Genomic DNA, 57671 nt, shown 5'->3' with positions numbered 1-57671 from the left:
ATGATGGCGCGGTCGAGGGTGGTGAACCAGCCGTTGAGGCTGTAGCCGCCGTTGCTCAGGTTGCCGAAGGTGAGCCAGCTGCGCCGTTCCGCGGGTGTTTCGCCGGGTGCGGTGCCGTCGGGGGCGAGGCGTGCCTGCCACTGGATGCCCTGCTGCCGCAGCAGCTCGGGTGCGAAGGCGATGCCTGCTCCGGGAAGGCCCTCGGTTTCGGGGGTGATCGCGCCGGAGCCGCTGGCGACGAGGGAGCGTTCGACCCGGTCGAGGTCCTCGATCAGCACGGAGGAGCGCAGGCCGTCGAGCACTTTCACGATCACGCGGGCCTGCTCCACCCCGACTGCTCCGCCCTGCAGTGCCTCGCCGAGAACAGGATAGGTGGGGGTGAGGGGCCGGCCGAGCAGCATCCGCTCGCCGGCCTTCTCGCCGAGCGCGGCACGCTGGCGCACCTCGGCGCGGGAAAGCCGGCCGAGGGTGCAGACCAGATCCACGCCGCTGCGGCAGCCGAGCCGCCGCGCCAACGTCGGCGCGGCCAGAGCCGCCGCACTCGGCGTGGCGCCCTCAGGGATGACTGACTCCGTGCTCCCTGACTCCGTCCTGCCTGACTCCGCACCGGCGACCTCCGCCGCGACAGTCTGGACAGCGGCGGTCTGGACAGCGGCAGTCTGGACAGCGGCGGCCTGAGCTGCGGCATTCTTCGCGGCTGAAGCATCGAAGTACTCGGAGCGGCGCAGCACGTCGGTCGTGGAGAGCACCCGGGCTCCATCGACGACCCGGCCCACACTCTCCAGGGCGAGCAGCATAGTCAGGGATTCCTCGTCACCGAGCAAACCAAACGACACCCCGCCCAACGCCGCCAGCAACAGATCCCTGGCCTGCTCCACCGCCACAATGGCGGCATTCGAGCCGGTGCTGCCAGGGTTTTCCATGAACATGGGCGCCAGTGCCTCCTTCACAACGATTCTACCGCAAATCGAACACAAAAGCGAGAAAATCTCACTACAACTAAAAAAAACAAAATTGGGCGGCTAGATGCTTCGGAACCGCGAATTCCAGCCGAATCCGCTGTATACCGGGCCGTGGCCCGCCTTCCTGCCAGGGCAACCATGTGCCTCGTTTGGCACAACTCGTAGTCATGATCGACTTACTGTCACATAATCTCACCGAGGGCCCGGCAATCGCTCGTGGTCATCGTTCACCAAATTGGGCGCCACTAAGAGGGTGCGGAATAGTGCGCGGTCTGCAGCGTTATAGAGGGTGGGTCAACGTAGCCCCGCCTACATTCCTCAATCAAAGGATTCGCTCATGACCCTCCTTGCTGAAACAAGCCGTCGCGCCGACACCGCATCGCCGCTCATCGAGATTCTGGCGGAGCGCTGGAGCCCCCGCGCTTACGACAAGAACGCCGTCATCGACGAGGCCACCCTCACGACGGTGCTCGAAGCCGCCCGCTGGGCTCCCTCTGGCAACAACGGACAGCCGGCCCGGTTCATCGTGGCCCGCCGCGGTTCTGCCAGTTTCGTCAAGATCACCGACGCGCTGATGGGGTTCAACAAAGCGTGGGCCGATTCGGCATCCGTTTTGATCGTCAATGTGGCGCAGCTGCCGACCGAGGGCGAACGCCAGAACCCGTGGGCGCGCTACGACCTCGGCCAGTCCGTGGCGCACCTGTCGATTCAGGCCCAGCACGAGGGACTGCACACGCACCAGATGGGCGGATTCGACGGATCTGCCATCGCGACAGCGTTCAACCTCACCCCTGAGCAGGACGTCGTGACGGTCACCGCGCTCGGCGTGCTCGGCAAAGCCGATGACCTCACGCCGGAGCTGCGCGAGCGCGAGGTGGCCCCCCGCAGCCGCCTCCCGCTCAGTGAGTTGCTGCTCAGCAACGACTGAGTCGCCTTTCCGAGATCGCCAGCGCCGTTCGTATGGCGATCTCGACAGGCTCGATCAGCGGATGGGGGCGCCCCGCGGCCGCGCGACGCCGTCGCATCCGCTTATGGCGGGCTACGGGCGCAGAAGCACCTTGATGGCCCGGCGCTCGTCCATCGCGGCGTAGGCCTCGGCGACCTCGGACAGCGGCAGCTGCAGGTCGAAGACGCGCCCGGGGTTGATCTGGCCGGAGAGAACCTCGGGCAGCAATTCCTCGATATAGCCTCGAACAGATGCCACGCCGCCGTTCACGCCGACGTTGCGTGCGAACAGTGCGCGAATGGGCAGCTCGGCGCCACCGTTGGGCACGCCAACGTAGCCGACCATGCCACCGGGCCGTGTCGACCGGATGGCTTGGTCCATGGACTCTTTCGTTCCGACGCACTCGAGTGCGAAGTCGGCGCCGATTCCATCGAACAGGGCCTGCACGGCGTCAACACCCTCATCGCCCCGCTCTTCGATGATGTCCGTCGCACCGAATTCGCGAGCCACGGCCTGGCGGTCGGCGTGGCGGGACATGGCGACGATGCGGCTCGCGCCGAGTCGCTTGCTCGCGAGTATGGCGCAGAGCCCGACGGCTCCGTCGCCGACGACAACAACGGTGCTTCCGGCGGTGACGCCGGCCGAAACGGCTGCGTGGTGTCCCGTGCCTAAGACGTCCGAGAGGGTCAACAGTCCCGGAATCAGGGCGTCGTCCGGAACCTCGGGTGTTGCCACGAGCGAACCATCGGCATGGGGAACCCGCACCCGCTCGCCCTGGGCACCGTCGGCGAAGCCACCCATGTCGTCATTCGCGCCCCACGCAACAACGTGGAGGCAGGAAAAGCTCACGCCATTGCGGCAGTTGACGCAGGTATTGTCGCAGTCATAGAACGGTGCAATGACGAAGTCACCCACCTTGACGGTGGAAACGTCGGGCCCAATTTCTTCGACGATGCCGACGAACTCGTGGCCGATCCGGTGCGGTTCCTTGGTGGGCGTGACTCCGCGGTACGGCCACAGGTCCGACCCGCAGACGCAGGCCGCGACCACGCGAACGATGGCGTCGCCACCGGTCGAGAGTACGGGTTCGGGAACTTCCTCGAGGCGAACATCCCGTTCGCCATAAATCACAGTAGCCAGCATTGATTAACCCTATCCCGCGACTCTGGGCATCTCCCTACTCGAGAGCGGGAAAACGTTCCGGGGTGCCGAAGTAACGATATTCCCGCTCTCGCGTGGGGTCAGGCGCGGCGGCGGGAGCGGCGGGAGAGGAATACGCCGGCGAGGAGCACCAGTGCGCCGAGCAGGGACACCACTGGAAGGTTGTATGGCACCCCGGTCGACGCGATCTTCGCCGCTGCCACAGCCACAGCGGCCGCCGCATCAACCACCGCGGGCGGGCCGACCACGGTCACCGCGAAGGTGAGGAAGCGTTCGCTGCCATCGGGCGCGATGCCGGTCGCCACGATGGTGTGACTCCCGGTGAAGCTGCTCGGAATGGTCACGGTCGCACGCGCCGTACCGCCGGCATCCGCTGTGGCAGTGCCGAGCAGGAGCGGTGTCGAATAGATTCCGAAGGTGACGGCGGCGCCGGGGGCGAACCCGGTGGCCACGACGTCGAGCTGCGTGCCGGCGTTCGACGTCCTCGGCACACCGGTCAGGGCGCCGTCGCTGCTCGGCAGGACGACGGGCAGGGCGATCACGGGCGCGGCGGTCACGGCGATGATTAGCGTCTGGGCGGCATCCGTCACCCCGTTCGACGAGGTAACGACGACACTGACAGTGCCGGGCGTCATTGTCGATGCGCCACTCAGGGTTGCCGTGCCGTCGCCGTTGTCGACGAAGGCCAGGCCGTCGGGGAGCGTGCCCGTCACGCTCAGCGTTGCCGCAGCCGGGAAGCCGCCGCTCGTCGTCACGGTGAAGCTGTCGCTGACGCCGTGAATGAACGTCGCGGTCGGCTCACTCGTGATGCCGACCGGCTCGGTGACCGTCAGGGTCAAGGCCTGCTCGGTCGTCAGGCCGCTGGCATTGCTGGCCGAAACCGTCACCGAGTGGATGCCGCCGCTACCGGCTGCGGGCACGCCCGCGATGGATGTGGTCCCGTTGGTGTTGTCGACGAACGTCAGGCCGGAGGGCAGTTCGCCCGTGAGGTGCAGGGTCACGGCGGTGGGGAATCCGCCGCTCGTGGTCACCGTGACGTCGGCGACCTCAGCAACGGCCAACGTGAACGCCCCCGCGCTCGTGATGGCGGGCGCCTCGGTGACCGTGACCACGACGACCTGCGATGCGCTGGGCGTGAAGCCGTTGTCGGCCGCGACCGTGACCGGGTACTCGCCGCCGCTGCCCGCCGGAGGGGTGCCCACCAGCGCTGCCGTGCCGTCACCGTTGTTCGTAAATCTGAGCCAGCTTGGCCCCGAGGCCAGGGTCAGCGCCGGAGCGGGAGAGCCCACAGCAGCGACGGTGACGGTGCGCGCGGTTCCTACGGTGAATTGTGCGATCGTACCGGACGTGAAGGTTGGCGGCGTTCCGACCGTGAGTCGTACTGCATCGGTCATGGTCGAGGCGGCATTCGTGAAGACGGCGCGGTATTCATTGCCGTTCTGGCCCTGGGAAGCGGTAAAACTCAACGTCGCTGCGGTGGCAGCTGTGATGTCGGCGAAGGTGGAACCGGCATCGGTCGATACCTGCCACTGCACGCTGGGAGCGGGGTAGCCGACCGCCGCGGCGGAGAAGGTGACCGCGGTAGAACTCTGCACCGTGGCGGCCACCGGCTGGGTTGTGATCACGGGACTGTCATTCACGGTCAGGGTGAGGGTCTGGGCCGCGTCGGTGAGCACGCCGTTCGTCGCGGTGACCGTGAGCGGGTAGCTGCCGCCGCTGCCAACCGTGGCGGTTCCCGCGAGGGTTGCGGTTCCGTCTCCGTTGTCGGTGAGCGAGAGGCCCGTCGGCAGGCTGCCGACGACCGATATCGCGGTCGCCGCCGGGAAAGCGGCCGTCGTGGTGACCACGAAGTTGCCCGCCGTGCCCGTCCTCAGCGTGAAGGCATCCGGGCTCGTGATGGTCGGGGATTCGTTGACCGTCAGAGTGAAGACCTGGGTGGCGGTCGGCGAGAAGCCATTGCTCGCTCGGATGGTGAAGGTGTGCACCCCGCCGCTGCCGGCCGGCGGGGTGGCGGCCAGATGCGCACGGCCCGCTCCGTCGTCGACGAGGGTCAACCAGCCGGGAAGGGTTCCCGAGGTGGTGAAGGTTGCATCCGGCACTCCGCTGGCCACGATCGGGAACGATTGCGCCTGGCCGGTGACGCCGAAGGTGACCGCGGCCGCCGTGCTGATGGTGGGTGCGGTACCGACGGTCAGCCGGGCCGGCGTTGTGGTGACCGACGCCCCACTGTTGGTAAAGACGGCGCGATAGCGGAAGTCGTTCATCCCTTGGCTGGCCGAGAAGCCCAGTGTGGGCGCGGTGGCCCCGCTCACGATGCTGTAGCTGGCGCCGCCGTCTCCCGAGACCTGCCACTGCACGGTCGGGGAGGGGAATCCGGTCGCCGCGGCCGTGAAACTGGCCGTGTTGCCGGCATTCACGGTCTGGGCTGACGGGTGCAGGGTGATGACCGGCGCTTCGTTGACAGTAAGCGTGAAGGTCTGCGTGGCATTCGGCGCTGTTCCATTGCTGGCGCCGAGGGTGAGCACGTACACTCCGCCGGTTCCCGCCGTCGGCAGCCCGGAGAGTGTGGCCGTGCCATCGTCGTTGTCAGTGAAAGTCACGCCCGTCGGCAGCGAGCCGCTCGAGGACAGCTCCACCGCGGACGGGAACCCGGACGCTGCGACCACGAATGTGGAGGCGTCACCGACCGTGAAGGTCGCGCTGCTGCCGCTGGTCAGCAGCGGTGCCTCGTTGACGGTGACGGTGAGCGCACGGGTCACGCTGCCGGCGACGTTCGCGGCTTTCACGGTCGAGGCGTAGTCTCCGCCGGAGCCGCCCTGGGGCGTGCCCGAGATGGTGGCTGTGCCATCAGCGTTATCGGTGAAGGTGAGCCCCGCCGGAAGCGTTCCGGTCGGGCGTGTGACTGTCGGCACGGGGTATCCCGAGCTCACGACCGTGTAGTTGCCGGCTGAGCCGGCCACGAAGGCTGCCGCTGAACCGCTCATGATGACCGGCACGGTCGCTCTTTCAACGGTGGCGACCGCTGCGCCGTGATCGAGAGTCGCCGTGGCCGAGCCGAGCCCGACCGAGCTGTTGGCCGTGTAGACCATCGACGCCGAGCCGTTGCTGATCGGTGAGCTGGTCACCCCGGCGCGGGCGGCGGCGGGCAGAATCGCACTCCACGCGACCGAACGGCCGGTGAACGCCGTCAGGTTGACGACGGCCACGGCAGTTCCGGCCGAGTTTGTGAGCAGGTCGGCCGTGATCGTCGACGTCGTCTCGGCCGGCATGATCACGGCCGGTGTGGCGACCGCACGCAGTTGCAGGTAGGGGGTGAACGTGCCGGCCGTTGCGGGAACGACGGTGGAGCATCCGCTCGCCCCCGGCCCTGCATTGCAGCCCCACCAGTTGTTGCGCGCTGAAACGGATGCCCCGCTCGCGGCAAAGACACCGGCCCCGTTCGTGTTGTCGGTGATGCGGTTGTAGCTGGCGTTGAGGCTGGCACCGTTTTCGACCTGAATAGCGGCACCCCCGGCGGGGACGCCGGTGCTGAGCGAATTGCCGGTGAGGGTGGAGCGCAGCAGGGACAGCGCACCCGTGTGCAGCCAGATGGCGCCGCCCCGCGCGGGGTTCGACGAGCTGCCGCCGGCAGTGTTGTCGGTGAAGACACTGTCCGTGATCGACATCGTGGCGTTGCCCGCCAGGTCGAAGATTTCGAGGGCGCCACCGCCGTTGGGCAGGGTCGTGGCCGACGTCGTGGTGTTGCCGGAGAACGTCGATCCGTCGATCGTGAGAGTCTGGCCGGTCAGACCCGGCATGGCCTGGTACGCGATCGCGCCACCGGAGCTGCTGCCCGCGGAGTTGCCGGAGAAGGTGGAATTCTCCACGGTCAACGACCCGCCGACGAATTGGATGGCGCCACCGGGGCTGTTCGTCGCGCCGGAAATGGCGTTGGCCGTGTTCCCGGTGAAGGTACTGCCGGTCACGACGAGGCTGTCGCCGGTGGCGGCGCCCCCCGCTCCGGCGATGATGGCGCCGCCACCGTAGAGATTGTCGACGCCGTTGGTGATGGTCAGACCGTTCAGGACGACGGCGACGTTGCCGACCGTGCCGGGGTCCAGGGTCATCACCTGGGTCGTGCCGCCGCCGCGAATCACCGGCGCGGTAGCGGATGCCGCTTCCAGCGTCAGGTTCGCGCCGGCCTGGGTACCCAGTTGCAGGGCTCCCAGGCCGGTACTGAGTTGGTAGGTACCGGCCCCGACGATCACGGTGGCGCTGCCACCGATATTGTTCGCCACGCAGAGCGCGTTGCGCAGGGTGATCGGGCTGGCCGGCAGGATCACGGACGGTGTCATGCAGGCGTCGTTGGCGTCGGCGTCGATCGTTGTCTCCACGGTGAAGGACGTCGCTGCGTATGCTGGTGCGGCTCCGATCCCGATTCCCGCGATGCCGAGGCTCAGCGCAGCGAGGACTGCTACGTGGTGCGCGCGGGACCGTCGGCGCGAGGCATGTTTTGGCATCTTTTTCAGGTTGGCAGAATCGTTGCAAAATTACTCGCCCCTAAAGGGGCGTGTTTTTCCCACTTACCCAACAATATGATCGAGGTATTCGAGGGCGTTCCTCGGGCACCGTCATCCTGGAGGCTCGCAGTGCTCGACATCTCTCGCCGGTCGGTGATGACGCTGGGTATCGGCACGGTGGGGCTCGCAACCCTCACGGTGATCGCGCAGCCCAGCCTGGCCCTCGCGGCGACCCGCTTGAACCTGTTGGCTCCGGCCGACCCGGTGCGTTCCAACTTCACCGGCCTGATCGGGCAGGTCTTTCGCGCCGACGCCACCGGTGGGTCCTTCGGGCTCACCCTCACCGCCGTGCACGACCTGGAACCGGCTACCGTGCTCGACGACGAATTGCGCTTCAACCTCATCTTCGATGCCGCCGATGCCCTTCCCGCGGAGGGCATCTACCTGCTGAGCAATGCCGACGCCGCCCCGACCTCGCTCTTCATCTCGTCGATTGGTTCGACCGAGGGGCCGACCACCATGCAGGCACTCGTCAATCGGCGGGTGTGATGCCCGTTCTCGACGACCTGCGCACGGTTTCGCGCGCGGAGGTGCGCCCGGTGTTGCGCCCGGTGCAACCGAGCGACGCGACGTTTTTGCGCGACCTGTTTGAATCCAGCCGCTCCGACGACTTCGCGTTCCTCCCCGTCGGTGCCCGAACCGCGCTGATCGATCTGCAATTTGGCGCTCAGGCGGCCCAGTACCGAGCCAGCCACCCGCAGGCGGAGCAGGCGCTCATCACCGTTGGTGGGGCATCCGTTGGGCAGGTGTTCCTGGCGCGTCTGCCCCGGGCGATCATGCTCGTCGACATCACCGTTCTCGACTCCCATCGCAAGCGCGGCATCGGCACCGCGGTCATCGGGGCTCTTATCGAGCAAGCGGATGCCGCCCGGCTGCCGGTTCACCTGTCGGTCTGGGCGCAGAACACGGCAGCCCGTCGGCTCTATGCGCGACTGGGATTCGCCGAGATCGCTACCCAGGCCGGTTCCCTCAGGATGCAGCGGCCGAGTCAGCCGGCAGCCCCAACGCCGACCGTGGAGAGGTAACACCATGTCCAGTCCGTATGTAGGGGAAATTCGCATGTTCGCGGGCAGTTTTCCGCCGAACGGGTGGGAGTTCTGCGAGGGCCAGACGCTTCCGATCTCCCTAAATGACGTCCTTTTCAGTTTGATCGGTACAACCTATGGCGGCGACGGAGTGGAGACCTTCAACCTCCCCGACCTGCGTGGCCGCATGCCCGTTCATCAGGGCACGAACTCGACCTCGGGCATAACGACTGTCGTCGGTGAAATGGGCGGGGTCGAAGAGGTCACTCTCGGCACGCAGCAGATGCCGAGCCACGGTCATACCCCCCATGCGTCCAGCCAACTGGCGACGACGGGCAATCCGGCCAACGCGGTCTGGGCGGCCTGGACCGACACTCCGTATGCCCCGGCCGGATCGACGATCACGCCCATGAACACCGCAGCGGTGTCCACCGTCGGAGGCGGCCAGCCCCACAGCAACATGCCGCCCTACCTTGCCGTGAGCTTCATCATCTCGCTGTTTGGCAACTTTCCCTCTCAGAACTAATGCACGGCAACCAACCTCTACAAGGAGCGTGAGAGCGTGGGCACCCCCTTTCTCGGCGAGATTCGCCTCGCCTCATTCAATTTCGCCGCCAAGAGCTGGGCCCTGTGCAACGGCCAGCTACTGCCGATCAATCAGAACCAGGCGTTGTTCAGCCTGCTCGGCACAACCTACGGCGGCGACGGCCAAGTATCCTTTGCCCTGCCCGACCTGCGCGCATGCATGCCCATGCACGCCGGGCAGGGGCATGAGCTCGGCGAACGAGCCGGCCAAGCCGCGCACACCCTCACGCAGAGTGAACTTCCCGCACACTCGCACGCACCCGCAGCGGCCGCCACGCCGGGAGCAGTGTCGCCCGAGTCCGCCCACTGGGCCAGCCCCGCCAAGCCAGCATTCGCGGCGACACCCGACACGACTCTCGCCGCAAATCTGGTGAGCTCGGCCGGCGGTTCGCAGGCACACACCAACCTGCCGCCGTATTTGACCATCAATTTCATGATCGCCCTCGCCGGCATCTTCCCGTCACGGGACTGAACCGTGTCTTTGCGCACACTCTGGAGGGTGAATCCCTATGTCTGATCCATTTGTCGGCGAGATCCGCATAGTGCCGTTCAACTTCGCGCCCAAGAACTGGGCTCTCTGCAACGGACAACTCCTGCCGCTGTCTCAGAACATCGCGCTGTTCTCCCTGTTGGGGACGACCTACGGCGGAAACGGCAGCAGCACCTTTGCCCTGCCCGACCTGCAGGGTTCGATACCGATGCATCAGGCTCAGGGGCCCGGTCTCTCCTGGCGTCAGCTCGGTGAAAAGGCGGGCGACGACTCTGTCACACTCACCGAAGCTCAGATGCCCGCCCATACCCACACGATTCAGGCAACGGCCGCAGCCGGCACCGTGAACTCGCCCAGCAACGCCATCTGGGCCGAGCCGCGCTACGGTCGTAGCACCGAGAAGGCTTACGCCGCGAGCGCCGGAGTGACGATGAGTCCCGCCGCGCTGAGCACCGCCGGCAGCAGCCAGCCGCACAACAACCTGCCGCCCTACCTCGTGGTCAACTTCATCATCGCCCTGCAGGGCATCTTCCCGCCGCGCCAGTAACCTCTCCCGTCAGAGCAGGTCCTCCTCGAACGGCACCTCCGGCAGCACCGGAGCGGATGCCACGGTGAGCGCAGCGCCGTCGGCGGCGAGCGCCACGAGCACCGTGTCGCCGTCGCGAATGTCGCCGGCAAGCAGGGCCCGCGCCAGGCGGTCGTCGATCTCCCGCTGCATTAGTCGGCGCAAGGGACGCGCACCGTAGATCGGGTCGTAACCGCGTTCGGCCAGCCAGCGGCGGGCATCCGGTGTCACGGCCAGTTCCAGCCGTCGCTCGGCGAGCCGCTTCTGCAACCGGTCGACGTCGAGCTCCACGATCTCGCCGAGCTCATCGGTCGTGAGCGAGGAAAACACCACGATGTCGTCGAGCCGGTTGACGAACTCCGGCTTGAAGGCCTGCCGCACCAGGCCCTGCACCGCCTCTTCCTTCTGCGCCGCTGACAGGGTCGGGTCGACCAGGAACTGCGAACCGAGGTTGGAGGTGAGCACGAGGATGGTGTTGCGAAAGTCCACGGTGCGGCCCTGGCCGTCGGTGAGGCGGCCGTCGTCGAGCACCTGCAGCAGCACATCGAACACCTCGGGATGCGCCTTTTCGACCTCGTCGAACAGGATCACCGAGTAGGGGCGACGGCGCACGGCCTCGGTCAGCTGACCGCCCTGCTCGTAGCCGACATACCCCGGAGGCGCTCCGACCAGGCGGGAGACCGAGAACTTCTCGCCGTACTCGCTCATGTCGATGCGCACCATGGCTTTTTCATCGTCGAACAGGAACTCGGCGAGCGCCTTGGCCAGTTCGGTCTTGCCGACACCGGTGGGCCCGAGGAACATGAACGATCCGGTCGGGCGATCGGGGTCGGAGATGCCGGCGCGCGACCGCCGCACAGCATCGGCGACGGCACGCACCGCTCGCTTCTGGCCGATCAGGCGGTGGCCGAGTTCATTTTCGAGGTTGAGCAGCTTCTCGGTCTCGCCCTGCAGCAGCCGACCCACCGGAATACCGGTCCAGGCGGCGACCACGGCGGCGATGTCCTCGCTCGTGACCTGCTCGTTGACCATACGTGGGCCAACGGATTCTTCCTTTTCGGCGTCGGCGAGCGCCCGTTCCATCACCGGAATGTCGCCGTAGAGCAGCCGTGATGCCTTCTCGAGGTTGCCCTCCCGTTGGGCCCGATCGGATTCGATGCGCGCGGCGTCGAGCCGCTCGCGCAGCTCGCCGACCCGGTTGAGTGAGGCCCGTTCGGTGTCCCAGCGCGTCTGCAGCTCCTGGAGGTTGGCCTGGCGCTCGACGAGGTCGTCGCGAAGCTTTACCAATCGTGCCTTCGAGCCGTCGTCCTTCTCCTTCTTCAAGGCGAGTTCTTCAAGCTTCAGGCGGTCGACGCTGCGCCGCAACTCGTCGATCTCGACCGGCGAGGAGTCGATCTCCATGCGCAGCCGACTCGCGGCCTCGTCGATGAGGTCGATGGCCTTGTCGGGCAGCTGGCGGGCGGTGATGTAACGATTCGAGAGGGATGCCGCGGCCACGAGGGCAGAATCGGCGATCGTCACCTTGTGGTGGGCTTCGTAGCGTTCCTTGAGCCCGCGCAGGATGGCGACGGTGTCTTCCACCGAGGGCTCGTCGACCAGCACCGGCTGAAAGCGGCGCTCGAGCGCGGCATCCTTTTCGATGAACTCGCGGTACTCGTTGAGGGTCGTGGCGCCGATCAGGCGCAGTTCGCCGCGCGCGAGCATGGGCTTGAGCATGTTGCTGGCCGCGACGGAGCCTTCGCCGCCGCCGGCCCCCATGAGGGTGTGCAGCTCGTCGACGAAGGTGATGATCTGGCCGTCGGCGTCGTTGATCTCCTTGAGCACGGCCTTGAGCCGCTCTTCGAATTCACCGCGATACTTGGCGCCGGCCACGAGGGCGGCCAGGTCGAGGGAGACGAGCTGCTTGTCTTTGAGTGAGTCGGCCACGTCACCGGCCACGATCCGCTGGGCCAATCCCTCGACAACGGCGGTCTTGCCGACACCGGGTTCTCCGATCAAGACGGGGTTGTTCTTGGTGCGCCGGGTGAGCACCTGGCTGATCCGACGAATCTCGGCGTCTCGCCCGATCACCGGGTCGAGCTTGCCGCTGCGAGCGATGTCGGTGAGGTTCACCCCATACAGTTCGAGGGCCGTCTTGGCGTCTTGCTGCGGTGGTTGCTGACCGGCTTGCATGAGCTGTCTCCTCTAAAGTTGAGCCTTGCTGGCTCAAGTTTAGTACGTGAACGCCGAGGGCCGAAATAATCCGGTGAAGATTCGAAAACTGATCAGTTTGTTCGGTCTCGGCCGCTTAATACCGGTCGAATTATGCAGTTTGTGCCCTGCATATTGGTCGAATTGTCAAACTTCTGCGCCATCGGTACGCTCTGAACCAACCCGTCATCGCCGACGCTTTACTCGCCGAGCATGTCCACACCAGGGTTCACGAGTGAGGTTGAAACAGTTATGGTGCACCAACGCGAAACCATCAGCAGGCTGCCCGCCTACAAGCAGGGCGCTACTGCCGGTGATTCGGGAGCGTTTAAGCTGTCGTCCAACGAGAATCCGTTCCCGCCCCTCGCCTCGGTGACGCGGGCCATCGCATCCGCTCTCGGTGAGATTCACCTGTACCCGAGCATGGCCGTGGCCGAACTCACCGACCGTATCGCGGCCCGGTTCGACGTGGCGACCGAGAACGTGGCCTTCGGGGCCGGTTCGGTCGAGGTGCTGTCGCAGCTGATCCACGCGAGCGCCGGGGCCGGCGACGAGGTCATCTTCGCCTGGCGTTCGTTCGAGGCCTACCCGATCCTGGTGCAGGTTGCCGGGGCCACGCCCGTCCCGATCGCCCTCACCGACGATGAATGCCACGACCTGACCGCCATGGCTGCCGCCATCACGCCGCAGACCCGACTCATCCTGGTCTGCAACCCCAACAATCCCACCGGCGCCTTCGTCACCACCGACGAACTGCACGCCTTCATGGCGCAGGTCCCCGCCGACGTTCTCGTCGTCGTCGATGAGGCCTACGGGCACTTCAACCGCGACGCCTCGTCGGCGGTCGGCATCGATTTCTTTCGCCGGTACCCCAATGTGGCCGTGCTGCACACCTTCTCCAAGGCCTACGGCCTGGCCGGCCTGCGCATCGGTTATGCCATCGCGCCCACGGCCGTCGCCGCCAACCTGCGTCGCGTGGCGCTGCCGTTCGGCGTGACGGAGCTTGCCCAGCGGGCCGCCCTCGCCTCCCTCGATGCGGAAGCGGAGCTTTCCGTGCGCATCGACGAGATCGTCGGCGAACGCACCCGGGTGTTGTCCGCACTGCGGGCGAGCGGATGGCGCGTGACCGACTCGCAGGGAAACTTCGTCTGGCTGCGCACCGGCGACGGGACCGACCGGGTGAACGCCGTGTTCACTGCCGAAGGCATCCTCGCCCGGGCCTTTCCCGGCGAAGGACTACGCGTCACGATCGGCACGCCAGAGCAGAACGACCGGTTCCTGGTCGCCGCTGCCGCAGCGCTCTTGCCGGTCACCGTCTAGCACGGTTCAACACGGCCCTCATCGTTCGGCCGCACGAGAACGCTCGTTCCCGCGCGCGCCGCAGCATCCGTTCAATAAGTAATTCAAAGGAGAATTTCCCAGCATGAAGCACACCACGTCCCTGTCAGCACTCGCCCTGGTCGCCGCCGGTGCCCTCGCCCTCAGCGGCTGCGCGGCGAGCGAGCCGGCAGCATCCGGTTCAGATGACATGATCACGATCGGCATCAGCCAGATCGTGCAGCACCAGGCGCTCGACGACGCCCGCGAGGGTTTCAAGAAGGCGTTTGCCGACGCCGGCTATGTCGAGGGCACCGACATCACGTTCGACGAGCAGAACGCGCAGGGCGAACAGGCCACCGCGAGCACCATCGCCGCCAAGTTCGCCGCCGACAAGGTCGACCTCGTGCTCGCCATAGCCACCCCCACCGCGCAGGCCGCCGCGCAGACGATCATTGACATTCCGGTGTTGTTCACCGCCGTCACCGAGCCGGAGGAAGCCGGACTGGTCGAGAGCTGGGAGAAGCCGGGCAGCAACATCACCGGCACCAGCGACTTGAACCCGGTCAAGGAGCAGCTCGAACTGATCCAGGAAATTCTGCCCGATGCCCAGTCGGTCGGCATCATCTACAGCTCGGGCGAGGTTAACTCCGACGTGCAGGTTGAACTGGCCAAGGAAGCGGCCGAGGACCTCGGCCTGACCATCAAGGAAGCCACCGTGACCAACTCGAGCGAGGTCGCCCAGGCCACCGAGTCGCTCGGCAACGTCGACGCCATCTACATCCCCACCGACAACCGCGTCACCGAGGGCCTTGAAGCCGTCATCCAGTACGCCGAGTCCAACCAGGTTCCGCTGTTCGGCGCCGAAAACGGCCAGGTCGAGCGTGGCGCCATCGCCACCTACGGCATCAACTACACCGAGCTCGGCTACCAGACCGGCCAGATGGCCATTCGCATCCTTGAAGACGGCGAGAACCCGGCCGAGATGCCGGTCGAGACCCTCGACACGATCGAGTTCATCCTCAACCCGGCCGCCGCCGAGCGCATGGGAGTGACCCTCTCCGAGGAGCTCATTGCCAAGGCCGACCGAATCATCGAATAGCCGTTTTTCTACCAAAGGAATAACCAGATGAATGCGGCTCTCGAACTCGGCCTGCTCTACGGAATCATGGCGCTGGGTGTCTACCTGACGTTTCGAATCCTCAACTTTCCCGACCTCACGGTCGACGGAAGCTTCACGACCGGGGCCGCAGTGGCAGCGTCGCTCATCATCAACGGAGTGCCGGCTCCCCTCGCCACCCTCGCCGGGGCGGCGTCGGGGGCGGTGGCCGGCCTGGTCACCGGGGTGCTCTACACCAAGGGCCGCATCGACGGCCTGCTCGCCGGCATCCTCACCATGATCGCCCTGTGGTCGATCAACCTGCGCATCATGGGCAAATCCAACCTGCCCTTGTTGCGCGAAGACACCCTGATGACCCCGCTGCGTGACGCCGGCCTGCTCGGCGGGGCCTGGAGCATCCTGATCTTCGGCATTGCCGCCCTCGTGATCAAGTTCGCCATCGACTGGTTCCTCAGCACCGACCTGGGCCTGTCGATTCAGGCCACCGGCAACAACGAGCAGATGATCCGCAGCCTCGGCGTGAACACGCACCGCACCACGATCCTTACCCTCGCCATCTCGAACGGCCTTGTCGCCCTGTGCGGCGCGCTCATCGCGCAGTACCAGGGCTTCGCCGACGTGAGCATGGGCATCGGCCTCATTCTGGTCGGACTCGCCTCGGTCATCGTCGGCCAGGCCGTCTTCGGGCGCCGCACCATCTTTCTCGCCTCCCTCGCCGTCATCGGCGGCGCCGTCATTTACCGCCTGGTGATCTTCTTCGCCCTCGGCGCCGGCCTCAACCCGAACGACATGAAGCTCATCTCGGCGCTGCTCGTCGTGGCCGCGCTGCTGCTGCCGCGCTGGGGCTTCTTGAAACGTGTCCCCTCGCTGCGCCAGATGCGTTCCGCCGCCGCGGGCAGTGCCAACTACAGCAAAGCCAATTAGGAGTCTCATGCTGCTCATCCAGAACATCACCAAGACCTTCTTTCCCGGCACCGTCAACGAACGCGTCGCCCTCAACGACGTATCGCTGCAGCTGAACACCGGCGATTTCGTCACCGTCATCGGCAGCAACGGCGCCGGTAAATCCACCCTGCTCAACATGATCAGCGGCAGGCTGCCGATCGATTCCGGCGACCTGTCGATCGACGGCAGCTCCGTCAAGCGGATGCCCGACTACGCCCGCGCCGCGTACGTCGGCCGCGTCTTCCAGGATCCGATGGCCGGCACCGCTCCCGATCTGAGCATCGAGCAGAACCTCGCCCTCGCGCTGCGCCGCGGCCAGCGTCGCGGGCTCGCCTGGGGCGTCACCCACAAGCGCCGGGCCTTCTTTCGCGAGGAACTCCTCTCGCTCGAACTCGGCCTCGAGAACCGGCTCAAGGCCCGGGTCGGGCTGCTCTCCGGCGGCCAGAGGCAGGCGCTATCGCTGCTCATGGCGAGCTTCACCCAGCCGCGCATCCTGCTGCTCGACGAGCACACCGCCGCGCTCGACCCGCAGCGGGCCGAACTGGTCACGACGCTCACCGAGAGCATCGTCGAGAAGCACCACCTGACCACGCTCATGGTCACCCACAATATGGAACAGGCGCTGCGGCTCGGCAACCGGCTCATCATGATGCACGAGGGGCAGATCATCCTCGACGTCGACGCCGAGCGCAAGGCCACCATGACCGTGCCCGACCTGCTCGCCGAGTTCGCCAAGATCAAGGGCGCTTCCCTCGACGACCGGGCCCTGCTCGGGTAGCGCCCACCTGCGAGAGCGCCGGCTTGAAGCTAGGGTGACGCCTCAGCGAAAATACGCAAATTTGCGGTCTACGGATGTAGACATTGCCGCACAGCGTTCCCAGGCTCGTCGTCGGCCTAGGCGATGGATTCGCCGTGCCTCGAGTAGGCGCGACTCAGCGCAGCAGCCCGTTCTCGTAGGCGTGCGCGACGATCTGCACGCGTGAGGTGAGTGACAGTTTCGCCAGGATGCTGCGTATGTGGCTCTTGACCGTCGCCTCGCTGATATAGGCGGTCTGGGCGATGTCCGCGTTGCTGAGGCCGCGCGCCGCGAGCAGGAAGACCTCTTTCTCGCGTGCAGAGAGCGCTGAGATTGATTCGGCGGTTGGCTCCCTGTGCTGCTGGGATGTCTGTGCCCGGATGATGTCGGCTGTGTCGCTGGGCGCGATCACGGAGTGCCCGGCGTAGACCGTACGGATCGAAGCAAGTACGAACTCGGGTGTGGTGTCCTTCATTATGAAACCGTCTGCGCCCGCATGGATTGCGCGAACGACCGCTTCATCGCGTTGGAACGTCGTGAGCATGATTACCTTGGGCTGCGCGTCGAGAATGGTGGCACAGTCGCCGGAGTTGCATTCACCGCTGTCACTGTCGGGTTTGTCGGTGGCGTCCAGGATGCGCGCAGTCGCCTCAATGCCGTCGAGCAGCGGCATCCGGATGTCCATCAACATGACGTCGGGGCGCGCCTGGCGAGCGAGGGCGATCGCGGCTTCTCCGTCGTAGGCGGCACCGACGAACTGCAGGTCGGGCTGTGACTCGATGAGCATCTGGATCCCAGAACAGAACAGTTGCTGGTCATCGGCAATCGCAACTCGGATGGCTCTCACCGCGAGCCTGCTGCTGCCAGCAGGGCGGTTTCCGGCGCCTCGGTTGTCTGTTCGACAACGCACGCCGTCGGCACGAATGCAGTGACCAGGTAGCCGCCCGGTGCTTCATCGTCCACGTCCGCGGTCAGCCAGCCGCCGGCCACACGCGCGCGTTCGCGCATCCCATAGAGCCCGCGGCAGTGCCCGTGCCCGCGCACGTTCGAGTTTGGGTGTTGCCGGGGCTCCCCGGTGGAGGCGACCGTCAAGGCTAGTCCTGGCCCGCGCCAGTCGAGCGTTAGCCGAGCAGCGGGCTGGGCTCCTGCGTGTTTAAGTGCGTTCGTCAGGCTCTCCTGCACGATGCGGTACACCGCCAGTTGCTGTCCAGACGTGAGCACGGTGGGGTCGCCGAAGCGGTTGACGGTGATGGTGAGGCCGGCCCCGCGCATCCGCTCTACAAGATCGTCCAGGTTCTCGAGGGTGGGATTCGAGTGGCCGTCAGGATCTTCAACAAGTGACTCGATCAGCATTCGCACCTCGGCCAGCGACGTGCGGGCGGATGCAGCGATTCGTTCCAGGGATTCGCTGATCGCATCCGGCCGTTGCGGGCCGATAAAGCGTGCGCCGTCGGCTTGCGCGATGATTACGGCCAGTGAATGCGCCATGATGTCGTGCACGTCCTGCGCGATGCGGTCGCGCTCGCTCGCGACGATCAAGTCGATCTCGGCCGAGCGGAGTTCGTCGACGGTTGCGCCGAGCTTCGCGTCGGCGGCTCGCTTCAACTGCGATGCACGAAGGCCGAAACCGATGAACCAGGCGGCTGCCGTAAGGAGTAGACCGACGACGAGGACACCGGCGAAGCTTTTAATGACGTTGTCGCCTGAATTTCCAGCGCCGACCCATGACGTCCAGCCGTAGCCGTCGGACAGCGCGGGAACAGTCATAAGCGTCGTAATCACGGCGACATACACGGCCGCGATCGGCAGAGACAGCCAGCGGATGCGCCGATCTGCGGTCGCACTCACGATCAAGCAGGTGACGAGAACGGCGAAGTACACGGGCCAGGTCGTCGAACCGAACCGGGCGGGAATCCCGAAGAGTTGAATCGCAAGCACGACGCCAGGCAGCGCGACCGCAACCCGGGGATAGGGCCGGGCGACGGCGATCGACGCAGCGAGAAGGCCAAGGGTGAAGGGAAACGACGGCCATGGCGAGCTGCCGGAACGACCGGCTTCCGCGATAATCCAGAGCACGTAGAAGGCGACGGCGATGGCTGGCTCTAGCACGGGGCGCAGCGGAAGCAGCACCCGTTGGGCGATGCTGATAATCGGCGACGTAGCGTCATCCCAGCCCGACCGCAGCGCGGAGCTCACCAAGCGGAGCCGAACCCCGAGGTACCAGAACCCGAACGTGATCAGGGCGGCCACGCCGCTACTAACGAGGAGATCGGGGATCAGTGCAACCGTTGACAGGTGTTTTCCGTTGATCAAACCATCGATGCTGGTTGCGCTGAAGCGGGGAAGGACCAGCAGAGCCGAGACCACGACCGCGTAGAGGACCAGGACGAACGGAGCAACCATGCGCATCCGCCTGGCTGCATGGAACCCGACGAGTGTGGCGAAGACGAGCAACATGAGATAGGCCGACCAACTGAGCACATTGAACCGAGCAGGCCAGAGGAGCAGCTGAGCCGCCAGAAGCACACCAACGAGGACAAGCGAAGTGCCGGTTGCAACGCGGGAGAGCGCGATGGCGACCGCGAAGCCGACCACGAGCACGAACGCGTATGGAGTTGTATACGCGATCATTTCTCCACGCATCGGGACGAAGCTCACCAAGGGTGTGCTGAACCCGGCAGCCCAGATCAACACGAGCGCGATGCCAATTAGCGGCTCGACGAGCCAACGATGATTACCAGAAGCAGGATGCATATCCCAACGCTAGAACCCGCTACGTCGCGTGAGTGGCAAATTGCTGCAAATTCCTCCCAAAGGATGATTGGATCTAACCCGTAGGCGGACGACAGAGCCAGGCCCAGGCTGTTTGGCTGGGGGCATGAAAAGTGAAAACACCGCGCCAGTCTGTGGCGCCATCGACCCCGCGGCCATCGCGCTCGTCGGCACCTACGTCATCGATCTGACAGCAACGACGCACTCGGATATCGCGGTACCCGACACGTTGCCAACCACCGGTTTCTGACCTGAGCAGACCTGTACACTTACTCCTGCGCAGACAGCAATGTCACACGCGATACGCCTGAAGGTACCGCTCAGGGTCCCCATTGCGGGCATCCTGAGATGGTGGCAGCGGTCCCGTAGGGGCCCTATGAGACATTGCGCGCCCCGACTCCCAGCTCCGCATGTTGCCCTCAACCGGCGACGCGGAACATCCGCTATCGGCGCCTCTTCGCCCGGGCGCCGAATTCGTCAAGAACCCGGACGACGTCTTTGGCGAGCCAGATTCGATTTCGCCGTCCGTCGGTAATTTGAGTCAGAATGTCAGCGTCAACGAGTCGGTCGATAGCGACCTGAGCGTTGACGGTCGAGACGCCAAGCTCAGCCGCGGCTGCGGCCGCTCCGATCACGGGTTGACGAAGCAGAACGTGTACTAGTCGATGGACCGCCGAGTCTCGTCTTGCGTTGATGCGTCCGCGCCAGTCGACCTGCACAGTTTCTAGATCCACTACGAGGATGCGTCCGTTGTGCACCGCGGCGAACGATGCCTCCGCGATGGAGCGGATTATCGGGGCAATATCCCCGGACCGGTATGCGCTGAGGGACTCGAAATATCGACTGGTGTCGTGGAGGAGCCCCGCGGACACCGGAACGGCCACATTGTGAGTGAGCTTTCCCGCGCGCAGCATCGCCTGAATAAGAGCGCGACCGACCCTTCCGTTGCCGTCAGGGAACGGGTGAATCGTTTCGAATTGAGCGTGAGCGATCGCGGTCTGAGCGAGCAAAGGAAGGTCGTCGCGGCTGGCGAACGCGACAAGATCATCCATGAGCTCCGAGACTCGATCGTGATGCGGCGGCACAAACTGTGCGGTGTGGGGCCCAAGGTTCCCGCCTCCGATCCAGACCTGTTGGTCACGCCAGTGACCAACGATGTCCGGATTGCTGTGCTCGAGGAGTGCGCGATGCATTTCCAGGATGGCGCGTCCATCGATGGACTCGGACAGTGCCAGGGCCGCTTGCATTGCTCGGACGTTGCCGACGATAAGCTGTGCATTCTTCGAGGCGTGTTCACCGAGCTCCGCCAGGGCGATCTGTCGTGCTCCGCTCGTGAGATTCTCAATCGCTGAGCTGGAGGCGCTCTCCGTGCGCAGGAGAATGGATGCGAATGGTGCCGCGCTCTGTCCCACTTCGGCATCGAAGCGGGCAAGCTCACTGGCGGCCTCTTCGGTCAGCGCGTGGAGTTCGCTGCTCAGCGGGATGTCGCGATCGGCGATGAATGCGGGCACCGACGCCAAGTACGGTCCGGATGCCAGACCCTTCTGCGTACGCGAGCCATAGTCGTCTTGAACGCTGCGCCAGGGGCGTTGCTCGTAACCGATCGGCGCCCAGGGTAACTTTTCCTCAAACGTGGCCACGGAATAAGCATACCAATGCTTAGCGGTAGATCCATAGTTATGCGCGCGTCCTATTCTGACTTAACCCGCACGCCGGATCTATCGGCTGCAACGCAATTGTTCGTCTCGCAGAGGATTCCCCGTGGGGGACGCTCATCCCTGGTGATGATTGGTATCAGGGCATGTCCCTGCGTACCTGCTCGCCGAGATTGGGGCCGGCATTCGCCTTGCGCTCGGTCTTTGAGCGAGCATTGGTGGAGCCAAGTGCTGTCGCACGGAGCTACAGTATCCGCATTCACTCGGCGCCGTTCACAACTCCGGTAATTTTCTTGCGGGACCATCGAAAGCAGTGAATCTGGGCCCATCCGCGCGAATCTTCGCGGTTAGGACTGCCTGGTCAATGGCGGGCAAGAAACTCGATCGCTGCCTGCTTGAAGGCGCGGGAGCTCACCGCGTTCATGTGGGTGCGGGCGGGCAGCCACAGCACCTCGGAGTCGGCGAGCGCCGCGAGCTCGGCCGTTCCGGTCGCGAGCGCATCACGGTCGCCGGTCACGAACAGCAGAGGCCTCGACGGAACGGATGCGCCCGGCTCGAACCGTTCCTGCTTGATCGCAGCGACCAGCCGCAACAGAGCCGGGGTGTTCGCACCAGGTGCGAGCTGCATCAGGGTCATCAGCGCGGCGGTGGACTCGTGCACGATCGCACTGGAATCGGCGAGAAACCGATCGGCCGCATCGAGGTCGAAGTCGGCGAGCGGGTCCTCCGCGCTCATTCCGCCGAGCACCGCGCGATTGACCAGGTCGGGTCGCTCGGCGGCGAGCTCCCAGACCATGCGTGACCCGAGCGAATAGCCGACCAGGTCGACACCGGAGGCCGGGTCGCCGGCCTCACGCGGCCGGGCGCCGGCCAGGGCGAGCACCTCGAGAACGGCCTGGCGCAGGCGGCTGGGGGCGTAGGCATCCGTTTCGAGCGGTGCCGCGCTCTCGCCGTGACCGAGCAGGTCGACGGTGAGCACGCGCCGGCCAGCGTTGCTGAGGTCACGCACCCACCCGGTCGCCTCCCAGTTGAGGGCGGTCGACGAGGCGAAGCCGTGCACGAGCAGCACCGGGGCGAGGCCCGCATCGACGGTGGGTTCGTGCCGGCGCCAGCTGGTGAGCATTTCTAGTCCTCGTCAAGCACGGCGGAGAGGCGCACGCGGCGTTTCGGGGCGGCCTCCTGCGGCACGGTGCCCACGATGCCGGCGGAATCGTCGGCGACCGCAAAGGTGATCAGCGGGGTGTCGACGAGCACCACGTCGCCAGGCTCACCGTGCAGGGTGAGCACGATTCCCGCTATCGGCGAGGGCAGCTCCACCGACGACTTGGTCGTTTCGACCTCGACGAAGGGCTGGTTGCGTTCCACCTGGTCGCCGACGGCAACGAGCCATTCGAGCACGGTCGCTTCGAGCAGTCCCTCACCGAGGTCGGGCAGGGGAAAAGAGATTTCAGCCACGGCGGTACTCCAATACTCGCTGAACTCCGAAGAGAATTCGATCAATGTTCGGGATGTACTCGTCTTCGAGATCGCCGGAGGGGTACGGCACGTCGAAGCCGGTGACGCGTTCGACCGGTGCGCGCAGGGTGTCGAAGCAGCTCTGCGAGACGAGCGCGGCAACTTCGGCGCCGAGGCCAGCGGTGTGCGGCCCCTCGTGCACGACGATGGCGCGACGCGTGCGCGCAACGGATGCCGCCAGCCCCGCTTCGTCGATCGGCTTCAGCCAGCGCAGGTCGAGCACCTCGAGTTCAATGCCGTCTTCCGCAGCCAGCTCCGCCACCTGCAGGCAGCGGGACACCATGGCGCCCCACGCGATGAGGGTGGCGTGCTTGCCCGAGCGGGCGATCACGGAACCCTCGAGCGAGGCTCGGTCGTCGTCACCGGCCACGTTCTCGGTCAGGTTGACCCCGGCCTTGTTCCAGTAGCGCGCCTTGGGCTCCATGAAGATGACCGGGTCGGGCATCGAGACGGCGTGCTTGAGCAGGTGATAGGCCTGCTGCGGGTTTGCGGGTGCGACGACCTTGAGTCCGGGCACGTGCGCGAACAGCGATTCGAGGCTTTCCCCGTGGTGTTCGGGGGCGCGAATGCCGCCGAAACTCGGCACCCGCAGCGTCACCTGCATGGGCAGACGTCCGCGGCTGCGATAGTTCATGCGGGCGAGTTGGGTGATGATCTGGTTCACGGCCGGGTAGGCGAAGCCGTCGAACTGCACCTCGGGAATGGGATGAAAACCGGCCATGGCCAGCCCGATCGCGGTGCCGAGAATGCCCGACTCTGCCAGCGGGGTGTCGAACACCCGGTTCGCGCCGAAGCGCTGCTGCAGCCCGTCGGTGACCCGAAAGACACCGCCGAGCACGCCGACGTCTTCGCCGAAGATGAGGGCGCGGTCGTCGCTTTCGAGAATCTCACCGAGCGCCCGGTTGATGGCCTGTTGCATGGAGAGCTGCGCGAGCGGGGTCGGCGCGGTCTCCCGACTGATTTCCAGAGTCGCGGTGGTCGTGGACTCAGACATGCTCGGATTCCTCTCTCCACTGGCGCGCCTGCGCGCCGAGCGTCGGGGTTGTTTCTTGAAAAACGAAGTCGAACATTTCGCTGCCGGGCCTACTTGAGAGGGCGACCACGCCGTCGCGAATGTCGTCGGCGTGTTGCTGGGCCTGGGCATCGGCCTCGGCGAAGAAGGCAGCGTGAGCCGTACCCTGGGCGAGCAGCACCGCGCGAAACCGGCTGAGCGGGTCTTCGCCGCCGTCGATCTTCTCGTCGTCGAGGGTGCGATACCGACCGGGGTCGTCACTCGTGGAGTGCGGACCGCGCCGATAGGTCATGGCCTCGACCACGACCGGGCCGAGACCCGCGCGGGCATGAGCGACGGCGCGATGGGTGGCATCACGCACGGCGAGCACATCGTTGCCGTCCACGCGAACGGCCGGCATGCCGTAGCCGGCAGCGCGTGCGGCCACCGAGCCGCCCGCCACCTGCCGCTCGGTCGGCACCGAGATGGCCCAGCCGTTGTTCTGCACGAAGAACACGACCGGCGCCTGCAGAATGGCGGCGAAATTCATGGCCTCGTGCACATCGCCCTGCGAGCTTGCGCCATCGCCGAGGAAGGCCAGACCCACGCCGAGCCCGGCAGCGACGGAACTGTTTATGGTCTGGCCATTCAGGGTCTGGCCGTGCGCCCAGCCGACCGCGTGCAGCACGGATCCGCCGACCACCGCCTGGAACGGGGCGAAGTGTGTGGCGACGGAGTCGTAGAGACCACCGTGCCAGATTGCCTTGTGGGTAGACATGTACTCGACCATGTTCACGCCGAGCGTGTAGGCAACGCCCATCTCGCGGTAGGTCGGAAAGACGAAGTCGCGAGTTATATCGACGGCAGCGCCGGCACCGACCTGGGCAGCCTCCTGGCCGAGCATCGGCGCGTAGCCGGGAATAAGGCCCTGCCGCTGCCAGGCCACGGCCGCCGTGTCGAGCTGCCGCACGTTGGACAGCATGCGGTACAGGTCGCGAAGCTGGTCGTCGGCGGGGGCTGCGGCATCCGCTGGTCGCGGAGGAAGGGTATCGAGGGCGCGAGGCGCCATGCTGGCTCCTTCTGATCGGTGTGTGGGCGGGCTACAGCAAAGTTAGTGACTTTACCAAGCGCCTGCCACAGTGCTCAAGTAGAGTGCACAATATGTGAATGTTTGTGTGGCTTTTCAAGCGAATACCATACAGTTAGTACACAATGCTGTTTGACAATGCCGTTCCACCAAGCGGCCAGTCGCGGCGACTCCGCCCGACCGGCCAGTCTGAAAGGTCACCCACATGGATGTCGATTCCCTGGATTCCCGCCTCGTCACCCTGTTCTGCGAGCGACCGAAGCTCTCGGTGCTCGAAGCCTCACGTCGGCTCAAGGTTGCCAGGGCCACGGTGCAGGCCCGCCTTGACCGCCTGATGAGCCGCGGGGTCATCAAATCCTGGGCGCCGGCACTGAACCCGAGCGAGTTCGGTTACCCGGTCACCGCCTACTGCTCGCTCACCGTGCGGCAGGACTCCGGCCATGCCGTCGTCGTGGCCGCCCTCGCGAAGATTCCTGAGATTCTCGAATTGCACACGGTCTCCGGCGACAGCGACATGCTCGCCCGGGTGGTCGCCCGATCGAACGCCGACGTGCAGCGGGTGCTCGACCTGATCGTCGCGACCCAGACGGTGGTGCGCTCGTCGAGCGTGATCGTGCTGCAGACCCATATTGAAGCGCAGGCCCTCGCCCTGCTGCAGGCCACCGCCGCCACTCCCGCCGCCGCCGGCTAATCGGCATCCGCTAGCGTCGCGGCACTCGTTAGAGTTCGGGGCACCCCTAGGTAGGAGTGCCACCGTCTCCAAGGAGTGCCACGAGAGTGGGGGCGGGGCGGGACATCAAGTTGAGCGGAGCCGCTCAGGCGCGCGTGAGATAATAAGGGTTGGTCCCTTGTTCTTACGGAGCTCCCACACCTATGGCCCATTCCCTCAGCACGCACGAGATCGCTCGCATCGTCGGCAGCCAGTCGTTCTCGCGCGGTGAACGGTACGCCCGCAATGGGCACGTCACCGAACAGTCCTGGGCCCCGTTGGGAACACACCTCACCGGCCGCGTCAGCGGCACCAGCCCGCAGCCGTACACGGTGCTCGTCTCGTTCACGCTGAATGCCGCCGGCCAGGCGGTTCGAGCCAGCGGAACCTGCACCTGCCCGATGGGCAGCAACTGCAAACACGTCGCCGCCCTGCTGCTAGCCAGCCGCAGCACCCCCGACGAGCGCACCGCCTCCAACGTGCGAGCGATCGGCGACCGCCGCACCCCGGTCTTCGAGTCGACCTCCGTGCCGGCCGCCTACCAGCCGCCGTCCCCTGCCCCCGTCATTCCCATTCGCCCACCAGTGCCCGCCTGGCGGGCCGCCCTGGCGCCGATCGCCAAACCGACGGGCACCGAGACGGCGCCCAGCACGGCCCTCGCCCTGCAATTCGACCTGCTCGACGCCGCTTACAGTCCCAACCGGCGCCCTGGGCCCCGCCGTCTCGGGGCCCGCCCCATGGTCATGGGCAAGAAGGGCAAGTGGATTCGCGGCTCCCTCACCTGGGACAACCTGTCTTGGACCCCCGGCACCTACAATCGCGGACATCGCAAAATTCTCAACGCCCTCTATGCCCTCTCGGCCACCGGGCAGCGCTATTACAGCTACACCGACCACTGGCTCTACCTCGACAACTTCGAGAACAAGGCCCTCTGGGACCTGCTGCACGAAGCCCAGCTCAGCGGCCTGCCGCTGGTCTGCGCAACGGATGCCCAGAATCCCGTTCTCCTCTCCCCCACGCCCGCCGCGCTCGAGGTCGACATTCGCCGTGACGATGAGGGTCTGCAACTGACCCCGCTGCTCGTGTTGAACGAGCGGCTGCACCGCGGCGCTGAATTCGGATTTCTCGGCGACCCGGCGCACGGTGCCTACACCTTCACGAGCCCCACGGACCCGCTGGCGTTGGGCCGGCAGCTCGTTCTCGCCCCGTTGAACGCGCAGGTCAGTTCAGAGATCCGTGCCCTCGCGGTCACCGGCGGCTTCGACATTCCCGCCGACGACGAGGCAGCCTTTCTCGCCGATTACTACCCGTTCCTGCAGCAGAAACTGGCCCTGACCAGTCACGACGCCTCCTTTGAACTGCCGAAGACCGCCCGGCCCCGGTTGGCTCTCGCCATCGCCCACCAGGCGGATGCCCGCATCACCCTGGCCTGGGAGTGGCAGTACGTCGCGCCCGCCGAAACACGCCAGCCCGAGCCTGCCTCGATCACGTCCGCCACGGCATCCGCTGTAGACGCCGCGGACGCCGACCATGCCCCGGCTGCCGCCGGCGAGATCGCACCCGTCGCAGTCGCGGAAACGCCCGTGCTCTACCGGCACCCCCTGCGCCCGACGCCCGGCGACACCCGCTTTCGCGACCTGACCCGCGAAGCCGATACGCTGCGCGACGTCGAACGCGCGATCCTCTCGTACGAGCCGCTCTGGCAGCCCGCCACCCCGATCAGCGCGGCCCGACTGCTCGAGCACTCCGAGCTGCGCGGCGCCGTCATGATCAATTTTCTCGAGCACAGCGTGCCGCAGCTCACGGAGGCCGGCATCGTCGTGCAGGTCTCCGCCGACGCCCCGAGCTACCGTGAGGCCGACGAAGCCCCAGTGATCAGCCTCGCTACCACCGAAAGCACTGACACCCGCGACTGGTTCGACCTCGCCGTCACGGTGACGATCGAGGGCGAAGACATTCCCTTCGACGACCTGTTCCGGGCGCTGGCCACCGACCAGGACCTCATGATCCTCGACAGCGGCACCTATTTCAGCCTCGACCGGCCCGAATTGCAGCAGCTGCGCCGCCTGATCGAAGAGGCCCGCGGCCTGCAGGAGAGCAACGCCGGCACCCTCGGCCTCAGCCGGTTTCAGGCCGACCTGTGGGACGAGCTGCAGCTGCTCGGTGTCGTCGCCGAACAGGCCGCCACCTGGCGCAGCGCCGTCGAAGGGCTCGCCGCCCTTCAGGGGTTGGCGGAAGCCGCGCCGATCGCCGAACGGCCGCTCCCGCCGGCCGTGCACGCCACCCTGCGCGCCTACCAGCAGACCGGATTCGACTGGCTGAGTTTTCTCTACGACCATCAGCTCGGCGGCGTACTCGCCGACGACATGGGGCTTGGCAAGACACTGCAGGCCATCGCGCTGATCGCCCACGCCCGCGACAGCCAGCGCGCAGCGGAAGGCGCCGCCCGCAAACCGTTCCTCGTCGTTGCCCCCACGAGCGTCGTCTCCAACTGGGCCACCGAATGCGCCCGGTTCGCGCCCGACCTCGCGACAACAGCCATCACGCAGACCGCCGGCAAGCGCGGCTCCAGCCTGCAGGGCGAGATGGGTGATGCGGATGTCGTGATCACCTCCTACACGCTGTTCCGCCTCGACTTCGAGGAGTACAACGCTCAGGACTGGGCCGGACTGCTGCTCGACGAGGCCCAGTTCGTGAAGAACCACCAGAGCAAGGCACACGTCTGCGCCCGACGCCTGCGCACCCCGTTCAAGCTCGCCATCACCGGCACGCCCATGGAGAACAACCTCATGGAGTTGTGGTCGTTGCTCTCCATCACCGCTCCCGGCCTGTTCCCCAGCCCCAGCCGCTTCGCCGACTACTACCGCAAGCCCATTGAAACGGATGCCGACGCCGACCGGCTCGCGCAGCTGCGCCGCCGCATCCGTCCCTTCATGCTGCGGCGCACGAAGGCCGAGGTGGCCAGCGACCTGCCCGAGAAGCAGGAGCAGGTTCTCGAACTCGACCTGCACCCGCGGCACCGCAAGGTCTACGACATGCACCTCGCCCGCGAGCGCCAGAAGGTGCTCGGCCTGATCGAGGACATGAACGCGAACCGGTTCGAGATTTTTCGCTCGCTCACCATGCTGCGCCAGCTCAGCCTCGACGCGAGCCTGTATGACGCGAAGTACGACAGTGTGCCGTCGACCAAGCTCGACGCTCTGCTCGAGCTGCTGGAGGACACCGTCGCCGAGGGCCACCGCACCCTCATCTTCAGCCAGTTCACCCAATATCTCGGCAAGGCGCGCGATCGGCTCGACGCCGCCGGCATCAGCTACTCCTATCTCGACGGCAAGACCCGCAACCGGGCCAAGGCCATCAGCGATTTCAAGGAAGGCTCGAGTTCCGTCTTTCTGATCAGCCTCAAGGCCGGCGGATTCGGCCTCAACCTCACCGAGGCCGACTACGTCATTCTGCTCGATCCGTGGTGGAACCCGGCAACCGAGGCCCAGGCTGTCGACCGCGTGCACCGCATCGGCCAGACCAAGAACGTCATGGTCTACCGCCTGGTCTCCAAGGACACCATCGAAGAGAAGGTCATGGCCCTCAAAGCCACGAAGGCCCGCCTCTTCGAAAGCGTCATGACGGATGGCGCCCCTGCCGGCACCGCCCTGACCGCCGCCGATATCCGAGAGCTCCTCGCCTGACCCCGCCCCCGTTTCCGGGCCCGGGCCCGGAAACGGGGCCCATGATCTATCGTGGGCCCGGTTTCGTAACCTGGGCCCGGACATCCCGGCGCATGACCGCCTCCTCCGACACCGTCAGTTAACCCGGAACCCCTAAGCTGCACGTGACGACCCCACCTCGCACCTGCAGAAACGGTCCTATGTCCACAATCTTCGATCGGGTTGACGCCCACCTGGCTCGAACGCTCACCCCGAGCCGCCTCCTCACCCTCCAACGCCCGCGCACCCTCGCGCTCGGCTTCCTCGGCCTGCACACGGTCTTCCTGTTCGCTCTGCTCCCCACCATCCTCACCGGCCGAGTGCTCGGAGATCTTCCGCTGTACCGAACCTGGGCCGAACTCGGCTTCAACAACGGCGTCTGGCAGGGCCTCGATACCGCCTGGGTCTACCCGATCGGTGCCATGCTTCCGATCGCGTTCGCGGGGATCGCCGGCCCGCTCCTCTATCAGCTGCTGTGGTTCCTGATGACGACCGCGCTCAACGCCGTCGCGGTCGGAGCGCTCACCGATTGGGGTCGCCGCCGCAGCGGGTTCAAGTCGGCCTGGTACTGGCTGCTCGCATCGTTCCTGCTCAGCCCGGTGGGCCTGCTGCGCCTCGAAGGAATCACCGCCCCGCTTGTCATCGTCGGCCTGGTTCTGCTCGCACAGCGGCCGATCGTGGCGGCAGCGCTCTTGACCCTCGCCACCTGGATCAAGGTCTGGCCCGCCGCCGTGTTCCTCGCCGTCGTCACTGTATCGCCACGAAAACTGACCGTGGTGCTGACCGGTGCCGCGTTGACGGCGGGGGTGGCGGCATCCGTTTGGCTGCTGGGGGGCTTGCAATTTCTCACCGGTTTCGTGACGGAACAAACCGACCGCGCCCTGCAGCTCGAAGCCCCCATCACCACCCCGTGGGTCTGGCTGGCCACGCTGGGACATGACGGCACGAATATCTACGAGAACTATTCGATTGCCACGCGCGAGGTCACCGGTCCCGGAACTGCGCTGGTCGCCTCGCTCATGACGCCGGTCATGTTCACGGCCATCGCCGCGATTTTCGTGCTGCTGCTGATCGCCAAAATTCAGGGAGCGGATGCCTCCCAGCTGATGCTCCTCGGTTCGCTGGCCCTGGTCAGCGCGTTTGTCGTCTTCAACAAGGTGGGGTCGCCGCAGTACATGTTATGGCTGGTTCCGGTGGTGGCGGTCGGTGTCGGTCGAAGCTGGACGCTGTGGCGAGTACCGTCCGTCGTCATGCTGGCCATCTCGGGCTTGACCACGCTGATCTTTCCCATCTTCTACCTGCCGCTGATCGCGGGCGATCTGTTCTCGCTCCTGTTGTTGACGGCCCGCAACGGCCTGCTCCTGGTGCTGTTCGGCTGGTCGGTGGTAGCCCTGGCACGGCTCGCCCGCACACCCGCGCGTCGACCGACCGCAGCGGCATCTGCCCGCCGTGCTGCCGTCTCCCAGTAGGGCACGGCACAATGGAACAGTGACCACGACGACGACCTTCGCCCTCATCCGCCACGGCCAGACCGACTGGAACGCCGCCGAGCGCATTCAGGGCGCCACCGACATCCCGCTTAACGACATCGGACGCGGCCAGGCAGCGGATGCCGTCGCCCCCCTGTCAGCCTACGGCTGGGATTTCATCGTGTCGTCGCCGCTGTCCCGGGCAGCCGAAACCGCCGACCTGATCGGCCACCGACTCGGACTCGACGAAGCCCGGCGTATTCCCGGCCTGACCGAGCGTAACTACGGACCGGCCGAGGGACTCAGTGCCGGAGCCGAACTCGAGGCCCTGCGTTTTCCGGGCGGGTTCCACGGCGCCGAAACCGAACAGGACGTCGCCGCTCGCGGCATCGACGCGCTGCGCGACCTCGCCCGCGAGCACCCCGGGGCCCGAATCATCGTCGTCGCGCACGGCACACTCATCCGCCTGAGCCTCGCGCACGCACTCGACCAGCACATCGGCAGCATCACTAATGCGTCGCTCAACCTCGTGCATCACCATCACGCGCAGGCCGACGATACGACGGCCTGGCAGCTCGACCTGCTGAACGGCGAGCCGCTCACGCGCGTCTGACTCCCTGGTGAGTCCGATTCGCGCTGCGGTCGTGCGTCAGCGGCCGGTCGACACCGTGACGGTGAACTTGGTGTTGCGGCCGACCTGTCGGGTCGAGCCGACGATGCGGGTGAGCATCGGGCGGTAGCCCAGGTGGGTGTTCCACACCGTCCACAGTTCGCCGCCCGGGGCGAGCACCCGCGCCGCGTCGATGAACAGCTTCTCGGCCAGTCCCGCGTGCACGGACGCTCCGATATGGAACGGCGGGTTGAGCAGAATCAGGTCGGCCGAGTTGTCCGCCTGGCCGGACAGGCCGTCAGCGCGCGCGACAGTGACGCGATCGGCGAGCGCGTTGGCGTCGACGGTCGCGCGAGCGGATGCGACGGCGACGGCCGACTGATCCGTCGCGAGCACCTGCAGCAGCGGGCGCTGCGCAGCCAGTGCGGCGGCCAGGACGCCGGTGCCGCAGCCAAGGTCGATGGCCCGTTCAGCGTCGGGCTTCATGCGGTCGAGCACCTCGAGCAGCGCCCGGGTGCCGATGTCGATGCTGGTCCCGGCGAACACGCCGCCGTGGCCGCGCACGGTGAGGTCGAAGTCCTCGTGGCGTTCGCTGTGCGGCCAAGCAGACGTTGATGTGGCGAGCGGGGACGACGCGATGAGCACGCGCGACTTCTGGCGGGCCGGGCGCACGTTCAAGGCGCCGAAATGGCGGCGCAGCACCTCATTCATGCTCATGGTCATGTGCTTGATGCGGCCGCCGGCGAAGACGATCACGTCGGGGGCGGCGTACTTCGCGATGGCACCGGCGATCTCGTCGAGCGCGTCGAGGCTTTTCGGCAACTGCAGCAGCACGACGTGGGCATCCTTCAGTAGTTCTTCGCCGAGCGGCAGTGAGCGGTAGGCATCCGTCAGGTTGACGCCGGAGGCGTTGCTGTCGAGCGCGTACTCGCCCGAGAGGGCGTCCTGATAGACCCGAATGCCGCGGGCGTTGTGCAGGGCGGCCGCACCGAGGGTGAGGGCGCCGTAGCGGTCCTCGAGCACGACGACCCCACCGGAACGGTAGGCGGCGAGTGCGCCGGCTGCCTCATCGAGGATGAGTCGGTCACTCGCGTCGACGGCGAATAGGTTCTCCGCCTCAATGTCTGGACGACGGCGCAGGCGGTCGAAATCAAATTCGTTCACACTGTCCGCTGTGCCTTTCAACGGCGTCTGCGTATTGGTGTTCCGCGGCGCGGACTGGTCGTGCGTGCCCGATTCGGACATGGTTCCCCCTGAAAGTGGTGCTGGTGCAACCAGTTCGTGCTGTGAAACAAAAACATGGAGCTGACTATGGTCTGGGCTGCCGCCAGATGACGATCTGGTTGCTGCGCCTGGTGCGGGTGCCCGCCCTCATCGAAATGACATCGCCGGCCGAGCCAGCCGCGAATACGCGGCGGCCCGGACGGTTCAGCAGTTCATCGGCGAGCGTCGATTCCAACTCGCGCAGGCGATTTTCGAGCCCGCGCACGTGATCCTCGAGTTCGAGGATACGACGAATACCTTCCAGACTCACACCTTCCGAGCCCAGTTCCGCAATTTCACGGAGCTTTGCCACGTCGAGCATGGAGTACCGGCGGCTCTTGCCGGGGGTGCGTTCCGGGCTGACGAGGCCCAAGCGATCGTATTGGCGCAGGGTTTGCGGGTGCATGCCCGCAAGCTCCGCGGCCGTGGAAATCACGAAAACCCGGGTGGTCTCGTCCATGACTAGCCCTTCGCCCGAGCGATCAGTTCATCGCGCGGGTTTTCCTGGGGCAGCGCTGCGGCGAACGCGGTGAGCTTCTCTTCCGCATCCTTCGACAGGTGCGAGGGCACGGCGACCTGCACGATAGCGAGCAGGTCCCCCGTGCCCTTGGCCGTGGTCACTCCGCGACCCTTGACCCGCAGCACGCGGCCACCGGGAGTACCGGGGGCAACGCGCAACTTCACGGGGCTACCACCGAGGGTGGGCACCTCGATCGTCGCGCCGAGGCTGGCCTCAACGAAGGTGACCGGAACGGTCACACGCAGGTTGAGGCCGTCACGTTCAAACACCGGATGCTTGCGCACGGTGATCGTCAGCACGATATCGCCGGATTCTCCTCCGTCAGGGCTGGACTGCCCCTTGCCGCGTAGGCGAATCTTCTGCCCGTCGGCGACTCCGGCCGGAATCTTCACCTTGATCGGGCGGCCGTCCTGGGTCTGCAGACTAATCTGATCGCCCTGCGTGGCCGTGATGAAGTCGATGGTCGTCGACGCGATCACATCGCGGCCGCGGGTCGGCGCGCCTGACCCGCGGTAGCCACCGGTGGGGTTGCCGAAGCCGGCCCCACCGCCGCCACCTCTGCCGAACATACCCCCGAGGATATCGTCGAAGCCGCCCTGCTCGAAGGTATAACTCTGTTGACGGCTTCCGCCGCCGAACATGCCTCCGAAAGCGTCCTCGAAGCCACCGCTCTGGGCTCGGCCGCCGGGCGCGGCGAACCGCGCCCCGCTGCCCATGGCCCGCACGGCGTCATATTCCTTGCGTTGGGCGGCATCGTTCAGAACCGAGTGCGCCTCGCTCAGTTCCTTGAACTTCGCCTCCGCGGCGGGGTTCCCCGGATTGGAGTCCGGGTGGTACTTACGGGCGAGTTTGCGATACGCCTTCTTCAACTCGGCCGGCGTGACATCTTTCGATACCCCGAGAACCTTGTAGAAGTCCTTGTCGAACCAGTCCTGGCTAGCCATCGCTCGGTACCTGAACGACGACCTTGGCCGCGCGCAGCAGCGTGGAGCCGAGGTAGTACCCCGTCTCCGCGACGTCGCCGACGGTTTCGGTGTCGACGGCCGCACTCGGCTGCTGGAAAATCGCCTCGTGCATGGTCGGGTCGAATGGGTCGCCGACCGTGCCGAAGGAGGTCAGGCCGAGGCGTTCAACGCTCGCTCGCAGCTTGGCCGCGATCGTGGCGAAGGCGGAGTCGGGCACGAGATCGCCGTGCTTCTCAGCACGGTAGATGTCGTCGAGTACCGGAATCAGCACCTTGACGATATCCCCGGTCACGCGCTCTTTCTCGATGGCGCGGTTGGCTTCGGTGCGCCGACGGTAGTTGGCGTACTCGGCCGTCACTCGCTTGAGGTCGGCGAGATGTTCGCTCGTCGGTTCCGCTACTTCACGCTCTGCCGCGTCCAGAATGTCCTGAACGGTCAGTTCGTCTTCTTCGATCCCGTCGGCCGAGGCCGCGGCGTCTCCGTCAGCAGCGGATGCCCCAACGGGCGCTTCTTCTGCAGGGACGCCCACGCCGGCCGCGGCGGTGCCGTCATCGGGCACCCCCGCAGCGTCGTTGTCTGGATGTTTCTTATCAGCCATAGTTGCGGCCTACTTCTTCTTCTCGTCTTCGTCGTCGTCAACAACCTCGGCGTCGACAACATCTTCGTCTTTGTTCTCGTCGGCAGGAGTCTCGTCGGCGCCGGCCTCGTCGGACCCGGCTGCGGCATCCGCCTGGCTGGACTTGTAAATGGCTTCGCCGAGCTTGCCCTGGCTTTCGTTGAGCTTGTCGAACGCGGTCTTCACCGCGTCGTCGTCGTCGCCGGCGAGAGCGGACTTGAGAGTGTCGACATCGGCCTGCACCTCATTCTTCACGTCTTCGGGCAGCTTGTCGACGTTGTCCTTGATCAGCTTCTCGATCGAGTAGGCGAGCTGCTCGGCCGTGTTGCGGGTCTCGGCGACTTCGCGCAGGCGCTTGTCTTCGGCGGCGTGCTCTTCACCCTCGCGCACCATGCGCTCAATGTCTTCCTTCGCCAGCGAGGATCCGCCCGTGATGGTCATCGACTGCTCAGTTCCGGTGCCCTTGTCCTTGGCGGACACGTGCACGATTCCGTTGGCGTCGATGTCGAAGGTGACCTCGACCTGCGGAATGCCACGCGGTGCCGGTGCGATTCCGGTGAGTTCGAAGGTTCCGAGGTTCTTGTTGTCGCGGGTGAACTCGCGCTCGCCCTGGAACACCTGGATCGCGACAGACGGCTGGTTGTCGTCGGCCGTCGTGAAGGTTTCGCTGCGCTTGGTCGGAATGGCCGTGTTGCGCTCGATCAGGCGCGTCATGATGCCGCCCTTGGTCTCGATGCCGAGGCTCAGCGGGGTGACGTCGATGAGCAGAACGTCCTTCCGCTCGCCCTTCAGCACGCCGGCCTGCAGTGCGGCGCCGACGGCGACGACCTCGTCCGGGTTGACGCCCTTGTTCGGGTCCTTGCCGCCGGTCTCGCTCTTGACGAGCTCGTACACGGCGGGCATGCGGGTGGAACCACCGACGAGAACGACGTGGGCGATGTCGCCGACCTTGACGCCGGCCTCACGGATGACGTCCTGGAAGGGCTTCTTGGTGCGGTCGAGCAGGTCTTCGGTCATCTTCTCGAACTGGGCGCGGGTGAGCGTCTCGTCGAGGTTGGCCGGGCCGTTTTCAGTGAGCGACAGGTAGGGCAGTTGGATGCTCGTCGACATGCTTGACGAGAGTTCCTTCTTGGCCTGCTCGGCGGCTTCCTTGAGACGCTGCTTGGCGATCTTGTCCTTGGAGACGTCGACGCCCGTGGTCTCCTTGAAGCGCTTGATCAGGTGATCAACGATGCGCTGGTCCCAGTCGTCGCCGCCGAGGCGGTTGTCGCCGGCGGTCGAACGCACCTGGATGGTGGAGAAGTCGTCGTCCTTGCCCACCTCGAGCAGCGACACGTCGAAGGTTCCGCCTCCGAGGTCGAAGACCAGGATGAGCTCGTCTTCCTTGCCCTTGTCGAGGCCGTAGGCGAGAGCGGCGGCGGTGGGCTCGTTGATGATACGCAGCACGTTGAGTCCGGCGATTTCGCCGGCCTCCTTGGTGGCCTGGCGCTCGGCGTCGTTGAAGTACGCGGGCACGGTCACGACGGCGTCGGTGACCTTCTCGCCCAGGTACTGCTCAGCGTCACGCTTGAGCTTGGCGAGGATACGTGCCGAGATCTCCTGCGGGGTGTACTTCTTGTCGTCGATGGCGACGTTCCAGTCGGTGCCCATGTGGCGCTTGACGCTGGAGATGGTGCGGTCGACGTTGGTGACGTTCTGGCGCTTGGCGGTTTCCCCGACGAGCACCTCGCCGTCCTTGGTGAACGCGACCACCGAGGGGGTGGTGCGCAAGCCTTCAGCGTTGGCGATGACGGTGGGTTCTCCACCTTCGAGCACGGCCACCACAGAGTTGGTGGTTCCGAGGTCAATACCTACTGCACGAGCCATGTGGGTTGTTCTCCTTCAATGATGTGCGAAACGAACCGCAAAGTAATCTCAAGACTTGAGTCTCGATGACTCAAGTATTCCAGAGTCGTTTCATCCCTGTCAATTTCTGCGCCTGAAAGTTGAGTGTGAGTGACTCAACTTTTAATGAGCGGATGCCGCCGCGTCAGCGGCGACGGGAGACAAAGCCCGATCGTTACCCCGGAGCAGTAGATTGTGCACATGACCGAGACTGTCGCCATAGACGCGGGTGCTCCTCCGACGCGTGGTCGGGTGGTGGCCTGGGCGTTCTGGGACTGGGGATCGGCGGCTTTCAACGCGGTAGTCACGACTTTCGTCTTCAGCACCTACCTGGCGAGCGGCCTGTTCGTCGATCCGGCAATCCGCGAAGCGGCCGGTGACAATGCGAAGGACCCCGCGCTCGTGCGGGCGCTGGCCGAGAATGCCGCCACCATTTCGTGGGCCCTCGCGATTGCAGGCGTCCTCGTGGCCATCGCTGCCCCCGTGATCGGGCAACGCTCCGACGGTTCTGGCCGGCGCAAGTTCTGGCTCGGCGTCAACAGCTTTCTCGTCGTGGCCTGCATGCTCGGCATGTTCTTCGTGGAACCGTTCCCGAGCTATTTGTGGCTCGGAGCCGCGCTGCTCGCGGCGGGCAACGTGTTCTTCGAGTTCGCCGCGGTCAACAACAACGCCATGCTCGTGCAGGTGTCCACGCCCAAAACGGTCGGCCGCGTCTCCGGTTTCGGCTGGGGCATGGGCTACATGGGCGGCATCGTGCTGCTCATCATTCTGCTCGCGGGCTTTCTGTTCAACTTCGGCGACGACGCCGCCCGCGGGCTGATCGGGCTGCCAACGGGTGAGGCCGGCGGGTCGCTCGACGTGCGCCTCGCGATCGTCGTGGCCGCCGTGTGGTTCGGCATCTTCGCCCTGCCCCTGCTCCTCAAAGTTCCCGAGATACCGCGCCGGTTCGGTGCCGAGCGGATCGACTTCCTCGACTCCTACCGCCTTTTGTGGCGCACCATCACGGCGCTCTGGCGCAACAACCCGAATGTGCTGCGCTTTCTGCTGGCCAGTGCCGTTTTTCGTGACGGCCTGGCCGCCATCTTCACCTTCGGCGCCATCATCGCCGCGCAGGTGTTCGGGTTCACGTTCACCGAGGTGTTGCTGTTCGGCATCGCCGCCAACGTCGTGGCCGGCGTTGGAACGTTCATCGGCGGCTGGGTCGACGACCGGTTCGGCGCCAAGGCGGTCATCGCCTTCTCGCTGGCCTGCCTCGTCATCGGCGGTTCGGCGGTCTTGTTCGTCGGCGACGCAAAAATCGGCTTCTGGATCGTCGGCCTCTTCCTCTGCCTCTTCGTCGGCCCGATCCAATCCTCTGGACGGTCCTTTTTGGCCCGCATCACCCCGGCCGGGCGCGAGGGCGAAATCTTCGGCCTCTACGCCACGACCGGCCGCGCGGTGAGTTTTCTCGCACCGACCCTGTTCGGTGTCGCCGTGGCGATCGCCGGCGACACCCGCTGGGGCATCGTCGGGATCATGCTCGTGCTGTTGCTCGGGCTGATCCTGCTCATGCCAGTGAAGACCACGCAGCAGCAGATCGACTGATACCCGGAGCAGCCCGCCGACGATCGAGAATGTGCTCAGACCCCGGCAGTCCACGAACCGCGCGTCGGTCGCGCAGCCGCGCCGCGGACTGGGCGCCAGCCCGCGGTTACCTGAGCATCCGCTGAACTGAGGCTGTCCCCCCTCGCGGAGGCGGCACCCGCCGGTCAGACTGAAACGCATGACACTTACCCAGCTCCAGAAAGCCGAACTCCTGCTCTCGCTGCACGTGCCCGGCGAGCCCCTCATCGTGACCAACGTCTGGGATGCCATCACCGCCAAGGTCGTGGCCGATACTCCCGGCGTCAAGGCCCTCGCCACCGCGAGCCACTCCATTTCGAACGTGCGCGGCCTGCAAGACGGGGAGGGCCTCTCGCTCGACGAGGCCATCATTGCCGCCACGATCATCGCCGGTGCCGTCGACCTGCCGGTCTCGGCCGACTTCGAGAAGGGCTACGCACCGGATGCCGTCGGCGTCACCCGCAACGTGCGTCGCCTCATCGAGGAATCCGGCATCGTCGGCATCAACATCGAGGACTCGGTCGGCGCCGCCAAGGCCCCTCAGTTCGACATCGAGACGGCCGCCGCTCGCGTAGCCGCCGCCCGAGCCGGCGCCGACCAGAGCGGGATTCCGCTCGTCATCAACGCCCGGGTCGACACCCTCGCCGGCGGAGGCGACTGGGACGAGGCCGTCGCCCGCGCCAACGCTTACCTGGGGGCCGGTGCCGACCTGATCTTCTTCCTCGGTTTGACCGACGAAGACAAGGTGTCGCGCGCCATCGAGCAGGTCCATGGCAAAATCTCCGTGATCGGCGCCCCCGGGCTCGTGCCGCTCGCGCGCCTCGCCGAGCTGGGCATCTCCCGGGTCAGCTTCGGCCCCGGCACGCTCGGCCTCACCCTCGCGGCCCTGCAATCCGCAGCCGCGAACCTCACCGCGCTCGGAGAGTACCCCGCCGACCTCGGCTTCAAGTTCAAACTATAGGCCGTCCTATCAACGGGGGCCGTCGGCATCCGCTCGTCGTTCCCGGCTAGCGGATGCGGGTGGCCTCGTTGTGTTCGATCAGTTGCCAGGTCGCACCCTCGTCGGCCGAGACCCAGCCTTCCCAGTTGTAGCTGTCGGGGGTGATGGCGGTGAAGTTCCAGCGGATGGGGCGGCCGTCGGTGCGGGTGCCCTCCTGCCGCACGCCGTGGCGGTACGGGGTGGCGATGAGCTGGCAATATTCGCCGAGTACCGGGGCGAAGTAGCTGACACGCCAGGCACCGGCAAACGGGTCGTAGACGCGCACGGTGGTGGCGACGGTTTCAAATCCCGACGGATGCGTCGTACTCGCGACGATCTCGACGTCTTGCACCGCCCGACCATCGAGGATGAATTCGACCATCCAGACGAAGTCACGTTCGATCCATTCGCCCGTGGTCTCGTCGAGGCGGAAGCCTTTGGCGGCCCAAGAGCCGACCAGCTGGCCGAAGCGGTGCATGCGCCCTGGGTATGCCGGCGTGGGGCCGTGCGCGATGAGCGCCTCGTCGAAGCGGGTGGGCATGGAGGTCATATTCAGATTTTACCCGACTGGAGGTTACGTTCGACGTACTACGGTTGCTCGGCCCGCCGGCATCCGCTCGCACGTTCTGGTGGGGTCAGCGGTCGATCGTGGTGCGGTGAAAATTCTGGAACGAGCGCGAGGCGGTCGGGCCGCGCTGGCCCTGATAGCGGGAGCCGTATTCGCTCGAGCCGTACGGTTTCTCGGCCGGGGAGCTGAGCTGAAAGAAGCACAGCTGGCCGATCTTCATTCCGGGCCACAGCTTGATCGGCAAGGTCGCGACGTTGCTGAGCTCGAGCGTGACGTGGCCAGAGAACCCGGGGTCGATGAAGCCGGCGGTCGAGTGCGTGAGCAGGCCGAGGCGACCGAGCGAACTCTTGCCCTCGAGCCGGGCGGCCACATTGTCCGGCAGGGTGACCCGCTCGTAGGTGGCGCCGAGCACGAACTCGCCCGGGTGCAGAATGAAGGGCTCGTCTGGCTTGGTCTCAATGAGATGGGTCAGCTCTGGCTGGTCTTCGGCCGGATCGATGTAGGCGTACTTGTGATTGTCGAACAGCCGAAACAGGCGGTCGAGGCGCACATCGATGCTCGACGGTTGGACCATAGCGGGGTCGAGCGGCTCCAAACCGATTCGTCCAGCGTCGAGTTCAGCTTTGATATCGCGATCGGAGAGCAGCACGGTGCCAGCCTAGCCGCGCGGGGTTGATATGCTGGCACGGTTCCGATTGTTGTTCACTCACGGTCGGGCGCGCGGATGTAGTTCAATGGTAGAACTTCAGCTTCCCAAGCTGATAGCGCGGGTTCGATTCCCGTCATCCGCTCCGTTCAAGCCCACTCGCGTTTTTGTCGTTTCGCAAGGTAATCGAGACTCGCGTCAACGTAATCGAGACTGGTTCGCTGACGGAGGCTGACGCTGCCCATTTGCCGCGTAAACATGCGGGTGTGGCGCCGCCGGCGTCGGGCGCAGTCTCGATAGCCGTGAGAGGCCATGCCGCAGCCGGCGAAGCCCGAGGCCAGTAAAGACGTGATCTCGATTAGGTCAAACAGTCTTGATTACCGTGAGAACTGACAGTTTTTGTCAGTTCTCAAGGCAATCAAGACTTTAATCATTCATACCGAGACTTTTTATTTGTTCTCGTGGAATTCGAGACTCAGGGCCCGGCTCTTTCGCGAACCTCTGTACTTCGGGGCCTCCGTGGCGACGATTGGTCACACTTCTAGCCAACGAGCGAAAGAAGTGTGACCTCAGTGCGGGCACGGAGACGATCAGCTTCCGAAGGTCTCCCGCCGTCACCGAGTTCGCCTCCGACAAGCACCGTCAAACGTCGTCCGAAACCCGAACCCTGCATGGCGCGCCACTAGCCAGACCAGACCAGATCGCACCCACCATCACGCGGCCTCCCTGCCGCCTTGGAACATCCAACTAGGCGGCGTTGCGCTCGTCTTGGTAGAGTGCTCGGCCGATGATGTCGATGATCTTGGCGAGCTTGTCGTCGCTGGTGAGGGCCTCGGCGACCATCGCCGTGAAGTTGGTCCCTGACGACACGATTGCGTTCGTCACCGTGCTGCCCAGGTCGGGGCTCGCCAGGAACTGCTGCTCGCTATTGACCTTGATCTGGGTGGTGACCTTCTCGTTTTCGGCGACCTTGCCCTTCACATGGGTGTAGAAACCCATCATGTCGGCGGAGGTGAGCCCGTCGCCGTCGAAGAGCTGGTTGAGCTGGTTCACGGCCTCGAGCAGACGCGCTAGAACTGGGTCGACGGCACTCTTTGACCCGGAACCGATGAGCGGGTCCAGCTCCTCATCACCGGTCAGACTGATGTTCTGCTGGTCATGCTTTTTGATGCCATAACCGATCATCGCCACACCGGTCAGGTCGATGGCGCTACGCCGTGTTTTCTCACTGATCACGCGGGCCAGAGCCCGGTAGTAAATTGCGTGCTTCTCAATCGACACGTCTTCAAAGTTGATGATCTGCGACAGAAAGTCGTAGGCATTAATGAACGAGGTCAGGTCCCTGCGGAACAGCTCCAACCGGTCGACCTCTTCATGGTCGTCGGCCTCAACCGCCGCGTCATACCGCTTGTTGAACCTGTCCTTGCCCGGCGCAACAGCGGCGGCGAGAGCGTTGTTACCCTTCTTGAAAACCTCTACAGAGGCCGCCGCATCCACTTCGTGCTCCTCGTAGAGGTGCAGGGCATCGAGCTTGCCCTTGATGTCGTGCACGATGTTTGGGTCCGACACGGCCGACAGGCGCGCGTCCTTGAAGTAGGGCTCGAACGACTCCCGAATGATCTCGGGGTCGTTCACGAAGTCGAGCACATACGTGGTGTCTTTGCCCTTGGCCATCCGGTTCAGCCGAGACAGGGTCTGCACCGCCGTGACACCGGAGAGCTTCTTGTCGACGTACATGGCCACGAGCAGCGGCTGATCGAACCCGGTCTGGTACTTGTTGGCCACGAGCATCACTTGGAAGCTGTCGGTCTTGAACGCTTCCGGTAGGGAGCGGCCTTTGAGGCCGGTGTTCATGCTCGTTTCCGTGAACTTGTCTGGGCTGAGGTCCTCGTCGAGAACCTCGCCGGAGAAGGCGACGAGAGCGCGAACATCCGTGTGTCCGGTGCGCTTGAGGTAGGCGTCGAAGGCGAGCTTGTAGCGCACGACTTCGCGGCGTGATCCGGTGACGACCATCGCTTTGGCTTTGCCGTTCAGGCGCCAGGCCACGTTTTCGCGGTAGTGCTCGATGATGAGCGCGACCTTCTGGGTGATGTTGAAGTCATGCAGCCGAACCCACTGCATCAGCTCCTTGACCGCCTGGGTCTTCTCCACCAACGGCCCATCGGAGTCATACTCTTGACCGTTGTGCGCGAGCTTGAACGCCACCTTGTACGGCGTGTAGTTGCGCAGCACGTCGAGGATGAAGCCCTCCTCAATGGCTTGCTGCATTGTGTAGAGATGGAACGGTTTCGGCAGGCCTCCGTCGACGGAGCGACCGAAGAGTTCCAGGGTCTTCGCCTTGGGTGTGGCCGTGTACGCAAAGTAGGAGATGTTCGTCGCATTCGCGCGGGACTCCATGTCGACCGCGAGCAGTGCCTCCATGTCGACCTCACCGCCGTCGGCGAGATCCGCGAGCTCGTCGGCGTTGAGCACCGACTTCACCTTGTTTGACGTGGTTCCCGTCTGCGAGGAGTGCGCCTCGTCGGCGATGATCGCAAAGCTGCGCCCCGCAAGGGACCCGTCGAGCTTGGCCAGCTCGGCCATCGCGAACGGGAACGTCTGAATGGTCACGACGATGATCTGCGCACCCTGCGTGAGCGCCTCAGCCAACCGGCTCGACTTCGACCCGCCGGTCTTACTATCGATGCCGATGACCACGCCGGTCTTGGAATCGATCTGCTTGATCGCATCCTGCAACTGGGTGTCCAGAACGGTGCGGTCCGTGACGACGATCACGGAGTTGAAAACCTTGCTGCCGTCGGTGCGGTGCAGCGTCGACAGCTGATGCGCGGTCCAGGCGATCGAGTTCGTCTTGCCCGACCCTGCCGAATGCTGAATCAGGTACCGGTGCCCCGGGCCTTCTTCACGGGCTGTCTCGATGAGTTTCGTCACCGATTCCCACTGCTGAAAACGTGGAAACAGCAGGGTTTCCTTCTTCTCAACCTCGCCCGTCACGGGGTCAATGCTCTTCTCCACCTGGAGGTGCATGAACCGCCCGAGAATACCGAGCCACGCGTCTTTCTGCAGCACGCGCTCCCACAAGTAGGCGGTCTCCGACCCGTCGGGGTTGACCGGGTTGCCGGCCCGCCCGTCATTGCCCTTGTTGAACGGCAGGAAGAACGTGTCCGGGCCCTGCAGATGCGTGGTCATGAACACTTCGCTGTTGGAGACGGCGAAGTGCACGAGCGCGCGGTGGCCGAAGGAAAGCAACGGTTCACCCTTGGGATTGCGGTCGGTGCGGTACTGCGAGATCGCATCCTGCACGCTCTGCGTGAAGTCCGTCTTCAACTCCAGCGTCGCCACCGGCAGCCCGTTGACGAACAAGACCAGGTCGATGCTTTTCTGGTTCGACGTGGAATAGAACACCTGACGCATCACCCGCAGGCGCATCTTGCCGTAGTCAGCCGTGGTCGTGGGGTTCAACCCGTCAGCAGGCCGAAACTGCGCCATCCGGAACGATGCCGGCGTGTACTTGAACCCACGTCTGAGCACCGACAGAGTCCCGCCCTGCACCCCAGCGACACTGTCGAAGGACGCACCGAGTGATTTGGCCAGCCGGTCGAGAATCGCGTTCCGCGCCTCCTCTTGAACGGATGCCGCATCACCCGGCTTCAGAACCTTCGCCAACGCCTCGGGCTGCGTGTCGGCCAACCAGCCGAACACATCCTCTGGGAACAGGGCGCGTTCCTTGTCGTAACCCGTGCTGGTGGGGGAATACAGCCACCCCCGGGATTGCAGGTAGAGAGCGATTTCCTCTTCGAACGGTGTCTCATTGTGCTGCCCCATCAGAGCCCCCTCACATCAATCTTCCCGGTGACTGCAGCACTGATAAGTGCCTGACGACGCTCCTGCAGGACCTCAACGACCTGATGTGCTTTGGCTATGAGCGCATCGATAATCGAAACGTGTTCTTGAAGATAGAGAACAATTTCGTCCTGCTCTGGTCTCGGAGGGGTCGGGATTTGCAGGTCGCCGATTGATTTCATTCCGATGTTCTGTTGAGTGCCAAACGTCCATGCAAGCGTCAGCGCTCGCTGAAATGCCTGTGACTGAATGGCGAAATGCATGAAAAATGGGTTAGTGCGGTGGCCACTCCGCAGCACGGCCAACGGCGACCAAATACTGAAGTCCCTGTCCTCGGTTAAAATCGCCGAATTCCCGGTGGTCGCCCCCGACTTGATCATGTAAATGTCATAGAGCCGAGGTGAGTATTTCATCGAGTAGAGTGCGTGGTCTTCTGCAGAGATAAAGCCCCGGCGCTTGTCGAAGTTGACGGTTCCAGCGGAAATCGCTGAGGCAGAGATGAATTCCACTCCATTAGCCAAGAACGTTGGAGTCTCATGTGGCCCATCCGTGATCGGGATTGACACAAGATGTTTGAGTCCGGTAATCGACCAGTGCACGGGAATGTTTCCCCACCATTTCGTCGCGGAGTCCCTGAGCTGAATCAGAGGATCAAGGCCACGGGTTATCGCTTGGGTGATCACTGCTTGGCGGCGCTCAGTCAGCGCCACGACCAACTGCTCCTGCTTGGTAATCAGCGCGTCAATCTGGCCAGTCTCCCGATCCAGGAAAGCCAGAATCCTCTGCTGTTCATCAATCGGCGGGACGGGAACCAGTACGTTCCGTGCGTCGCTCCAACGAAAGTCAGTCGAACGCTCTCGAACGCCCTTTCCTAAGGACGTGATATATCCCGAAAGGGCGATGTGACGCATGACTCTCGCGAAGTAGCGGGCATCGTGGCCAGGCAGCGGCTGGCAAGCAAGGTAAACAGGAGATGACTTACCATCGCTGTCCGATACGCCGATGGCGCCCGCAAACGCATCCATAGCGTGAATAACGAGATCCCCGACACGGATGCCTTGATAACCGATTTCTTTGTCAGCCTCCGTGTAACCGTCTAACCGTCGATTTGAACGGAGAGTCACCTCTCCGTCGCGGTAGGCAGTCAGATTGCCGTCTTCCTTGCGTGGTGGGCGTCGCATGAGTTGGAAACCACGACCAAGACGCGTTACAGCCCAATGGGTCGGGACCTCTCCGAGCCATTGCGTCCCGGACGGTTTGTATTTTGAGTATTTCAATGACCCGCTCATGCGCGTTCTACCTCACCAAGCAGGACAGTGATCTCCTGGACCAGCTTGTTGAGATCGGCGTCGATCTCCTCGAGCGAGCGCGGTGGCATGTATTTGTAGAAGTGTCGGGTGAAGGGGATCTCGTAACCGGTCCTGTCCTTGGTGCGATCAACCCAGAAGTGCTGGACGTGCGGGGCAATCTCGCGCTGGATGTAAGCGTTGATGTCCTCCGTGAGCGGCACGTTCTCCGTGTCGCGCAGGGTGGTGTCGGCGACGGGTTTCCCTTTGCTGTCCGTGACAACCGGTGCGGTTTCATCTCGCTCGGCGAGCCCGGCAATGAGGACCTTCAGCAGGGGTGCACTTAGGGCGACGTCGGCGGAAGTGAGTACCTTCTTGACTCGCGTGGTGAACACGGCGGCATCGGTTGTGGTCTTGGCGGCGTTGCTGAGATCGAGCAGTGCCGTCTTGATCTGGTCCGCGAGGGCGGTGAGATTCTTCGGCGACAAGGCGAGCTGCAGGCGCTCCGGGGTGACGGCCCAATTGAACTGTTGAGGACGTTCGACGGTGATGGTGGTGTAGCCGAAGTCGGCGGTGGCGAAGATTTTCGAGGCGTCAGCATCCGTTTGTTCGGTGCCGTCGCTGTTGTTGCCGTAGAGCTGGACGATGTGTTCGATTTGTTCGGGGCTGATGAGACGGCGTTTGGAGCCGAGGTTCTTACGCATTTTGATCCACTGGTCGGTGGCGTCGATGAGTTGCACTTTGCCCTTGCGGCTGGTGGGCTTGTCGTTGTCGAGGATCCAGATGTAGGTGGCGATGCCGGTGTTGTAGAAAAGGTCGGTGGGCATGGCGATGATGGCGTCGAGGAGGTCGTTCTCGATGACGTACTTGCGGATGTTGCTCTCGCCGGAGCCGGCGCCGCCGGTGAAGAGTGGGCTGCCGTTCAGCACAATCCCGACGCGACCGCCTCCCTGAGCTTTCGGGCGCATTTTCTTCACGAGGTGCATGAGGAAGAGGAGGGACCCGTCGGAGACGCGGGGCAGGCCGGGGCCGAAGCGGCCGTCGTAGCCGCGTTGGTCGTATTCGTTCTGCACGAACGTCTGCTGTTTCTTCCATTCGACGCCGAACGGAGGGTTCGACAGGCCGTAGTCGAAGGTTTTTTCGAGGTGTCCGTCGTTGGTGAGGGTGTCGCCCCAGATGATGTTCTCGATGGCCTGGCCTTTGATGACCATGTCGGCCTTGGCGATGGCGAAGGATTCGGCGTTGAGTTCCTGGCCGACGAGGGTGAGGGAGGCTTGGGGGAAGTGTTCGCGTACGTAGTCGTCGGCGACGCTGAGCATGCCGCCGGTGCCGGCGGTGGGGTCGTAGACGGTTCGCACGGCGCCGGGAACGGAGAGGGACTTCTCGGGGTTTTCGTCGGGGTGCTCGGTGAAGAGCAGGCTGACCATGAGGCGGACGACCTCGCGTGGGGTGAAGTGTTCTCCGGCGGTTTCGTTGGAGGCTTCTGCGAAGCGGCGGATGAGCTCTTCGAAGATGAGGCCCATCTCGGTGTTGCTGACCCGGTCGGGGTGCAGGTCGACGGCAGCGAACTTCTGAATGAGTAGATACAGCAGGTCATTCTCGTCGAGGCGCGCGATCTGGGCCGGAAAGTCGTAGCGATCGAATATGTCACGCACATTGGCCGAGAAACCGTCGAGGTAGTTGAGCAGGTTCGCGCGCACGTTGGCGGGGTCGCCGCTGAGCTTCTCGACCGTGTACAAGCTGGTGTTGTAGAAGTCATGTTTGGAGACGGCCGGGAGGAGCTTCTCGACTGGAATGCTGCCGTCTTTGTATTTGGTGTACTCGGCGAGGACGGCGTCTTTGGTCGGCGCCAGCACCGCGTCCAGGCGGCTGAGAATGGTGAACGGCAGTACGATCTTGCCGTAGTCCGATTGCTTGTAGGTGCCGCGAAGCAGATTCGCGATTGACCAGATAAAAGCGCCGTTGTTGTTTTCGGCCATGTTTTTGGAGCTCCCCAATTACGTGTTGGGTTCAGCCTATTGGCGACGAATGACATCGAGCATGTCCGTGCCCGAGTAGACGGTACTCTGAGATCGAATCAACGGGGGGAACAATGAGTAATGAATTAGCGGCGACGCCGCAACTGCCGCCGGCAGGTTGGTACACGAGCCCCGACAATGCAACGGTGAACCGGTGGTGGGATGGCTCCGGTTGGACGGAGCATTCCACGCCCAAAGTCGCCGCGCCGGGCGCGCCGCCGCAGGTCGTCTACGTGAGTGCACGACCCGGCGAGAAGACAACCGGGATCGCGTATCTGTTCATCTTGCTCTTGGGCGGCTTCGCGGCGCACAACTTTTATCTGGGCCGCGTCGGGCCGGCCATCGGGTTCCTCGCCCTGTATTGGGGCGGGTGGGCGCTCACGGGCGTTGGTGTTGGCGTCCTCATGCTGATCGCAGCGGTCATCTGGTTCATCATCGACCTGTGCTGCATCCGTCAATACGTGGATGCGGCTAACGGGAGGCTTTGAGGCGGGAGAAGTGGAGGCGGCCTGAGCCAGGCTTGGCTCTAGAGCGCTGACACCACTGCATAATCTTGGTCAAATGTGTCCTATGAAGCTGTCGGTAGTGCGTTCCGCCCAGGCACAACCATCGAATGGGCAAGGCTCCGCCTCGTCATCGCTCCTTCTGCGACTCGCTGCAGCGTCCATGCGACCGTCAGCGGTTGGCGGTAACCTGTTGTTATGGATAGTCGGATGAGCGTGGAGAATGTTGCGCTCTATGCCCTCCTGCGGGATGGTTCGCTGAAGTGGCGTGAGATCCGAGCTCTCATTGAGCGGGCGGGCGGTCCTGACGCAGCGCTGAGAGAGCATCTTGCTGGCTACCTCATCGACGAGGAATATAAGCGCGCACTGCACGATGCGCGAAGAGCGATCGCTGAGTTTGAAGCCGTTGGTATACACGCCGATACGTACCTTGCGGATGGCTACCCTGAACAGCTTCGTACGATCCACGATTTCCCTCCCGTTGTTTACTGGAAGGGTCACAGGGAGATCGCTGACCTGCGATCAGTGGCCATAGTCGGAACGCGGAAGCCTTCCGAAGGTGCCGTAAGGTTCGTGACTGATCTCGCAAGAAGGCTCGCGCAACACCAAGTCCCCATCGTGTCTGGGCTCGCCTATGGTATTGATGTTGCGGCTATGACCGCGTCCCTCAGGGAGGGGAACCGGACAATCGGCGTGATTGGGACGGGCCTCAATCGCAGCTACCCGAAAGAGCACGCTGCCTTACAAGATGAAATCGCTGCAAATCACCTACTCCTTTCTCAGTTCCACCCTGATGGCAGCGCATCTCCCAAGACGTTCCCGATGCGCAACGTTGTGATGAGCGGCTTCGCGTCCCTGACGGTGATCGCCGAGGCGAGTGAGAAGTCCGGGACGCGGATTCAAGCCCGCGCTGCGGTGCGACATGGGCGGCCACTCATAATCAGCCGAGCTGTCTTTCTTCAAACAACGTGGGGCAAGGCGCTCGTGGATGACGGACTCGATGTCGTGGTCGTTTCAAATGCGGCGGAGGCAGAAGAAGCTGTCCATCGCATCCACGACCGACGTGATGCAGGGGCGGCGAGCTGGGCTGCAGGGTCTCTCTTCGCGACCTAAGCGCCCACGATGCAGGAACAGCCTAAGGACGCATCCCTGCGTCGCATATACAGAAATCCGCCAAGTCGCCAACCTGGCATCTGCCCCGTCTGCACGGTCCCCAAGGATCCGAACTACGAGCTGTGTTACGCATGCAACATTCACAATGGTTCAGGGTTGCCTCTTGCTGATTTCGTCGCCCCGCTGAGTTGGGCTCCCATGGGCGGGCAAGCCTATGCCGACCTGGCCTCGTACAAGGATGAGGCTCAGCAGGCAGTCGCTGACGTGGCCGCCGAGCGGCTACGCCTCATGCTGCGTCTCGCCTTCGCCAATTACGCTCAATGCCTAATGCCTGGCTGGGAAACCTCGACAGTCGCCATAGTTAGTATCCCGTCAACGGGAGGACGCAAGGGTCCACATCCGATCGAGGCGATACTGGCGATGTTCACTCCAAGCATTCCCAGGCTCATGCCGACCTACGTCGGTGACACGGATCGTACGCGGAATGGGAGACGCCAATTGCGCCTCGAAGATTGGGCCGTCGACGCTGCCGCTGTGGCTGGCCTTACGCGGGCTGTTGTCATCGATGACTCGTGGGTGACGGGCGGCCATGCCCAATCAATTGCAGCGAGCCTGAAGCTGGCTGGAATTGCAAAAGTTGGGATTGTTCCTTTCGGTCGCGTGCTTCGGACGGATTGGGGACCGAACGTAGAGTATTTGCAGGGCCATCCCGAACCAGCGTTCGATTCTCACGTCTGCCCCCTCCATGGAATCAAGCATGCCTAACTTCGCTTTTGCCAACGATTCCTGGACCGTCGTGCACATCGATGACCACACCCTGCTAACTTGTTACTGAGCCTGGGCCACCCCGCTGGGCTCGGTCAATGCGCTCGCGCTGTGCCGTGAGGTCAAAGATGTGACGTACTCCGTCGGCGATGACTTGAGCGTGCGTACGACATCAATCTCTTAGTCATATATGACAACGACCGGTCGGTCGATGCGTTTCGAACAGACGTCGAGGCCTTGAAACTCTCGTTGCCGGTGGATCTGATCGCCATGACCGCTGACGATCAGGCCCACTATCAATAGACAGGGCATGCGCGCAGTCATTGGCCGGTCTGTTCGCTCGCCCTAGATCCGATCGGCACCTCGCGGCCCGGTGCGACCGACCGATAATGGCCTATTACGTCAACACCGGCCGTACTGCCCGGCAGGCCGCTGGACGGGTCACTGCTCGTTTGGCGAGTATCGCTTGATGCATGTAATCACTCGCGTCTGAGACAACCTTCTTCCCTTATCCCCCGACTAACCAGATCGAGCGCGGCAGGCCCGCAGGCGGAAACAGTTGCCCGTCAACCTGCGGGCGCAGTCGCTCGTTACCTCTAACCGGCTGGCGGGTATGCATCGTTCCCGTAGGAGTTCTTCTGCGCGATCTGACCATTGAGATTGCGTACGGTGTGCTCCACACGACGCCCCTTAGCCAAATCCTTGCCGATCGCTTGCTGCTCGGCTTTGGTGCCACCGACATGCGCCGCTCGAGAGCTGCCCTCAACCGCGCTTTTCCAGGTTCCGTCTTCGTTGTATGTCGAGATGTCGCCAGTTGCCATGATTTTCCGCCCTATTCTTGAGTTGTCATTCGGTCCTCCCATATCAGGGTTGCAGTAGCCACTGACATGGCCCAGACAAGCGTCCGTCTCAGCACTACTGCATTCGGCGATGGACCCGCCGAAGATGCGCAAAGAGGCGAGCCACGAAAGTTGTCCGCTTGAATGGGCCTGGCGCTGCCAGCTGGTCAATCCGCGCTTCGCGATCTCGCTGCGCGCCGGCTTTGATCTGCTTATCGGTCCACTGAGTCGACCACCTCACGTCGCCCCTTTGGATCAAATAGTGGGATCGGCAGGGGAACTCCCAATTCCCGACTGAGGGCGACAATGTGGCATCGATTCCGTCCCATGACAGGTGCCAACGAGCTGGGTCGATCGGTGTGACAACTTTGTTGCCGCATCCGCACGCGCAGTTGTGAACGGCTGTTCTAAATTTCGTCGATACGTATAAGACCCCTTCGTCACGGGTGGACGGGATGTATTCCACGAATTGCGTTCGCACGGTCGACACCTTCATTCGCTGTTCTCCGAGTTCGCGAAGAAGTTCCCGCTCACGGTGTAAGTCGAGTGCAGTTCTTTTTCGTGATCAAGGTAGAAGCCCATCAGCTTTTTCCACTTGATGACGGCCATCGTCGCGTTCAAGGAGTTCAACTCGGCGATCTGGATGTTGCGGTCGTACTCGTCGTGCTGCTCGTCGGCGAACGACACCCTGTTGAGTACGTGCGCGTGCTGTCCCTCTGCGCTCGTCGTTACCCGCACGACGCCGCCGAGCGCGTCGCCCTGCCGCTGCACACCCATGCCCGTGTCGATGAATGGGATTCCCTTGCTTATGAGGTACTCGACGATGACGCGTTTGGATGGTCCTGCGTCCATGCACACAAAGACGAAGCTCATTCCAGCAAGCTCGGAGACGTTTTCCTCCTCGATGCGTTGGGGATGTGGGAAGATCCCCCGTCGCATCTTGCTGTAAATGGTGGTGTAGTAGTCGACCTTGAGCGGCCGTGCGTTGAGATCTATGACGCTTGCGGCGCCGGGCGCGCGAAACGCATTATGGGCCGAAAAGACGTCCGAATCCCACAGGTGGATCTGCTCGACCGGGGTCTTCACGAGCAAGTCCAGCAGATAGGATCCGGTTCCACCGAGACCGATGACCGCCACCGGCCCCCTGGCGAGACGCCTGGTGAGCTCGGTGATGCCGGCTCGGCTTGAAGCGGAGTCGAGGTATTCGAAAACGGAATCGGACTCATTGACGATGACAGGTCGGTAGGTTCTGGCAGTCACGTCGGGATCGACGGCCTGCGCCCACCCCCAGATCATCTTCGCGTATTGCGTCATCTTCGCGTGGTAATCCGAGTAGTAGCCGATCGGCGGTTTGCTCGACAAGAAGGTAGCGGCCGTAAGCGTGGGGGTAAGCACCTGAGACATGACTCCGGCGATAATCTTGACCAACGGGCGCCCTTGGGTGTCGTGGGGCACTCCGGTGAAGTACACGGTATGTGGATCTGGTCGCAGCGTCTCGGTGCCCGAGACGAGCAACTCCGAAATCAGCTCACCAAATTCAACAACGCCGGAGGCGTTAAGGAACGGTACATGGCCCATAACGAGGTAGTTATCCTCGATCCTGATCTCATAGCCCTGGTCGATGAGGCTGCGAAGATCGAGGCTAGGACTTTCCCGTAGTAGTGACATCGAAGGTCGTTCCCTTCTTTTTGATGTTGACCGACTGGCCATCTACCAATTCACCTTCGCGCCGACGGCCTTGCGCGTTCCTGAACGTCACCGTGAAAGTGGCGTCCGGCGCCGGTGCCTCAGGAAATGCGATCTGCACGAGCTCCTCGAAGGTGATCGTGTGTGCAGCGTGCGCGGTCAATTCTCCATTCACCACGATCTCGTTCAAGCGCTCGGGCTTTCGCGCGCCGGGACCGTCGACTTCGATCAATGTACTATTCATGATGGGCACCTATTTTCTGCACCGTGGGGTGCGTTGTTCGAGGACCAGCTGAAATGGTTCCGATAGTTTGATGCACCTTGTTGGTGCATCAAACAGTTTAGCACACCTGATGGGTGTATCATTTCTTTGGAGGCCAACGCGTGAACGTTGGCTTTGGCAACGCCAAGCTCGCCAAGATGTGCACCACCGCGTCGCAACGAGTCAGAAAACTGGGATCTGAGCGGGCAGACAAGGTACTTCGCCGCCTGGACCAACTTTCCGCCGCTTCGAACCTCGCTGAGTTCTACACGCTCCCTCAGGCGAGGTGCCACCAACTGATAGGTGACAAGGACGAGCAGTTCTCCATTGATCTCGACGGCCCTTACCGCCTGCTCTTCGAAATCGCCGATGATCCGATCCCACGGCTGAGTGACGGCGGCATCGACCTGAGCCAAGTAGTCACCGTTTGCGTTCTCGAGATCACAGACACTCATTGACCAATCACTTCAAGGAGCCAGACATGGCTGAGCACAACAATCAGGGTTCGACGTGGATCCCCTATGTCCCCGATCGGATTTCAAGCCCCGGGGAGACGCTCCGAGAGACGCTGGAGGCCTTGCCCCTGTCGCAAAGCGACCTCGCGGTGCGCACCGGGTTGTCCACTAAACACATCAGTCAGATTGTTCTAGGCACAGCTGCCCTCACGCATGAAACTGCCATCAAGTTGGAACGCGCTACGGGCGTACCCGCCCGCTTGTGGAATTCACTCGAATCGCAGTATCGGGATTGGCAAAGCAGAGCATCCGAACGTGAATCCCTTGCCGGAAGTCTCGACTGGTTGAAACAGATGCCTGTTGCAGCCCTCCGCAAGAGCGGGATCATCCAGGCCACGCATCACGATCGCGAAACACAACTGCAGGAGATTCTGGAATTTTTCGGAGTCGCTTCGGTTGGCGCGTGGCGTGCTGCTTGGGCCGAGCCATCGGCGGCGTTCCTGCAATCCGCCGCCTTCATCGCCGATGCCGGCGCCGTTGCAGCCTGGCTCCGCCTCGGTGAACTTGAAGCCAGCAAATTGGCCGTTCAACCGTTTGACAAGGCGGCGCTGCGAGCGATCCTCCCTAAATTGCGCGCGCTCACAGTCCTCGAGCCAGACGTGTTTTGGCCGCAGGTGCAGGAACTGTGTGCCCGGGCTGGCGTTGCCATCGTCCTCATCCCCGAAGTCACTGGAGCCCGCGCAAGCGGCGCAACCCGATGGCTATCGCCGAGCAAGGCTTTAGTTCAGCTAAGCCTGCGCCACAAAAGAAACGATCACTTCTGGTTCGCGCTCTTTCACGAGTTGGCACACGTCCTCCTTCATGGCAAGAAAGACGTCTTCGTCGAGCACTCCCTCGGCAAAGACGGCGGCCGACTCGAGGCAGAGAAGCAAGCAAACGACTTCGCGGCCCGCACACTCATACCGCTCGAAGCTGACGCGCTCATTGAGAACGTCCACACCTACTCTGAAGTGAAAACCCTAGCGTCGAAGCTTGGCATCCACCCAGGCATTGTGGCCGGACGAATCCAACATGACCGAAACAAGCACACCTTCGGCGTCCCCGGACTATTTGCCTCGCTCATCATCGTGTCGGCTGACGACTCCGATCAATAGGACTGTTGCCCAGCTCCGGAAACGAATCGATGGTGATTTCCTGCCTGTCGGGCGAGGTCCTCGTCCGGCCTGAGCTGTATTTCGCTAGCGACCAAGGGCCCCACTCCGAGGGCACGAGACCGAGAACGGTCGATTACGTCAAGACCGACCGCCGCGGCCCGCCAGCCGCGGGACGGTTCGTCAGCGGGCATCGAACGCGGTTCCCGCCGTGACGATCTTCTGACTCAATTGGGGTCCGCCAACGTCTAGCATCAACGCGCGGCACCCCGAAAGGCTCAACGCCGTGAGCGAAGCCGAATCAGCACGACTCGTCATTGATTCAGTTGGCGGAGTGACTCGCCGCGTGGCTGTTGGTTTCATTTATCTGGCGACGAGCATCGTCTTCGCATACGGCATTCTGGATGTTCTTCCACACGTGAGTGACACCCCGAGTCTGGTGCCTGACTTTGTGCCGTCAGATTGGCTGGTCCTAGATACAGAGCTTCAGATCCCTGTCATCGGAGCCTTGGCGGCAGTGGCGATCGGCTTGTAGGTCGCCGTCCACGGTCTCCGTTCCGAGAGCAGCCGAGAAGCAAGCCCCACAGAAGTATGGCGAGCGAAAGCCTTCTCCACGACGGGAGCGTTCGTGGCCGCCGTCGTCATGCTCCTTGCCGTCAGCACAGTCGTCCAACGAGCGTTCGGGCCGCCCTCGACTTCGTCCAAGGCAGAACTCCTCGCATTCCTCGTGATCGCCTTCGCTACTGCCGTGCTCTGTATTGATGCCGCACGGGTGATCACGAGCACGGAGGTCAACGAACGGCTAAATACGGCGTACGAGTTGGTGAGCTCACGGCAGGTGAGATTAGACCGGATCACCCGTTCCCTGCCCTCTTACCGCTGGCTGATCGGAACAGGCATCGCGAGCGTCATCATTCTGATGCTGCTGCCGACCGCAGCGCAACTTGTTTTCCAACCAGATTACGCGTCGCCTGAAACCGCGCAGAAGTACTTCGACGGGCTTGGGAACAGTGTGGATACGACCCTCGGAATAGCGGTAGCGATGCTATTGGTCCGGTGCTTCAACTTTGGACTGGGGCTGCTCGTGCTCTTGTCGAACGCAAGTTCCGGTCCGTCCAAGTGGAAAAGGAAACTGATGTGGTTTGTGATCACAGTTCCCGGGGCCCTCGTGATCGTCGCTATGACCGTCGACTCTGAAGGCTCACCACTCGCGTTTCTAGTCATAGTCACTCTCAGCAACACGATCGTGTACTTGGCGTTGCTGCGAGCGTGGCTTCAATTCGTTCGAGAAGAGGATCCGCGACACCCCAGGCTCACCTTCGGGCTTCATGGGCTCTTCAGGCTCGTGATCGCACGTATGTATCAGGGACTAATCGAAGGCGTGAAGGAAGATGTCAAGTGGCTGGAAAGCGTCGCTGACCGCGCGCAACCTGCACTCACCCAAGCTGTGGCTGGTCCAGCAGTTCCGCCACCCAGATCACCGACCCGAAACTGGTACGGCCGGCGCATGGTGGCGCGTTCAACAAAACACCGATCAACTTCCTGAAAGCCAATGGAAACTCGACAAGTGCTCTTGAGAGCACATCCAGACGGCGCTCCAGCGGGCAGTCAGGCCAAACAGCTTGCCGGAGCCGGCAAGCGCGTGAACGTACGCCTCGGGCCCTTAGCCTCAATACCGTTCAGTTAAGCATTCTCGTGTTACGTTGTGGTTATGGCGCGTACAGGGTGGGTGAAGCCGGTCTCTGACCGTCGGTTGTCGGATTTGGTGTCGGTCGGTTTGTTGACCCGTGTGTTCCCTGCTGATGTCATCGACGAGGTGGTTCAGGCCGCGGGGCGGACTGAGCAGCGTAACCGGGCGTTGCCGGCACGGGTGATGGCGTATTTCTCCATCGGGATGGGCCTGTATGCCGAAGCGTCCTACGAGGATGTGTTTGCTCGGCTGACGGATGGGCTGTCGTGGTCAACTGGCTGGTCCGAGACGTTTGCGCCGCCGTCAAAGTCGGCCATCTTTCAGGCGCGTCGACGGCTGGGGTTCGAACCGGTGCGGGACTTGTTTGCCCGCGTGGCCCGGCCGCTGGCTGGGCCTGACACGCCGGGGTCCTGGTTGGCTGGGCGGCGTCTAATGTCCATCGACGGAACGATCCTGGATCTGGCCGACAGCGTGGTGAATACGGAGTTCTTTGGCCGGCCACCGGTGAGTCGTGGGGAGCAATCTGCTTTTCCGCAGGCACGCCTGGTGGCGCTGGCCGAGTGCGGAACGCATGCCGTTCTGGACGCGGTGATGGGCCCGTGCACGACGTCGGAAATTGAACTCTCCCGGGAGCTGGCCGGCCGCTTCAAGCCGGGCATGCTGGTGCTGGCCGACCGCGGCTTCTACGGCTTCCGGTTGTGGGCGCAGGCAGCAGCGACGGGCGCTGATCTGCTCTGGCGGGTCAAGACGAACCTCCGTCCCCGGTTCCAGGAGACCCTCGCTGACGGGTCCTGGCTGGCAACGATCATCCCGACCTCCGGCACGGGGCGGCAGTCGACGACACCGTTGGCGGTTCGGGTCGTGGACTACACGATCGACGATGGACGCGAAAATCCTGACTCCTACCGGCTGCTGACCACGATCCTGGATCCGGCCGAGGCCTCGGCCGAAGAACTCGCGACCGTGTATTCCGAACGGTGGGAGATCGAGACGGTGTTTGACGAGTTGAAAACCCACCAACGCGGCCCGCGCATGGTGATGCGGTCCAAATCCCCGGAGTTGGTCAAGCAGGAAATCTGGGGCCACCTGTGCTGCCACTACGCGATCCGCACCCTCATGGTCGAGGCCGCCCAGCACGCTCACCGCGACCCTGACCGGGTCTCTTTCGTTGCCGCACTCCGCATCGCCCGTCGCTCCGTGGCACAGGGCGATTTTTCCCCCTCCGCACCTTGACCACGCCAAAGCAGTCTGGCGTCATGCCATCCGCGCCCTCGTCCGAAGGCTGAACCCCGCGCGCCGACGACGATCAAACCCTCGCATCATCAAACGCAAGGTCTCGAAATGGCCCGCCAAACGCTTCCACTACGCCCACTGGCCACAACCCGCTCACGAGCCAGAAATCACCATTCAAGTGCTTAACTGAACGGTATTGCTCTTAGCCTCGATCCACCGGTCGGCCTTGACTGAGTGGCGTCGCTAATTTCGTGGCGGTGTTGTGGTGGTAGGCGTGGCGAAGCTGCCGGCCTTGCTGCCGGTGGTGTTCCGTGATCTTCGGTGCCGGATGGCTGGTGGTCAGGTGGTGATGGTTCGCGGCGGGCCGCAGGCCGCCGCGAACGCGGCGGTCCACCCGGTTTCCCATGGCCAGTTCGTTGGAAGGTGCAGGATGATTTTCCGCGCCGACGTGGATATGAGGGCCGGGATGTTGATGAGTTTGCGGCGGATGGTGCCGCTTCGCGCTTTGCCCAATTCCGCGCCGGCGACAGAGCCAATGGCGCGGGAGAGGTTGAACGCGATCGTGGCCAGCACGAGCCAGGCCGCGTTGGCCGTGAAGACACCGGACGGCA

At 64.0% G+C, this 57671-nt stretch carries 50 protein-coding genes and 1 tRNA gene (2 of these 51 cut by a window edge); 25 read left to right on the top strand and 26 right to left on the bottom strand.

What is annotated here, in order from left to right; translation table 11 throughout:
• Positions 1-950, bottom strand: the 5' portion of a protein-coding gene (locus E3O06_RS05855) for an HNH endonuclease signature motif containing protein (RefSeq protein WP_134502034.1). Its footprint begins 667 nt before the window's first position; the window shows 950 of its 1617 coding nt (coding positions 1-950); its start codon is at positions 948-950; its stop codon lies off the left edge, out of view.
• Positions 951-1299: 349 nt separating this feature from the next.
• Here E3O06_RS05855 and E3O06_RS05850 point away from each other — a divergent pair, with 349 nt between their 5' ends.
• Positions 1300-1890: a nitroreductase family protein gene (locus tag E3O06_RS05850; RefSeq protein WP_134502033.1), complete on the top strand. Its 591-nt coding sequence runs from the start codon at positions 1300-1302 to the stop codon at positions 1888-1890.
• A 111-nt stretch (positions 1891-2001) separates the two neighbouring features.
• On the opposite strand, the gene E3O06_RS05845 is transcribed toward E3O06_RS05850, so the two are convergent.
• On the bottom strand, positions 2002-3051 hold the full coding sequence (locus E3O06_RS05845; RefSeq protein WP_134502032.1) for a zinc-dependent alcohol dehydrogenase family protein: 1050 nt from the start codon (positions 3049-3051) through the stop codon (positions 2002-2004).
• 98 nt (positions 3052-3149) lie between these two features.
• Positions 3150-7568, bottom strand: a complete 4419-nt coding sequence (locus tag E3O06_RS05840; RefSeq protein WP_134502031.1) for a beta strand repeat-containing protein — start codon at positions 7566-7568, stop codon at positions 3150-3152.
• A gap of 129 nt (positions 7569-7697) precedes the next feature.
• On the opposite strand from E3O06_RS05840, the gene E3O06_RS05835 reads away from it, so the two are divergent.
• The 5 genes from E3O06_RS05835 to E3O06_RS05815 are packed head-to-tail and all read left to right on the top strand — an operon-like array spanning position 7698 to position 10275.
• Complete coding sequence (locus tag E3O06_RS05835; RefSeq protein WP_134502030.1) at positions 7698-8117, top strand: DUF6916 family protein; 420 nt, start codon at positions 7698-7700, stop codon at positions 8115-8117.
• The gene (locus tag E3O06_RS05830; protein WP_134502029.1) at positions 8117-8653 is read left to right on the top strand and encodes a GNAT family N-acetyltransferase; all 537 of its coding nucleotides are present in this window, start codon (positions 8117-8119) and stop codon (positions 8651-8653) included. The genes E3O06_RS05835 and E3O06_RS05830 overlap by 1 nt, the downstream gene beginning before the upstream one ends.
• 4 nt (positions 8654-8657) lie before the next feature.
• Complete coding sequence (locus tag E3O06_RS05825) at positions 8658-9179, top strand: phage tail protein (RefSeq protein ID WP_134502028.1); 522 nt, start codon at positions 8658-8660, stop codon at positions 9177-9179.
• A gap of 36 nt (positions 9180-9215) precedes the next feature.
• Positions 9216-9710: a phage tail protein gene (locus tag E3O06_RS05820; protein WP_134502027.1), complete on the top strand. Its 495-nt coding sequence runs from the start codon at positions 9216-9218 to the stop codon at positions 9708-9710.
• A 37-nt stretch (positions 9711-9747) separates the two neighbouring features.
• Entirely contained in the window at positions 9748-10275 is a 528-nt protein-coding gene (locus E3O06_RS05815; protein ID WP_134502026.1) for a phage tail protein, read from the top strand.
• Between the two features lie 9 nt (positions 10276-10284).
• Here the strand turns inward: E3O06_RS05815 and E3O06_RS05810 are convergent, their stop codons facing one another.
• A complete protein-coding gene (locus tag E3O06_RS05810; RefSeq protein WP_134502025.1) occupies positions 10285-12465 on the bottom strand; it encodes an ATP-dependent Clp protease ATP-binding subunit in 2181 nt (726 codons plus the stop codon).
• A gap of 231 nt (positions 12466-12696) precedes the next feature.
• Between E3O06_RS05810 and hisC the strand changes: the two genes are divergently transcribed.
• From hisC to E3O06_RS05790, 4 genes are all read left to right on the top strand, one after another.
• Entirely contained in the window at positions 12697-13803 is a 1107-nt protein-coding gene (gene hisC, locus E3O06_RS05805) for a histidinol-phosphate transaminase (protein WP_134502024.1), read from the top strand.
• A gap of 103 nt (positions 13804-13906) precedes the next feature.
• Positions 13907-14902, top strand: coding sequence for an ABC transporter substrate-binding protein (locus E3O06_RS05800; protein ID WP_134502023.1), 996 nt, complete (start codon positions 13907-13909; stop codon positions 14900-14902).
• A gap of 27 nt (positions 14903-14929) precedes the next feature.
• Positions 14930-15844 carry an ABC transporter permease gene (locus E3O06_RS05795; protein ID WP_134502022.1) on the top strand — a complete coding sequence of 305 codons (915 nt, stop codon included), beginning with the start codon at positions 14930-14932 and terminating at the stop codon, positions 15842-15844.
• 7 nt (positions 15845-15851) lie between these two features.
• The gene (locus E3O06_RS05790; protein ID WP_134502021.1) at positions 15852-16643 is read left to right on the top strand and encodes an ABC transporter ATP-binding protein; all 792 of its coding nucleotides are present in this window, start codon (positions 15852-15854) and stop codon (positions 16641-16643) included.
• Positions 16644-16797: 154 nt separating this feature from the next.
• Here the strand turns inward: E3O06_RS05790 and E3O06_RS05785 are convergent, their stop codons facing one another.
• Positions 16798-17448 carry a response regulator gene (locus E3O06_RS05785; protein WP_241979893.1) on the bottom strand — a complete coding sequence of 217 codons (651 nt, stop codon included), beginning with the start codon at positions 17446-17448 and terminating at the stop codon, positions 16798-16800.
• A gap of 56 nt (positions 17449-17504) precedes the next feature.
• Positions 17505-19292, bottom strand: coding sequence for a sensor histidine kinase (locus tag E3O06_RS05780; RefSeq protein ID WP_166788117.1), 1788 nt, complete (start codon positions 19290-19292; stop codon positions 17505-17507).
• Between the two features lie 247 nt (positions 19293-19539).
• Here E3O06_RS05780 and E3O06_RS17470 point away from each other — a divergent pair, with 247 nt between their 5' ends.
• Positions 19540-19683: a hypothetical protein gene (locus E3O06_RS17470; protein WP_166788116.1), complete on the top strand. Its 144-nt coding sequence runs from the start codon at positions 19540-19542 to the stop codon at positions 19681-19683.
• Between the two features lie 193 nt (positions 19684-19876).
• Here E3O06_RS17470 and E3O06_RS05775 read toward each other — a convergent pair whose 3' ends face one another.
• The 5 genes from E3O06_RS05775 to E3O06_RS05755 all read right to left on the bottom strand — a co-directional run bounded on the left by E3O06_RS05775 (position 19877) and on the right by E3O06_RS05755 (position 24663).
• Entirely contained in the window at positions 19877-21073 is a 1197-nt protein-coding gene (locus E3O06_RS05775; RefSeq protein WP_134502018.1) for a Fic family protein, read from the bottom strand.
• A 376-nt stretch (positions 21074-21449) separates the two neighbouring features.
• Positions 21450-22211 (bottom strand): alpha/beta fold hydrolase, encoded by a 762-nt coding sequence (locus tag E3O06_RS05770; protein ID WP_134502017.1) that lies wholly within the window; start codon positions 22209-22211, stop codon positions 21450-21452.
• A gap of 2 nt (positions 22212-22213) precedes the next feature.
• A complete protein-coding gene (locus E3O06_RS05765; RefSeq protein ID WP_134502016.1) occupies positions 22214-22543 on the bottom strand; it encodes a biotin/lipoyl-containing protein in 330 nt (109 codons plus the stop codon).
• Positions 22536-23597: an alpha-ketoacid dehydrogenase subunit beta gene (locus E3O06_RS05760; RefSeq protein WP_134502015.1), complete on the bottom strand. Its 1062-nt coding sequence runs from the start codon at positions 23595-23597 to the stop codon at positions 22536-22538. The genes E3O06_RS05765 and E3O06_RS05760 overlap by 8 nt, the downstream gene beginning before the upstream one ends.
• Positions 23590-24663: a thiamine pyrophosphate-dependent enzyme gene (locus E3O06_RS05755; protein WP_134502014.1), complete on the bottom strand. Its 1074-nt coding sequence runs from the start codon at positions 24661-24663 to the stop codon at positions 23590-23592. The genes E3O06_RS05760 and E3O06_RS05755 overlap by 8 nt, the downstream gene beginning before the upstream one ends.
• Before the next feature lie 223 nt (positions 24664-24886).
• Between E3O06_RS05755 and E3O06_RS05750 the strand changes: the two genes are divergently transcribed.
• From E3O06_RS05750 to E3O06_RS05735, 4 genes are all read left to right on the top strand, one after another.
• Positions 24887-25372 (top strand): Lrp/AsnC family transcriptional regulator, encoded by a 486-nt coding sequence (locus tag E3O06_RS05750; RefSeq protein ID WP_134502013.1) that lies wholly within the window; start codon positions 24887-24889, stop codon positions 25370-25372.
• 182 nt (positions 25373-25554) lie between these two features.
• A complete protein-coding gene (locus E3O06_RS05745; RefSeq protein WP_241979892.1) occupies positions 25555-29076 on the top strand; it encodes a DEAD/DEAH box helicase in 3522 nt (1173 codons plus the stop codon).
• 179 nt (positions 29077-29255) lie between these two features.
• Positions 29256-30563 (top strand): ABC transporter permease/ATP-binding protein, encoded by a 1308-nt coding sequence (locus E3O06_RS05740; protein WP_134502012.1) that lies wholly within the window; start codon positions 29256-29258, stop codon positions 30561-30563.
• 19 nt (positions 30564-30582) lie between these two features.
• On the top strand, positions 30583-31176 hold the full coding sequence (locus tag E3O06_RS05735; protein ID WP_134502011.1) for a histidine phosphatase family protein: 594 nt from the start codon (positions 30583-30585) through the stop codon (positions 31174-31176).
• A gap of 36 nt (positions 31177-31212) precedes the next feature.
• Here the strand turns inward: E3O06_RS05735 and E3O06_RS05730 are convergent, their stop codons facing one another.
• The 5 genes from E3O06_RS05730 to dnaK form a co-directional block, all read right to left on the bottom strand.
• Complete coding sequence (locus tag E3O06_RS05730; protein WP_241979935.1) at positions 31213-32337, bottom strand: class I SAM-dependent methyltransferase; 1125 nt, start codon at positions 32335-32337, stop codon at positions 31213-31215.
• Positions 32338-32482: 145 nt separating this feature from the next.
• Positions 32483-32896, bottom strand: a complete 414-nt coding sequence (locus E3O06_RS05725; RefSeq protein WP_134502009.1) for a heat shock protein transcriptional repressor HspR — start codon at positions 32894-32896, stop codon at positions 32483-32485.
• Between the two features lie 2 nt (positions 32897-32898).
• The gene (locus E3O06_RS05720; RefSeq protein ID WP_134502008.1) at positions 32899-33900 is read right to left on the bottom strand and encodes a DnaJ C-terminal domain-containing protein; all 1002 of its coding nucleotides are present in this window, start codon (positions 33898-33900) and stop codon (positions 32899-32901) included.
• Positions 33893-34519, bottom strand: a complete 627-nt coding sequence (locus E3O06_RS05715) for a nucleotide exchange factor GrpE (RefSeq protein ID WP_134502007.1) — start codon at positions 34517-34519, stop codon at positions 33893-33895. Before E3O06_RS05715 ends, E3O06_RS05720 begins: the two co-directional genes overlap by 8 nt.
• Before the next feature lie 9 nt (positions 34520-34528).
• A complete protein-coding gene (gene dnaK, locus E3O06_RS05710) occupies positions 34529-36403 on the bottom strand; it encodes a molecular chaperone DnaK (protein ID WP_134502006.1) in 1875 nt (624 codons plus the stop codon).
• A gap of 219 nt (positions 36404-36622) precedes the next feature.
• Between dnaK and E3O06_RS05705 the strand changes: the two genes are divergently transcribed.
• Positions 36623-38005, top strand: coding sequence for an MFS transporter (locus tag E3O06_RS05705; RefSeq protein WP_134502005.1), 1383 nt, complete (start codon positions 36623-36625; stop codon positions 38003-38005).
• A 178-nt stretch (positions 38006-38183) separates the two neighbouring features.
• On the top strand, positions 38184-38984 hold the full coding sequence (locus tag E3O06_RS05700) for an isocitrate lyase/PEP mutase family protein (protein ID WP_134502004.1): 801 nt from the start codon (positions 38184-38186) through the stop codon (positions 38982-38984).
• Between the two features lie 46 nt (positions 38985-39030).
• Here the strand turns inward: E3O06_RS05700 and E3O06_RS05695 are convergent, their stop codons facing one another.
• Together E3O06_RS05695 and dcd are read right to left on the bottom strand one after the other, a co-directional pair.
• Positions 39031-39552: a hypothetical protein gene (locus E3O06_RS05695; protein WP_134502003.1), complete on the bottom strand. Its 522-nt coding sequence runs from the start codon at positions 39550-39552 to the stop codon at positions 39031-39033.
• Between the two features lie 85 nt (positions 39553-39637).
• On the bottom strand, positions 39638-40219 hold the full coding sequence (dcd, locus tag E3O06_RS05690; protein ID WP_134502002.1) for a dCTP deaminase: 582 nt from the start codon (positions 40217-40219) through the stop codon (positions 39638-39640).
• 71 nt (positions 40220-40290) lie between these two features.
• Here dcd and E3O06_RS05685 point away from each other — a divergent pair.
• Positions 40291-40361, top strand: a tRNA-Gly gene (locus tag E3O06_RS05685).
• A gap of 602 nt (positions 40362-40963) precedes the next feature.
• Here the strand turns inward: E3O06_RS05685 and E3O06_RS05680 are convergent.
• Genes E3O06_RS05680 through E3O06_RS05670 form a run of 3 tightly spaced genes read right to left on the bottom strand, consistent with a single transcriptional unit; the run spans position 40964 to position 47324 of the window.
• On the bottom strand, positions 40964-44041 hold the full coding sequence (locus tag E3O06_RS05680) for a type I restriction endonuclease subunit R (RefSeq protein ID WP_134502001.1): 3078 nt from the start codon (positions 44039-44041) through the stop codon (positions 40964-40966).
• On the bottom strand, positions 44041-45348 hold the full coding sequence (locus E3O06_RS05675; protein ID WP_134502000.1) for a restriction endonuclease subunit S: 1308 nt from the start codon (positions 45346-45348) through the stop codon (positions 44041-44043). Before E3O06_RS05675 ends, E3O06_RS05680 begins: the two co-directional genes overlap by 1 nt.
• Positions 45345-47324 (bottom strand): type I restriction-modification system subunit M, encoded by a 1980-nt coding sequence (locus E3O06_RS05670; RefSeq protein WP_134501999.1) that lies wholly within the window; start codon positions 47322-47324, stop codon positions 45345-45347. The genes E3O06_RS05675 and E3O06_RS05670 overlap by 4 nt, the downstream gene beginning before the upstream one ends.
• 113 nt (positions 47325-47437) lie before the next feature.
• Between E3O06_RS05670 and E3O06_RS05665 the strand changes: the two genes are divergently transcribed.
• The gene (locus E3O06_RS05665; RefSeq protein ID WP_134501998.1) at positions 47438-47851 is read left to right on the top strand and encodes a DUF2510 domain-containing protein; all 414 of its coding nucleotides are present in this window, start codon (positions 47438-47440) and stop codon (positions 47849-47851) included.
• A gap of 225 nt (positions 47852-48076) precedes the next feature.
• Complete coding sequence (locus E3O06_RS05660; RefSeq protein WP_166788115.1) at positions 48077-48979, top strand: DNA-processing protein DprA; 903 nt, start codon at positions 48077-48079, stop codon at positions 48977-48979.
• Positions 48980-50340: 1361 nt separating this feature from the next.
• Here the strand turns inward: E3O06_RS05660 and E3O06_RS17940 are convergent.
• The 4 genes from E3O06_RS17940 to E3O06_RS05645 are packed head-to-tail and all read right to left on the bottom strand — an operon-like array spanning position 50341 to position 52501.
• The gene (locus tag E3O06_RS17940; protein ID WP_241979891.1) at positions 50341-50754 is read right to left on the bottom strand and encodes a DUF2188 domain-containing protein; all 414 of its coding nucleotides are present in this window, start codon (positions 50752-50754) and stop codon (positions 50341-50343) included.
• Complete coding sequence (locus tag E3O06_RS18365; RefSeq protein WP_420898868.1) at positions 50660-51079, bottom strand: ubiquitination-like system serine protease family protein; 420 nt, start codon at positions 51077-51079, stop codon at positions 50660-50662. The genes E3O06_RS17940 and E3O06_RS18365 overlap by 95 nt, the downstream gene beginning before the upstream one ends.
• Positions 51076-52293 (bottom strand): ThiF family adenylyltransferase, encoded by a 1218-nt coding sequence (locus tag E3O06_RS05650; RefSeq protein WP_198415784.1) that lies wholly within the window; start codon positions 52291-52293, stop codon positions 51076-51078. Before E3O06_RS05650 ends, E3O06_RS18365 begins: the two co-directional genes overlap by 4 nt.
• Positions 52226-52501, bottom strand: a complete 276-nt coding sequence (locus tag E3O06_RS05645; RefSeq protein ID WP_166788114.1) for a multiubiquitin domain-containing protein — start codon at positions 52499-52501, stop codon at positions 52226-52228. The genes E3O06_RS05650 and E3O06_RS05645 overlap by 68 nt, the downstream gene beginning before the upstream one ends.
• Positions 52502-52653: 152 nt before the next feature.
• On the opposite strand from E3O06_RS05645, the gene E3O06_RS05640 reads away from it, so the two are divergent.
• From E3O06_RS05640 to E3O06_RS05620, 5 genes are all read left to right on the top strand, one after another.
• Entirely contained in the window at positions 52654-52989 is a 336-nt protein-coding gene (locus E3O06_RS05640; RefSeq protein WP_134501995.1) for a type II toxin-antitoxin system RelE/ParE family toxin, read from the top strand.
• A gap of 23 nt (positions 52990-53012) precedes the next feature.
• Positions 53013-54140: a HigA family addiction module antitoxin gene (locus E3O06_RS05635; RefSeq protein WP_134501994.1), complete on the top strand. Its 1128-nt coding sequence runs from the start codon at positions 53013-53015 to the stop codon at positions 54138-54140.
• 283 nt (positions 54141-54423) lie between these two features.
• Positions 54424-54672, top strand: coding sequence for a hypothetical protein (locus tag E3O06_RS05630; protein WP_134501993.1), 249 nt, complete (start codon positions 54424-54426; stop codon positions 54670-54672).
• A 93-nt stretch (positions 54673-54765) separates the two neighbouring features.
• A complete protein-coding gene (locus tag E3O06_RS05625) occupies positions 54766-55683 on the top strand; it encodes a hypothetical protein (protein WP_134501992.1) in 918 nt (305 codons plus the stop codon).
• Between the two features lie 165 nt (positions 55684-55848).
• Positions 55849-57060, top strand: coding sequence for an IS4 family transposase (locus E3O06_RS05620; RefSeq protein ID WP_134501991.1), 1212 nt, complete (start codon positions 55849-55851; stop codon positions 57058-57060).
• Positions 57061-57399: 339 nt separating this feature from the next.
• Here E3O06_RS05620 and E3O06_RS05610 read toward each other — a convergent pair whose 3' ends face one another.
• On the bottom strand, positions 57400-57671 hold the 3' end of the coding sequence (locus tag E3O06_RS05610) for an IS1380 family transposase (RefSeq protein ID WP_134501989.1). The gene runs 1123 nt beyond the window's last position; the window shows 272 of its 1395 coding nt (coding positions 1124-1395); its start codon lies beyond the right edge, outside the window — the gene reads right to left on this strand; it ends in the stop codon at positions 57400-57402.

This window comes from Cryobacterium glaciale (assembly GCF_004402535.1).
In the GTDB taxonomy this organism is placed as follows: domain Bacteria; phylum Actinomycetota; class Actinomycetes; order Actinomycetales; family Microbacteriaceae; genus Cryobacterium; species Cryobacterium glaciale.
The sequence above is the reverse complement of the archived record's forward strand: the minus strand, read 5'-3'. Positions and strand labels throughout refer to the sequence as shown.

Coding starts and splice junctions, on each gene's coding strand:
- E3O06_RS05850 (WP_134502033.1), top strand. CDS start 1,300: ATGACCCTCCTTGCTGAAACAAGCCGTCGCGCCGACACCGCATCGCCG.
- E3O06_RS05680 (WP_134502001.1), bottom strand. CDS start 44,041: ATGGGGCAGCACAATGAGACACCGTTCGAAGAGGAAATCGCTCTCTAC.
- E3O06_RS05675 (WP_134502000.1), bottom strand. CDS start 45,348: ATGAGCGGGTCATTGAAATACTCAAAATACAAACCGTCCGGGACGCAA.
- E3O06_RS05815 (WP_134502026.1), top strand. CDS start 9,748: ATGTCTGATCCATTTGTCGGCGAGATCCGCATAGTGCCGTTCAACTTC.
- E3O06_RS05755 (WP_134502014.1), bottom strand. CDS start 24,663: ATGGCGCCTCGCGCCCTCGATACCCTTCCTCCGCGACCAGCGGATGCC.
- E3O06_RS05620 (WP_134501991.1), top strand. CDS start 55,849: ATGGCGCGTACAGGGTGGGTGAAGCCGGTCTCTGACCGTCGGTTGTCG.
- E3O06_RS05695 (WP_134502003.1), bottom strand. CDS start 39,552: ATGACCTCCATGCCCACCCGCTTCGACGAGGCGCTCATCGCGCACGGC.
- E3O06_RS05745 (WP_241979892.1), top strand. CDS start 25,555: ATGGCCCATTCCCTCAGCACGCACGAGATCGCTCGCATCGTCGGCAGC.
- hisC (WP_134502024.1), top strand. CDS start 12,697: ATGTCCACACCAGGGTTCACGAGTGAGGTTGAAACAGTTATGGTGCAC.
- E3O06_RS05720 (WP_134502008.1), bottom strand. CDS start 33,900: ATGGCTAGCCAGGACTGGTTCGACAAGGACTTCTACAAGGTTCTCGGG.
- E3O06_RS17470 (WP_166788116.1), top strand. CDS start 19,540: ATGAAAAGTGAAAACACCGCGCCAGTCTGTGGCGCCATCGACCCCGCG.
- E3O06_RS05665 (WP_134501998.1), top strand. CDS start 47,438: ATGAGTAATGAATTAGCGGCGACGCCGCAACTGCCGCCGGCAGGTTGG.
- E3O06_RS05715 (WP_134502007.1), bottom strand. CDS start 34,519: ATGGCTGATAAGAAACATCCAGACAACGACGCTGCGGGGGTGCCCGAT.
- E3O06_RS05840 (WP_134502031.1), bottom strand. CDS start 7,568: ATGCCAAAACATGCCTCGCGCCGACGGTCCCGCGCGCACCACGTAGCA.
- E3O06_RS18365 (WP_420898868.1), bottom strand. CDS start 51,079: ATGAAGGTGTCGACCGTGCGAACGCAATTCGTGGAATACATCCCGTCC.
- E3O06_RS05830 (WP_134502029.1), top strand. CDS start 8,117: ATGCCCGTTCTCGACGACCTGCGCACGGTTTCGCGCGCGGAGGTGCGC.
- E3O06_RS05790 (WP_134502021.1), top strand. CDS start 15,852: ATGCTGCTCATCCAGAACATCACCAAGACCTTCTTTCCCGGCACCGTC.
- E3O06_RS05785 (WP_241979893.1), bottom strand. CDS start 17,448: ATGCTCATCGAGTCACAGCCCGACCTGCAGTTCGTCGGTGCCGCCTAC.
- E3O06_RS05725 (WP_134502009.1), bottom strand. CDS start 32,896: ATGGACGAGACCACCCGGGTTTTCGTGATTTCCACGGCCGCGGAGCTT.
- E3O06_RS05705 (WP_134502005.1), top strand. CDS start 36,623: ATGACCGAGACTGTCGCCATAGACGCGGGTGCTCCTCCGACGCGTGGT.
- E3O06_RS05800 (WP_134502023.1), top strand. CDS start 13,907: ATGAAGCACACCACGTCCCTGTCAGCACTCGCCCTGGTCGCCGCCGGT.
- E3O06_RS05810 (WP_134502025.1), bottom strand. CDS start 12,465: ATGCAAGCCGGTCAGCAACCACCGCAGCAAGACGCCAAGACGGCCCTC.
- dnaK (WP_134502006.1), bottom strand. CDS start 36,403: ATGGCTCGTGCAGTAGGTATTGACCTCGGAACCACCAACTCTGTGGTG.
- E3O06_RS05795 (WP_134502022.1), top strand. CDS start 14,930: ATGAATGCGGCTCTCGAACTCGGCCTGCTCTACGGAATCATGGCGCTG.
- E3O06_RS05660 (WP_166788115.1), top strand. CDS start 48,077: ATGAGCGTGGAGAATGTTGCGCTCTATGCCCTCCTGCGGGATGGTTCG.
- E3O06_RS05750 (WP_134502013.1), top strand. CDS start 24,887: ATGGATGTCGATTCCCTGGATTCCCGCCTCGTCACCCTGTTCTGCGAG.
- E3O06_RS05780 (WP_166788117.1), bottom strand. CDS start 19,292: ATGATCGCGTATACAACTCCATACGCGTTCGTGCTCGTGGTCGGCTTC.
- E3O06_RS05635 (WP_134501994.1), top strand. CDS start 53,013: ATGGCTGAGCACAACAATCAGGGTTCGACGTGGATCCCCTATGTCCCC.
- E3O06_RS05760 (WP_134502015.1), bottom strand. CDS start 23,597: ATGTCTGAGTCCACGACCACCGCGACTCTGGAAATCAGTCGGGAGACC.
- E3O06_RS05650 (WP_198415784.1), bottom strand. CDS start 52,293: ATGGCCAGTCGGTCAACATCAAAAAGAAGGGAACGACCTTCGATGTCA.
- E3O06_RS05825 (WP_134502028.1), top strand. CDS start 8,658: ATGTCCAGTCCGTATGTAGGGGAAATTCGCATGTTCGCGGGCAGTTTT.
- E3O06_RS05700 (WP_134502004.1), top strand. CDS start 38,184: ATGACACTTACCCAGCTCCAGAAAGCCGAACTCCTGCTCTCGCTGCAC.
- E3O06_RS05845 (WP_134502032.1), bottom strand. CDS start 3,051: ATGCTGGCTACTGTGATTTATGGCGAACGGGATGTTCGCCTCGAGGAA.
- E3O06_RS05740 (WP_134502012.1), top strand. CDS start 29,256: ATGTCCACAATCTTCGATCGGGTTGACGCCCACCTGGCTCGAACGCTC.
- E3O06_RS05670 (WP_134501999.1), bottom strand. CDS start 47,324: ATGGCCGAAAACAACAACGGCGCTTTTATCTGGTCAATCGCGAATCTG.
- E3O06_RS05770 (WP_134502017.1), bottom strand. CDS start 22,211: ATGCTCACCAGCTGGCGCCGGCACGAACCCACCGTCGATGCGGGCCTC.